Below are 55720 nucleotides of genomic sequence, written 5' to 3'. Positions count from 1 at the left end.
GCTCACCGTTTCGATGGTCAGGCCGAGATAATCTGCGATGTCCTGCCGGCTCATCGGCAGCGGGACGACGTCCGACACGCCCCTCAGCGAAATCAAGCGATCCCGCCACCCTACAAGGAAGGTGGCGACCTTCTCCTCCGCGGATCGACGGCCCAGCAGAACCATATGGTCTCGGGCTTGATTCAGCTCCTGTACCGCAAGTTCGTTCATGCGCCGCAGCAAATTGGGCTTATCTTCGGCAAATCGCACGAACGGCGTCTTGGCGAATTGACAGACGGTCACCGGGCCAATGGCGTCCGCCGAGAAGCCATGACGCGCTTCGGTCGTCATCCCGACAAAGTCGCCGGGAAGGGCAAATCCCACGATCTGCCTCCGCCCGTCCGGCAGAAGCTTGTAGACCCGCATGACCCCGTCAAGGACGTTGTAGAAATAGCTGGTGGCATCCTCCTGCGTAAACACGGTTTCGCAGCTCGAAAAGTGAACCCGTCGGCTCAGATCTTCGAATTCATGCATCTCGATCTTGTCGAGCGATGCGCAAAGGCTGAATTGCCGGACGGCACAGTCGGCACAGGCTTGCCCATGCGGGTCAACTGCAACCAGGGGCATCTTCATACATCGCTCCGAACGGCCAGCACCAAGGAAGACGGCATTTTAGCCAATCGTCCGATTGGCGGTTGACGCAGATCAAATCGGCCCGCGCTCGGCTCAATATCTTGAAATCAATGCCCTCTCGCCAACGGATTGCGAATGCTGCGCCTTGCCTCTTGCCAGATGCTCGTGACACTCGCCTTGGTATCACCCGCTCTGGCCGCATCAACGGCGGAGCAACGCGGACGGGCCTACGCGCAGGCGCACTGCGCGAGATGTCACGCGATCGGCAGAACGGGCGACGGCCGCTTCAAGCCTGCCCCGCCCTTCCGGACCCTACATCAGCGCTATCCGATCGAATCGCTTGGCGAAGCCTTGGCGGAGGGGATCGTCACCGGTCACCCCGCGATGCCCGAGTTCGAGCTCGATCCAGAGCAAATTCACGACCTGCTCTCTTATCTGAAAACCTTCGAATAGCCCGCACCGGAGCTCGGTCTAAAGCGCCTGCGCCGTCCAGGCGATGACGTCCTTCGCCAGACGGCCGAAAGCATCATCAAAGGCCGAAACGGCTGTCGCCGGATCGAGCACACCGATTTTCTGGCTTTCGTCGAACAGCCGGGCGGCGATCACCTTTCCATTCTTGTCGACGAGCCGAGCGGAAAGACCGATTTGGGCGACCGGCCCCGTTTCCGTCGAGATTCGAAATTGGCGGACATCGATCAGGAGCTGAAAATCCGGTTGCCCAACATCCGTCGTCCGGAGCGGCGCGTGCGCAATATCGTAGTTCTCAAAGCTGTCGATCAGGCGCGCCTGCAACAGTTTTGGAATGCTGTCGGCCCAGAGAAACTCGGCAAAGCCGGGATAGTCCTTAACCGGCGCGAACAGCATGCGCTGGGTCTGCAGCATCGCAACAGCCGTTGGCTCGGGGATGGCCAGCTGCCCCTTCCAGATCTTGGTCCCATGCCCCAGATCGGTCGGTGCCCGCAGATCGAAGGTGACCTTCTGAACTGGGGTGCCGCCTCCGGTCAACTTCTCAAGGCCGGCAACAATGCCATCGAGCTTGCCGGTGTTTCGCGCCAAGCCTTCCGAAAAGGTCTTAAGATTTGCGATCGTATCCTTCAACGGTTCGGCATTTTCGGCAAGCACGGCATCCACCCGCCGCAGCGCGTCCCGCGCGGCCTGGGTCATGCTCTGACCCGCCCCTGGCTCGGCTAGCAGGGTTGGGACCGGACCGGACGACCCGGCAAGCGAGCCTCCCTCCAACGCAATCACGGGAACCCCGGTCAAACCCTGAAATTCGAGACCGACCTTGGTATCCGCATGCACCGGAGTAGCAGAAGCTACCGAAATCGTAGCGTTGACGCGCCGTGGATTCTCCGGGGCGAGGCCCAGTCCGGTGACCTCACCGACGCGGATACCATTGAAGAGAACGGCCGCACCAACAAGCAATCCCGGGACAGACCCCTCGAACTGCACGCGATAGCTCGTCCGCGGCCCCAGCCCGCCGGTGTTGTTGAGCCAATAGACGAAGCCGAAGATCGCAACGATCGCTGCCAGGACAAAGGCGCCGATCAAAGCGAACGGAGCACGCGTTTCCATCTCTCAACTCACTTTCGGTTGCAGCATCTGGGAGCGTTTGCCGTGGAAATAGGCCCTAACCCAAGGATGCTCTGATTGGAGCAGCTCACGCATTGGTCCGATCGCAACGATCTTGCCGTCGGCGAGCGCTGCGACGCGATCACACACCACATTCAGGCTCGCGAGATCATGGGTGACCATGAACACGGTCAGTCCGAGGGTTTGCTGCAGCGTCTTGATCAACGCATCGAAGTCACCCGCGGAGATCGGATCGAGCCCCGACGTTGGCTCATCCAGAAACACGATCGCTGGATCAAGCGCGAGGGCGCGCGCCAATGCGACGCGCTTGGTCATGCCTCCCGAGAGCTCGGAGGGAAACTTGTCGCCATCCTCCGGCGTCAAGCCCACCATTTCGAGCTTCGCAGTGGCGATCTCGTCCATCAGCGACTGCGACATTTGAAGACTTTCCCGGAGCGGGAACTGGATGTTCTGCCTGACGGTGAGCGATGAAAACAATGCGCCCTGCTGGAAGAGAATGCCCCAACGTCCCGCGATCCTCTCCCTGTCCTGGATGGCCCTGTCGCCGACGGGAACGCCCATCACCTCGATGGTCCCGCTCCGACGCGGGATGAGGCCGATGACCGTGCGCATCAGGACCGATTTACCTCCACCCGACGCACCGACCAAGCCAAGGATTTCACCTTTGCGGACATCGAGTGAAAGATGCTCCAGGACGATCTGCCGCCCGAAGCCGACCACGAGGTCACTGACGTGAATGGCCGATGTCGCTTCGCTCTGCGCCATGGCTACATTCCAATCGATGCAAAAAAGACGGCAAACAGGCCATCCAGCACAATCACCAAGAAGATCGACTTTACGACCGAAGTCGTTGTCTGCAGTCCGAGCGATTCGGCGCTACCCTTGACGCGAAGCCCCTCACTGCACGCCACGATGCCGATCACGAGCGCCATGAAGGGCGCCTTGAACATGCCGACCTCGAAATGCGTGACGGAGATCGCCTCATGCAAACGCGCGATGAAGATCGCCGGCGCCATGCCGCCGTAGAACTGGGCAACCAGGCCGCCGCCGTAGAGTGCCGCCATGGAGCCAATGAAGGCTAGGATCGGAAGCGTTAGGACCAAGGCAACCACGCGCGGCAGGATCAGGACCTCGACAGGATCAAGGCCCATGGTCATCAGCGCATCGATCTCTTCCCGCATCTTCATCGAGCCGAGTTCGGCCGTGTAGGCGCTCCCGGAGCGTCCCGCGACCATGATTGCCACGATCAGGACCCCGAGTTCGCGCAGGACCAGGATCCCGACCATATCGACAACGTAGGATTCGGCACCGAACCGACGAAAATGGAAGATGCCCTGTTGCGCGATGATCGCGCCGATCAGAAAGGTGATCAGCACAATAATTGGGATCGCCTGCCAGCCGATCCGGTACATCTGATATGCAAGGGATGTCAGCCGCAGCGAGCGGGGCCGTCGAATGACACTCGCGATGGCCAGAAAAAGCGAGGCCAGCATCTCCAGAAAGACAATAAATTCGCCAAACGCACCGATTGTAGATCGGCCCAGGTCATCGAGCTTGGCGACGATAGGAGACGGCTTTGGAAGGCTCGCCGCGGCTCGCCGGTTGACCCGCCGCACCTGCTCGATCAAGCCAATATAATGGCCGGCCACCCCGACCATCTCGATGTGATGGCCAGCTGAACCGAGCCGACGCGAGAGCTTCTCCAAGAGCCAAGCGCCAAGCGTGTCGAGTTCGCTCACGCCTTTGAGATCCATCTTGACCGCCTCGGAGCCACCGATATCCGTCTCGACGGAGTCGGTCAGGCGTTCAAGGACGGTCACATTTGCAGCGGTCCACGCACCGCCCGGGCGGAGCTCGACCAAATCTCCCGCCACTTCGGCCGTCAATACCGGTTGGGTACCCAAAACAGTTCTTCCGCTCTTGGATCAGGCCTCGTCAAACCTCGCCCTTCCTAAGGCAGCTTCTGACCTGCAAGTTGACCTAACTCAAACCAGGTCGGCCATGGCGCCGTTGAGCCAGATCAACCTGTCCACTGCGACATATTCTAGGATTTGTTTGAAAACATGGCTGGCAATCGATGTTTGACACGCGTGGGATCAGAGACGAGCTGCAGGCTCTTAAAAATGACCTCGCCGACGCTCTGTCGAAGAGAGGTGAATCGATTCTCGACATGTCGGAGAATGAGGTCAGGTCAGCTGCCGCTCAGATGAGCTCTGCATTGAAGGAGCTGAGCGACACGTTGGAGAGAGAGGAGGCCCAGCTTGAAAAGCTCGTGGGCGAGCATCCGATCGCCGCCCTGGCCTCGGCTCTCGCACTCGGCGTGACCATCGGCTGGCTACTCAGGAGGCATTAGGTGAACACGGAAAACGTCGTCAATCATCTGCGCATACTCTGGCGGACCGACAAGGTGATCGCCGACATCAGGCTTCGCCACCTGCTTGCAAGCCTCGGGATGCGGGCACTTGCGGCTTTGATCGCCGTGTTCGGGCTCATGATGTTTGAGTTGGCTGCGTATTTCTGGCTGGTCCAGATTTGGTCAGCCATAACGGCGGCTGTTATCCTGGGGGCCGTTGACGTCGCCATCGCGGCGATCCTGTTCGCCCTGGCTTCTCGCTCGCCTTCCGGACGCGAGCTTGAGCTCGCCAACGATATCCATGGCGCCTCGATTGAGGCGTTACAGCTGGAAGCGCGTGCATTTCAGTCGCAGGTCACCGGTGTCATGAGTCATCCGTTGGATGCTGCCCTTCCGCACCTGATGGTACCGTTAATCAGCATCATCGTGAAAAGTCTGAGGCGACATACGTCAGATAGCAGCACTAGCCACACCTAACGCTGCCGCTGTTCCGTTGTTTACCGAGACCACGTTACAGCCTCAGCTTCACATTGCAGAGATCGTGCTCCATGGGATCTGTTTTCACCTCGAACCCAAGCTGTCGACACATGTCGAGCATCACGATGTTTTCCTGCAGTACGTCGCCCGAGATGACCTTGAGGCCCTCCGATCTCGCATATTCGATGATGAGCTGCATCAAGGCCCAGCCGAGCCCTTTTCCCTTCAGGTCAGATCGGAGTAAGATCGCGTATTCCCCGTTTTCATAGATCGAGTCGGAGTGGATGCGCACGACGCCGACCAGATCCTGACTGGCCTCATCAAAAGCGACAAAAGCCATCGCACGCGCATAGTCGAGCTGCGTCAATCGGGCGATGAATTCGTGCGTGAACTCCTTGATCGGCGCGAAGAAGCGCAACCGCAAATCGTCTGCGGTCACATGCTTCAGAAATTCGTGAATCAACGGCTCGTCCTCGGGACGGATCGGACGAGCAACGATCCGCCAGCCGTCCTTGATCTGAAGATGGCGTTCCCATTGTGTTGGATAGGCCCGAACGGCAAAATTGGATGGACCTGAACCCTTGAATTTCGGTGCCGCCTTTCCGATCGCCACGCGTGCATCGACTGCCAACACGCCGCTCTCGTCGGCCAGCAACGGATTTATGTCGAGCTCACGGATCTCGGGAAGGTCCGCCGCCATCTGCGCCAGCTTCACCAGAACCATCGCGACTGCGTCCGGCTTGACCGCTGGGACGTCCCGATAAGCGCGCAGCAACCTGGAAACGCGGGTGCGCTCAACCAGATCACGCGCCAAATGCAGATCGAGCGGCGGCAGGGCCAGGGCCTTGTCGTTGATGATTTCGACCGCGGTTCCACCGCGGCCGAACACGATGACCGTGCCGAAGGTCGGATCATCGGCAATTCCCATGATCAGCTCGCGCGCCTTGGCGCGCACCACCATCGCCTGCACGATCACGCCGGAGATCCGCGCATCCGGACGAAGCTTTTGGGCCCGGCTCATGATGTCATGCGCAGCCGCGCGGACGGCCTGTGGCGAGGTCAGATTGAGAACGACGCCACCGACGTCGGACTTGTGGACAATGTCACGTGACAAAATCTTCAAGACCACCGTCGCGCCCTGGTCAAACAACTGGGTCGCACAAGAGACCGCCTGATCGACGTCGGATGCAGCGAACGTTTGTACCATCGAAATGTCGTAGGCTTCGAGCAGCCGTTTGATCTCGACCGGATCGAGCCATGTCCGTCCATCGGCCAGCGCCGCCAAGACGATGCCGCGGGCGGTCTCGATATCGGGCGTAAAGGAGACCGGCATCTCCGGCGGGACTGCCGCGAGCGCCTCCTTTACCTCACGATGGCGAACCAGATGCATGAAGCCACGGACGGCATCGTCCTCCGTCGGGTAGTTGGGAATTGACGCGCTGCTCAGCGTTTCAATGATGGTTTGATCCGCGCCGATCCAGGCAGCGAGAACCGGCTTCGCCCAACGTCGATGCTGCTTGCGATACGTGCTCACCAGTTCAGAAACCGCCATTGCGATGCCGTTCGCGGACGCGAGCGCGGTCTGAACGTTCATCACCAGAACGGCATCATTGCTCGGGTCAGAGAGCAAGACCTCAAGCGCCGCAGTGTAGCGGGCGGCATCGGCATCGCCGACAACGTCGACAGGGTTCGATCCAGACCAGGTCGGCGGCAGGACCGCGTCAAGCTTCTCGCGACTGTCCTGCGCCAGACTCGCGGCTATTCCACCGAGCTCGACGAGGCGATCGACAGCAAGAACACCGATCCCGCCACCATTGGTTAGAATGGCGAGGCGCTTTCCCGTCGGCGATTCCACCCGCCCGAGCGTCTCTGCACAATCGAACAATTCGCGAAGATCGGAAACGCGCAGCACGCCGGCCCGACGGAACGCCGCCTCGTAGACGGCATCTGCGCCCGCAAGCGCGCCGGTATGGGTCGCGGCCGCCATGGCCCCTTGCACGGCCCGCCCCGATTTGACGACCACGACCGGCTTGATCCTCGCAGCCGCACGGGCGGCCGACATGAACTTCCGGGCGTCCTTGATGGCCTCGATATAAAGCAGGATAGCGCGGGTCTTGCCGTCCAATGCGAAATAATCCAGGAGATCCCCAACGTCGACGTCGAGTTGATCGCCGATCGAGACGATGCCGGAAAACCCGACATCGCGCTGGGCCGCCCAATCCACCATGCCTGCCGCAATCGCGCCTGACTGGGAGATTAACGCCAAGCTTCCTGCGCAGGGCATATGTGCCGCGAAACTGGCATTCAGACGGCCCTCGGGCATCATGATGCCCATGCAATTCGGTCCGATCAGACGCATGCCGTACTTCTGAGCCGCGCGTTCAGCCTGCTCGGCCAAAGACCCCCGTCCGTGCCCCAGCCCCGATGTGACGATCAACGCGCCAGCGGCGCCCAGACCGCCCGCCTGGTCAATCAACTCGGGAACGCTTCCCCGGGGCGCCGTGACCACGATGAGTTCGGGCACGAACGCCAATTGATTGAGGCTGCGGACGGCGCTGACACCAGAAATTTCGCTGTAGCGCGAATTGACCAGTCCAAAGTCGCCTGTGAATCCGGACTTCCTGACGTTTTCCAGGATAGCTCGCCCGACAGAATTCTGACGCAGACTTCCGCCCACCAAGGCAATGGACCGCGGCGACAGCAGGTTCTTCAGGCGGTAAGTCGACATCAGCGAAGCGTCCGATGGTTGTCCAAGCAGAACATGTGTTGCATTTGAAACAACTCTCAACAAGGACCGTTCACGTGTGGCGCGACATCCCAAGGCGCCATGGTATTCCGGCCTGTGAAAGATGCATGATATCGCTCCAGCCGCTCGCTGCCGAGGCAGATATGCTATCTTCCGCGAGGTTCCACTTGGTGCCTTGACGGAAGTCAAGTGTATGCAGCTGCGGTCACTTTAATGAGCACTTGACCGGCCTGGAGCTCATCGATGCATGCGATGGTTTTGCGAACAGCGGGAGCCCCTCTCGAGCTTGAGGATCGAGCAGATCCGGCGCCTGGACCAGGTGAGATCCGCGTCAAGATTCGCGCGTGCGGCGTGTGTCGGACCGACTTGCATGTGCTAGATGGCGAGTTGCCGGGCATCAGATATCCTATCATACCAGGACATGAGATCGTCGGACGGGTCGATCAGATCGGGCCAGACGTAACCTCCCATCGGATCGGCGAGCGCGTTGGCGTTCCCTGGCTGGGATATACGTGTGGCGTTTGCCGTTTCTGCAGCAACGGTATGGAAAATCTTTGCGATTATCCGCTGTTCACCGGCTATACCCGTGATGGGGGCTTTGCCACTCACACGATTGCAGACGCGCGCTATGCGTTTCCGCTTGGTGAGGGCGACGACGATGTCGCAATCGCTCCACTTCTGTGCGCCGGGTTGATCGGCTGGCGGTCGCTCGTCATGACGGGCCAGGCGGAACGGCTAGGCATCTATGGCTTTGGCGCTGCTGGCCACATCGTGGCCCAGGTTGCGCGCTGGCAAGGGCGTCAGGTCTATGCATTCACCCGCCGCGGTGATGAAGCCGCTCAAAATCTCGCCCGGGAACTTGGTGCGATATGGTCAGGCGCATCGGATGACCTGCCCGAAATGCCGCTGGACGCCGCAATTATATATGCACCCGTCGGGGAGTTGATCCCGCTCGCGCTGCGCGCGGTCCGCAAGGGCGGTCGGGTGGTTTGTGCAGGCATCCACATGAGCGACCTCCCAAGCTTCCCTTACAGGCTCCTGTGGGAGGAACGCCAGCTCGTCTCCGTGGCCAACCTGACGCGCCAGGACGGCTTGGATTTCCTGAGGATCGCGCCGCAGGCAGGGATTCACACCCATACGACCCCTTACCCGCTGGCGCAGGCGAATGAGGTTCTTGCCAGGCTGAGGCAAAGCGAAATCCTCGGCGCAGCCGTTCTTGTCCCCAATGAATAGCACGACACCATCGTCATCTCCGGAGACGTCGACGCAAGATGCTGTGTTCGCCTTTCTCAGCGATCCAGCACATCATCGCCAGGTCCGGCGGATCGACACCCACGCTGCTTCAGTGTTCCTGGAAGGCAATCGCGCCCTCAAGATCAAGCGCGCTGTTCGGTTTCCGTTTCTTGACTATTCCACGCTGGAGAAGCGCAAGGCTGCATGTGAGGATGAGCTGCGCATCAACAAGCCGTTTGCACCGGAGATTTACCATCGCGTTGTGGCCGTTGTGCGGATGGACGACGGTACACTCTCAATAGATGGACCGGGAACGCCGCTGGAATATGCGGTGGACATGACCCGCTTCGACGAAAGCCGCACATTTGATCACCTCGCAGCGCGTGGCGAAGTCACCGCCGTGCTCGCCGAACGCATGGCGGATACGATCGCAAGCTCGCATGAGGTCGCCGAACCTCGGCCCAGCGCCCCCTGGATCGGCTCGATCGAGAGGATTATCCAGGCCTTTATCGCCGCCTTTAAGGCCGGCCCTTGGTTCGCCTCGGATGAGATCGAGCAACTCGCGGAGGCTTCGCAATCGACATTTGCGCGCGTGAAGTCCCCCTTGGAGGGGCGTGGCAGACAAGCTTATGTCCGGCGCTGCCATGGCGACCTTCACCTCGCCAACATTGTTCTGATTGGGCAGCGTCCCGTCTTGTTCGATGCGATCGAATTCGACGAACGGATGGCGTCGATCGATGTTCTCTATGATCTCGCGTTCCCCTTAATGGACCTGCTGTATTACGACCAGCAGACTGCGGCCAATCACCTGCTCAATCGTTATCTCGCAATTACGCCAGTCGACAATCTCGATGGCCTTGCTGCTCTTCCTCTATTCATGTCGATGCGGTCGGCCATCCGCGCGCAGGTTCTGCTTGCGCGACTTGATCGGGCTGGTTCCGACCAGACCGGCGTCGTCCAGGCCGCAACGCGCTATTTCCAACTGGCGCGCCGCTTGATCCAACCGGCGGCCTCGCTTCTGGTTGCCGTTGGAGGACTTTCCGGAACGGGAAAATCAGTCTTGGCTCGTGCCATTGCGCCCTCGATCCGGCCTTCGCCGGGCGCGATCGTGTTGCGCAGTGATGTGCTTCGCAAGCAGCTGTTCGGCGTCCGCGAGACGGATCGCCTGCCGCCAGACGCATACAATGCTGACGCTGGTCGAAAAGTTTATGAGCTCCTCCTTGAGCACGCGGGCCGCGTCTTATCGGGCGGTTATTCTGTCGTGGTCGACGCCGTGTTCGCACGTGAGGACGAGCGAACAGCCGTTACCCATCTGGCTCGGAAAATGAAAATTCCATTTGCCGGCTTCTTTCTGACGGCGGACTTGGCGATCCGCCAGGCTCGCGTCGGCACCCGCAAGGCGGACGCGTCCGATGCAACGCCCGAGATTGCGGGATTGCAGGAAGGATATGATATTGGCCCAATAGACTGGGCAGTCATCGACGCGTCTGGAAGTACCGAGGCAACGCTCGCGCAGTGCCAACCTCAGCTTCCGCGGTAGGCCACGCAGCGCCGCTCCGCAGAAGCCGCGGCGCTCTCGCGAGCTCACTACAGATGCACGTAGTCTCCCGGTGCATCCGGCAACTGGTTGGAAGTCCCCGGCACCCCCATTGAGGGCGGCTCGCATGGCTCTCCAGATCGGCTATTGAGCCAGCCAACCCACTCGGGCCACCACGATCCTTCGATCCGGGCCGCGGTCTTTTGCCACTCGTCGGGGCCAAGGTAAGGTGCGTCTGCGAGCTTTGTTTTCACCTGATAGAAATGGCCGGGTTCGCTCGGTGGCGCGACGACGCCGGCGTTATGTCCACCGCTCGCCAACACAAAGGTGACGTCCGCATCCACCTCATAGTGAATCTTATAGGTTGACCTCCATGGCGCCACATGATCGCGGATCGTCCCCACTACGAACATGGGGGTATGAATATCGGACAGTGAGATCGACCGGCCATCGACCATATAGCGGCCTTCAGCGAGATCATTGTGCAGAAAGAGCTTGCGCAGATATTCGGAGTGCATCCGCGCGGGCAGCCGGGTCGCGTCCGCATTCCAGGCCATCAGATCGCTCGGGTGCGCGCGCTCACCCATCAGATAATCCCGCGAGACCCTGGACCAGATCAGATCATTGGACCGTAACAGCTGGAAGGCGCCAGCCATCTGCGTAGTGTCGAGATATCCTCGCTCCCACATCATGTCTTCGAGGAATGCGACCTGGCTCTCATTGATGAACAGCGTGAGCTCACCCGCTTCGGTGAAGTCGGTTTGCGCGGCCAGCAGTGTGATCGATTTGAGGCGACGATCCCCATCGCGCGCCATTGCAGCGCTGGTGATCGACAACAAGGTCCCCCCTAGACAGTAGCCCAGCGCATGGACATGTCGTCGGGGCATGATGAGCCCGATCATGTCGAGCGCCGCTTTAACCCCCAGCGTCCGATAGTCGTCGAACGCAACATCCCGGTCGCCGGCGCTCGGATTTCGCCAGGAGATCATGAAAACCGTAAATCCCTGGGCGGTGAGATATCTCACCATCGAATTATGGGCCGATAGGTCGAGAATGTAGTACTTCATGATCCAGGCAGGCACGATCAAGATAGGTTCGGGCCGAACCTTTTCGGTCGTCGGGCTGTATTGAATCAGTTCGATCAGCTCGTTCCGATAGATGATCTTGCCGGGCGACGCAGCCACCGTTTTGCCAACGATGAACTCCGCGTTTCCCGTGCCCGGCTTGCTCGAGGCCAGCAGCTGCAGTAAATCGCTGCACCAGTGCTGACAGCCGAACACGAAATTCTCACCGCCGCTCTGGAACGTCTTCTGCAGGACTTCGGGATTAGTGCCCGCAAAGTTCGACGGCGCAAACATGTCGAGCGTCTGTCGAACAGAGAATTCGACAATCGCTTCATTCGCAGGTGCAACACCGCGGACATCGGTGGTCGCATTGTGCCACCACTGCTCGCCAAGCAAAAATGCTTGAGCCAAAAAGTTGAACGGCTCGATTTCCCACTCGGGCTTGACGAACCTATGGTCAGTGGGCTGCGGCTTGATCAAGTCCCACGGTTTGCGCTCAGGCGCCGCAGAATGCAGCGCCCGCTGAGCAAGTTGCGTGCTGAAGCGCATCGCATCGCGAAAGATCTCGATCTGCCGTTGCGGCGCGGTCGCAAGGTGGGAGGCCCAATCGAAATAGGCCATCGACAGCGCGATCGGGGAAAGGCCGCCCGTCAAACGCGCGAGGGTTGCAGTGAAGGCCTTATCCAGCTCGTGATCTTCATGCCCCAGCTCCTGCGAACGACCGACCTTCGGCTGAGCCTCCGTCAGCAACGGCCGCTCTGCAGCCTCACGCGGGGCAAGGGCGTGTGGCACGGCGGGCGCGTCGGCTTTGGACAAGGCAACTATCGGCTTCACGAGCATCTTTCCTTCGGGGGTTGCTTCAAATGACGCATGCCGTGGACGGATCAACTCTGTCCTGCTCGTCCGGTCAGCTTGAGGCTCGCATCAATCATCCGCTGACCGTGTTTGAACAGCCGCTCGCAATCGCGCCTCAAGAATTCGATCTGATGTTGACCGCACTCTTGCAACATTGTCTGCCCGCCATGCACAGAGTGCACACCGGCGACCTTTGAAACAAACTCCATGAACAAATGAGTCTCGGTACGAGCCCGATCCAGGAGTTCATTGCCCATGAAAACAGCCTCTTCCAGTGCGATTCGTTGAGCACCGCACACCAAGTCCAGCATTTGTTTGTTGGAACTTGCGATGCGTTTTGAAATGTCAACAGTCAGCGGGTCATCCCCAACGGCACGGGCCTTGGAAAGTTCAGGCATCACAGACCTCCACCTCCCTGATCAGGATCCGATCCATATGGTATCGGCCACGAGAAACATTGAGCTGCATCAAGCTCATTTGCGGCGGCGATTGACCTGCATCAAATGGCCTCGCGGCCGGAACGCTAGCTTTTGCGAGACTTTTAACGCCGGAGTTTGCCATGCGCGCCCATCAGATCATGACCCGTCCCGTCATCACCGTCACCCCTGAGACCCCGATCGTCGAAGCTGCAAACATCATGCTGACGCGGCATGTCAGTGGCTTGCCTGTGGTCGACAGCGCGGGCAAGCTCGTCGGCGTCGTATCCGAGGGCGACTTCATCCGCCGGAGCGAAATCGGTACGGAGCGCAAGCGTGGCCGCTGGCTTCGATTTATTCTCGGCCCGGGCAAATCCGCTGCGGACTTCGTCCAGGAGCATGGCCGCAAGGTATCGGAGGTCATGACCAAGGCGCCGTTGACGATCACCGAAGATACCGCTTTGGCGGAAATCGTCGACATCATGGAAAGGAATCACGTCAAGCGGCTGCCGGTGACCCGGGGAGATCAGGTGGTCGGTATCGTCTCCCGCGCCAATCTGCTTCAGGCGGTGGCCTCATTGGCTCGCCAGGTGCCGGACCCGACCGCTGATGACGATCACATCCGCAACCGCATCATTGATGTCCTGGAGAAGAACGACTGGTGTCCCTTTGGCCTCAGCGTGATCGTCAAGGACGGCATCGTCCACCTGAGCGGCGTCATCACCGAGGAGCGGTCACGGCAGGCAGCTGTGGTGGCCGCCGAAAACGTCGACGGCGTACAAAAGGTTCACGACCATCTCTGTTGGGTTGATACCATGTCCGGCATGTACCTGAATTCGCCGGAAGATGAAGACATGGCGAAAGCCAGCTAGACCGGCCGATGCAGGGCGCCCCCGCGCAGGGGCGCCTGTTCATTGCCAACGGGCTACCGGCGGAGGCTGAACTCAGTCGATCAACTTGCCGTTCGGCCCAAAGAACGGATGGGGTCCGTCGAAATCTCCGATTGGAACCTGATGGGTCACGATGGCTCCGAAGCCGTCCCCCGGAAGCCAAGTATGGAGATGAAACGCTGGTGGCTCGATCTTGAATGACGGCGCGCGCAGTTCCGCCACGTCGAGATCGACCGCATGGTTCGGTGCCGGACAAATCGTGCAGGGAACGCCAGCGAACATCGCCAGCGTCGCCCGATGGACGTGACCGCATCCAATCAATTGCAGGCGCGGGTGACGTCTGACGATCAGCGCCAGATCGGATGCATTGCGCAGGTTCTGCCGATCCATATGCCAGATGCCGGTCGCAAACGGCGGATGGTGGAGAAAAACCAGAGCAGGACGCTCGGTCGACGTGGAAAGTGTAGCTTCCAGCCAATCGCAGGTGGAACCGTCTAGTTCGCCTTGTGGATGACCGGGTACGCTCGAATCGAGCAGAATGATCTCCAAGCCTTCCACGACCACTCGCTGGTTCAATGGACCGGCAGAATTTGCATAGGAACGATCCGGAAATGCTGCGCGCATGAGCTCGCGCGAATCGTGGTTGCCCGGAATGGCAACGAACGGGATCTTCAACCGAGACAGCAATCGGGCGAGATGCTCGTACTCCTGCTCGGTCGGGGTATCCACGAGGTCCCCTGAAATGACCACGAGATCAAGCGTCGGTTCGAAGTGATTGAGCGCCTCGATGCAGCGCTCGAGAGCTGCTGCCGTATCGACACGCCGATAGGCCAGCCGGCCCGGAGCCTTGATATGAAGATCGGAGATTTGAGCAATCAGGATCGGGCGTCTTGACATCTGATCACCGCCGGTCCGGGGGCAGAAAGCGTATCGCCTCAGGCGCAATGGCAAGCCCGATCCGCTCTCCGACCGCAACCTCAATCGTGTTGGCCGTATCGACCACGAGAGGCTTGTCCGACACGTCACGGACGACGATCCGCTGCCGATCTCCTGAGAAGCGCACGCTCTCGACCACACCGTTTAAGGCTGCGCCGTCGGAGCGTACAATTCGAATCGTTTCCGGACGCACCATCGCAACGGCGGTCGTCAGATCTTCGGAACCGTTGACCGGTTGCCGGCCGCCTGCCAGCATCAACCGCCCATCTTCAATCGGAGCTTCGATGATGTTTGCTGCTCCGATGAACTCGGCAACGAACCGATCGGCCGGCTTGAAATAGATGTCGCGAGGCGAACCGACCTGGGCAATGGCGCCCTTGCGCATGACCACCACCTTGTCGCCGAGCTCCATGGCCTCAGCTTGATCATGCGTGACATAGATCGCAGTGATGCCAAGCGTCCGCAACAGCCGATTGAGCTCGCTCCGCAGCCGTTCGCGCAACGCGGCATCGAGCGCAGTCAGGGGCTCGTCAAGCAGCAGAACGCTGGGCCGGATCGCGACCGCACGCGCCAAGGCGACGCGCTGACGCTGACCACCCGACAACTGATCGATGCGACGGTCTTCGAGACCCGAGATATTGGTCAGCTGCACCAGCTCGGCAACGCGGGCGGCACGTTCAGGTTTCGCGACACCACGGATCTTCAAGCCGTAGGCGATATTCTCGGCCACCGTCATGTTTGGAAAGAGCGCATAGGATTGAAACACCATGCCGACATTCCGCCGCTCGATCGGCGAGCTCGTCAGATCTTTGCCATCGAACAGCACCCGGCCGCCGGAATCGGGGGTCTCCAATCCGGCGATAATGCGCAACAAGGTCGTCTTGCCGCATCCCGAAGGCCCCAGCAGCACGAGCGTTTCGCCGCTCGCAACGTCGAGCGTGGTCGGCTCGAGCGCGCGCGTGCCATCGGCATAAGTCTTCGCGCAGCCTTCAACCCGCAGCGACACGCCGTGTTCAAGGCCTGTTTTCACCGCACGCCTCCTCTTCCGCCGAACCACTGCATGGCGACCAGGAGCGGAATGATCATGATGAAGAAAATCAGCGTGTAGGCTGAAGCCACTTCGAGCCGCATGGAAGCGTAGCTGTCGGCGAGGCCGATCGGCAAAGTTTTGGTCAAAGGCGTATGGAGCATCCAGGTCAGATTGAATTCGCCAAGAGACAGCGTCACCACCATGAGGCTGCCGGCCAAAATGCCCGGCGATGCATTAGGGACGATGACGTCGCGGAAGCGGCGCCACGGCGATGCGCCGAGCGAAGCCGCGCCCTCGTCGAGCGTCTTGACGTCAACATTTGCAAACACCGCCATCACCGACCGCACCATGAACGGCATTGTAAAGATGACGTGCCCGACGAGAATGAACAACCAGGAACGCCGAAAATCGCCGAAGCCGCCATAGGTCAGCAGCAACCCGAGCGCGAGCGCCAGACCGGGAATCGCCACCGGAAGCGTGATGATTTCTTCGACGCCACGCGAAAGCCGACCGCCGCGAATGTACAGGGCATAGGCCGCGGGAACGCCAGCAAGCAGCGTCACTGCCAGCGTTCCGAAAGCGATAACGAACGATAGCAGGATGGTACTCGCGTAGAGCTCCCAGACCTGGACGACCCATTGCAGCGTCAATCCCGATTGAATGCCTCGAAAATAGTTCACGGTGATACCGGCGGTCATCGAGAGACCTGCCGGTACGACGAGGAACGCCGCAACCAACATGGTAAAGAGCAACTGAGCGGCAAAGATCATTCGATCCCGCATGGCATCATCCCGCGGCGGCCACGGCATTGCCGCTGAACGAGCGGGCCAGCGCCAGGATCATCCAGGTAATCACGCCAAGCCCGATTGACAGCGCAGCGGAAGTGGCGAGATTTCCAGCTAAGGTAAACTCGGTATAGATCAGCATCGGTAGAACGTCGATGTTGGTCGCGAGTGTGAACGCCGTGCCAAACGCGCCCATAGCGGTCGCAAAGGCTATCGCGCCAGCGGCGACGAAAGCCGGCATCAACGCCGGCAGCACGACATCACGCTGCACGGCCCAAGGCCCCGCCCCCAGCGAACGGGCCGCCTCCTCAAGGCCGGGATCGAGCTTCTGCGCAGCCGCCATGATGGTCAGAATGACCCGCGGAATCGAAAAATAAAGATAACCCAAGAATAAGCCATGGATCGAATAGGCGAAAACGAGCTTGTCGCCGCTGAGGCGACTTGTCACCTCCCCTATCAGGCCTTGGCGCCCCGCGAGCAGAATGATCATAAAGCCAACCACAACACCGGGAAACGCGAGGGGAAAGGTTAGGATCGCGATCAGCAAGGAGCGCCCGGGAAATCGGTGCCGCTGCAGAAACATTCCGGTGATGGTCGCGACGACCAAAGTCGTCACCGTCGTCGCGGCAGCGAGCACGACGGTGTTGATGAGCGTCATCCGATAGCGGGGCTCGACCACGATGGACAGGTATTCCGAAAACCCTTTCGGGCCTTCGGATCCGGTGATGAGAAGTTTCGCCATAGGCAGCAGAAAGAAAGCTGCCGTCGAAATGCTCAACGGCAGCAGGCAGAGCCAGACAAAAGATCGATGCGACATGAGAGGATAGTGCCCCAACTCAGCTCAAGCAGGGGCCGCAGATTACGCTATCTGACCTCGGCAAGATAGCGATCGACGAAGCCCTTTTGCACGTTTTCCATCTCGCCCCAATCGACACTCTTGGCCCGCGCATAATCGCTGTCCGGCAAGAACTTGCTCTTCACAGCATCAGGCAAATCGATCGGCCGCGCCGGGCGCAGATAGGCATTGGTCCAGATCGCCTGCCCCTTGTCAGACAAGAGATAGTCCAGCACCTTCTTCGCTTTTTCCTTATCGGGTGCATTCTTCACGAGACCAACCACGTAAGGAAATACGACCGACCCTTCGCAAGGAATCACGAACTCGAAATTCCCCTTCTCCGAATACTTGGCGCGATAGGCGTTGAAATCGTAGTCGAACAGGATCGGCATCTCGCCGGAGACCACGCGGGCATAGGAGGTCTGCTTGGGCACGATCGGATCGTTCTTGCGCAGCTCCTTAAAATAGCTGATCGCCGGGTCAAAGTTGGTGGCCGACCCGCCAAGCGCGAGATTGACCGCGACGGCGCCGACATATCCAACGGCAGCGGAGCTCGGATCGAGATAACCGACCATTCCCTTGTAGTCTGGCTTGAGCAGATCCTTCCAGCACGCCGGCACCGGCTTGCCGCCAAGCGCATCCTTATTCACGAATAGGCCGAGCGTGCCGGAGTGGATGGTCGTCCAGTAGCCGTCCGGATCCTTCAGGCCTGCCGGGACCTGGTCCCAATGCGCCGGCCTATACGGCTCGAGTGCATCCTGCGCCTTCGCTTTCATGCCGAACGTGACGCCGAAATAGCCGATATCACCGACCGGATTGCTCTTCTCTGCAAGGATCTGAGCCAGCGCCTGGCCTGAGTTCTTGTTGTCGTGCGGAATATCATAGCCGAGATCGGCCTTGATTGCTTTGAGCATGGAAGCCCAATCCGCCCATTCCGGAGGGCAGTTGTAACAGATGACGTCTGCGGCTTCGGCCGACTGCCATGGAGCCATGACGACAAGCGCAAACAGTATCACAACGAATCGGATGGCATTCATGACAAGGACTCCGTGGCTCCGGCATCTCAGCCCGTGGTGCTTCGGATTTGACGTTCGCATCCCGGCGTTTCGGTCAGCAGAATACCAAACGTCAAATCCGCTCCGCTCGCGTTGGGTTTCCCCTAAAGGCCGCATATGAAGGATTTGCGACACAACCGATGACCATATGGCGCACGTTGCGGCTACCGCAGGGTGCGCGACTCATGACTTATGACGAACGAAACCTGCGACCTCGGCGGCCATAGCTATCAGATTTCATCCTTAGAGTTGCGCTCGTCCGCGGTCTGGAATTGGCCGAAACCACCGCGCAGGAAAACGAGCGGCTCGATCGTGTTGTAAGAATAGGCTTCCACCGCGCCGAGAAAGATCACATGGTCGCCGCCATAGTACCGACCGACGGATCGGCACTGAAAATTCGCCACGCTCTCTCTTAGGACAGGTGCCCGTCCGAGTCCGGGGTCCCATTCGACTCCGGCGAATTTGTCTTCTGAAGATTTCGCGAACTTGTTCGCCAGCGCCTGTTGGGATGATCCCAGAACGTTGACCGCAAAATGAGTCGCGCTCTGAAACACGTTCAAGCTGGAGGAATAAAGAAGCAGGCTCCAGAGCACCAATGGAGGGTTAAGCGACACCGAGGCAAACGAGTTGCATGTCAGTCCATATGGCCGGCCGTTCGAATCGGCGGCGGTGATGATCGTTACACCCGTCGCATAGGTCCCGAGCGCGTTGCGAAAATCCCGCGGGTCAATCGGCGAACTGTCGCTGGCGAGTTCTTTAGCCGGGTCCGGAGTCGCCGGAGGCTTCGACGTATCATTCATCCTGATGCCTCAGAGCGTCAGGTTGTCGGAGGGCAGACCAAGCACCACCCGACCGTAGCTGGTACCTGCCGCGTCGAAATTAAACGCAATGTGCGAGCTAATTGCGTGCGCATCGCGAAATTGCCGTTGCAAGACTCCGCTCGTAAACAAGCCTCGTGCACCGCTTGCCGCAAACAGCAGAGAAACAGCCTCCGTGCACAGATTGACGGAGTAGGCTCCGTCACGCCGATAGCGTGTCTTCGTCGTCATATCCGGAACGATGCCACGCTGCGCATCCTCCATGGCCTGCACGCAGCACGATCGCATGATCATACGGGCCGTATCGATCTTGACCGACGCTTCGGCGATCTTGAGCTGCGTGCTTTGCAGATCGCTGAGCTTTGCCCGGTTGTAGGTCGAGGCGCGGTGCTGAGCTCCGTCGATATAATCCTCGAGGCACGCTTGCGCGTTACCCAGAGCAACCCCGGAGAGAGCGAAAGGAAATAGAGAGAAGACCGGCAATGCATAAAGCGGATTGGGATTGACGCGACTGCCCGGTGTCATTCCCCCTGTCAAGTCGTTCACACCCACGGTCATCTCGTCAGCGACAAAGGCATCACGCACCTCGACGTCGTTGGAGCCGGTCCCTCGCAGACCGGCAGCATTCCAGGTGTCGAGAATGTTGTAGTCTCTCCGTGGCAACAGGAAAATCCGGTACTCGACGCCATCGGCTTCATCGTCGGAAGCAACCACGCTGGCCAACATGTTCCACTGACATGAGGCGACGCCGGACGACAACGGCCAACTGCCGCGCAATTCGTAGCCACCGCGCACTTTTCGAGCTCGGCCCGCAGGGAAGATAAAGGAAGATGCAATCAAAGTCTCGGCGTTATCTCCCCAAATCCGGTCCTGCGCCCGAGGGTCGAACATCGCCAACATCCAGTGATGGCTCGCCAGGTTGGCGACATTCCAAGCAACCGACGCATCGGCGCGCGCGAGCAGCTCGGCGCAATCGACCAGCGCGACGTAGTCGAACTCAAGCCCGCCTACGCGTTTCGGCTGCAAAATCCGAAATAAGCCGACATCCTGCAGATCCTGCTCAGTCTCTGGGGGAACGCGGCGCAGTTCTTCGGTTTGCTCCGCGCGTTCACGAAGCAGCGGCAACAGCGCCTTCGCCTGCGCTTCGATCGGTTCAAACGCCCCCGGTCGTGGGGCGGGCAGATGCGAACCCGGCTGCTGGCTGGTCGTCATCCCAGGCATCCTCCGCGGAGCGTCCGTTATTTCGTTTCAGGCGAGGCCGTTGCGATGCCTCATTGTGATACGTTGCCATCCGGTTGGCAATCGGAACAGCGGCAGTCAATTGCGTGACGCTTCTTGCTGGCGCCTCAACCGGCCCCGCTATGCTTTCCCAGTTTGCCCGAAGGCTCCTAATTCTCGCAGAGCTGCAACTTGGCATTGATGATATCCCAAGGTTGTTTGCAGCACCTCGGTCGTATGCTGACCCAGGGTGGGCGCCGCGATCGGCTCAACAGATGGGGTCATGCCCATGCTGATCGGCGTTTCGATATTCGGAACCCACCCCGCTGTCGGGTGCGGAATCCGGCACACCCGACCGCGGCTAAGGACCTCCGGCGCGTCAAATGCCTCCGCGACGGTACGGAGATATCCCGCGGGAATGTGAGCGTCCTTCAGCTTCGTTATCCACCTTTCAAGAGGATCGGTCGCGAAAATCTCCGCCATGATGGCGCGCAGACTCTCCTTGTTCTGCGAGCGCGACTTGCGGGTGGCAAATCGCGGATCCGATACAAGATCGGGCCGGCCGAGCACATCGCTGACAAGCCGGCGATAGAGCCGATCGTTGGCACAAGCAATATAGAGCGGACCATCGGCGGCTTTATACACGCCAACGGTTGGCGACCCGTTTGGCGAGTTGCCGAAGCGCCCCGGATTGCTGCCGCTCAGCAGATAGGCCATGCCGTAGAAACTCGTCATGTTCGTCGCAACGTCGAACAAAGCCACCTCCACGTGCTGACCTCGCCCGAGCCGTTCGCGGGCAAGCAGCGCCATCAGAATGGCATTGCAGGCAGACATGCCGGTGGCGAGATCGATCACAGGCGGCCCCGTCCGCACCGGCGGCCCATCGGCAAATCCATTGAGCGACATAAAGCCGCTCTCGGCCTGGGTAATCGGATCGAAGCCTGGTCGCGATGCGAATGGTCCTGAGCGGCCATAAGCCGAAATCGAGCAATAGATGAGACGTGGATTGCCTGCGGACACGGTGGCGTAGTCCAGTCCGAACTTGTCCATAACCCCGGTCGAGAAGTTTTCGACGACCACGTCCGCTCTGGCGATCAAGTCACGTGCAACCTCCCGCGCCTCAGCCACCGCGAGATCCAGCACAATTCCACGCTTGTTGCGATTGAGGCTGAGGAACGCTGCGCTCTCTCCCGCGATTTCCGCGTGCTCATAGGCTCGCGTGTCGTCGCCTCCATCCGGATGCTCCACCTTGATGACATCGGCGCCAAAATCGGCCAAGGTCTGCGTACAGGCGGGTCCCGCCACGACCCGCGTAAAATCGATCACCAGCAGCCCGTCCAGCACATTCGGCATGGCCGCTCGGCGGGGCGGTCGTTCCGGCAACGGCACTTTCGCCATCTTCGCGGCTCCTTCCCACAAACGTGTTATCGATCCTCTGCGAGATCTTTCGTCCGCGGTTGCGAAACTCTGTCCAGCAACCAACGCTGCAGACGCATCCAGTGGTTAGCCTACCCTGAGACATAAAAAAAGCCCGGCGGCCTGCAGCCGCCGGGCTTTCAACTCTGCCGCACCGCCGTACATTGCGATGCAGCGTTCCTATTGGTCCGAACAAATCGCTGGCTCGATCAGCTTGCGCCAATAAAGCGTATTTGCCCATCCCCACGGCGAAGGTGGTTGAAACAGGCGGTAGCCGCCGCGGATGAAGTTATTCGCCGAGAAAATGTTGTCCGTCGTATCGGACACGACGCATGACCACCCGTTCCGCCGCGCACGCCACTCGGCGGCTCGCATCAACCGCGATTGGAGACCGCGCCCGTGATGTTCCCGGATCACGCCCACTCGGCAAAGATAGCCGGTGTGCGCTCCAATCGTTGAAGGAATCAGACCGGCAAAAGCCAAAGGGGCGCTATGCTCACATGCAATCCACCAATGTCCGGCATCGAAGTCCGGGAGAGGCGCCCTGTCGAGAAAGGTTTGGCGATGAAGGTCCACGAGAGTGTCAGCGATGTCGTCATCACAACTATCCACTTCCCGGATCTGGTACATCGGAACTCCCTGCATCTTGCCACGCATTGCATCTTCACTTCCCGAGCATCACCTTGATGCCGAGCCACACCGCACCGACCAACCCCGTCGCAATGACGGTGATGACCGCCTTGAACGTGTAGCTCTGCGCCTGCTCGACGCTCTTGCGCCATCGCCGGAGGTGTTGGAAATCGGCTCGAAGCTCCTTGCGGTCCTCCTCCTCGATTCCGAACGAGGTCAAAATCGTCACGATCGCCCGCAGGACGACCGCGTCGATCTCTTCGCGCTGTAGCCTGTGCTGCTCGGCCAACGTCTCGGCCACGATCGCCTTGATGTCTTCCTGGACGACGCTCATCGCTTGATGATCCTCGCAACGTTCTCGAAGCCGCGCTTGGCGAAATAGAACGAGATGACGAGGTTCGCAGTCATCGACGCGAAGCCCGCGAGAGGATCTGTGGTCCCAAGTCCGAGGACCTTGTCCCACACCAGGAGCTTTGCGAAATAGACCGCGACGCAGTAACCGATCAGCTTGTCCGGCTCGTACCAATGACCGAGTTCGGCCGCGCGATATTGCAGGACGGCGCTGGTCTCGGAGACTTGCGCCGCGATCTCGGAGGCCGCAAGATCAGCTGCGATCTTGGCATCGGTGTTGCCCGCCTTGAGCTTCGCTTGATAGGCGTCGATAAGGCCCTTGATGACCGGGCCGCCGAAAAAGCTTAAGATCGTCATCCACATGTCAGCCGCCCTTTCTCAGCGATCGCGCTCGCGCCATGATGGTGATGATCGAGATCACGAGGAGAATGCGGCCGGTCGCCCTCGCATCGCCGATTGCGGAACTGATTTCGTCCTTGAGCATGGGGTCACCGAGCGTGTCGCCGATGGTGTCGATCAAGGACATCAGGGTGCCGATCAGGGCGAGTACGTAACCCCATGCGATGGTCAGCGAATGCAGGCAGGCTGCTTTGACTCGAGACCACATGGATCAAGCCTTCCGGATAAGCGAGGCAATGGCATTCGCCGCGTTGGAAAGCTTGGTCACCAATGTGCCGGCTCCGACTACGATGGCCTGCAGTCGGGTCTTGCAGGTCCACACCAGTGCGCCGCCGGCAGCGACACCAAGAGAAAATGCACAGCCAAATTCAATCATGTCGTTTTCCTTCCGAAGACGGATTTGATAAGGGCAATAAAAAAGGCTCCGATGGAGCCTTCTGCCGGGTTCGTGATGGATGGTTGGAGCGGTCTGGGCGGCGGGTCCGCAACGGAGCCGGGCCGAGCAGGTGCAGGTGCAGGTGCAGGTGCAGACGACGAAAAGGCGATACTCCGATCAAGCGCCATCATGGCCATCAACAGGCCCGCACAACCTAGCTGCCGGTCCACCACGGCCGGATCGTAAACGCCGTCGCGAACGTATTTCCCGGATTGATATTGATTCGTGCCTGCCCACACGTACGGGGACGGCACGCCCCGGCGGGCATAGCCGAGGCCGTTATACTGCTCGAGCAGGGTCAGAGCGCCACCGGCCGACCAGTCCTTCCAATGCGCCGCGTGCGGGGCGCAGTTGACCAGGGCGTCCACCGCGGCGTCTTCCCAGGACTGAAAAGGCCCCCGGCCGGCCGGAACATGGACCGAGACCTTGTTCCAGGTATCGCCCTGAGCGAGAGAACAGGCCCAATTCTGCGAGCACTCCCGCTCGTGGATAACCGCGACGATGAACCAAGGGACGCCAGTGGCATGCTCGATAGCCTCATAACGGGTTTTCGCAGAAACCAGGCGTAGTGCTTCGGAATGGCTATCTCTTGTAGCCGTAGCGGATGCCCATCGGTCCGCGTTAGCAGCTGCGAGCTGTTTGAGATCTCTCATTCCCTCCCCCGCGAAGACTTTTATTCGTAAAGACCCCGCTCAATGCGGCTCTAGCGTGCGCGAGTTGTTCCAGTCGGAATGACGGTCATGGAAACATTTTAGTGAGGGTTGCAGCCGTTACGACTTGACGGCAAGCTTGATAAGCCGACTGAGGTCAGCTATCCGCACTCTCTCCATGATCCAAGCTTCCTGCGTAAGATCTGGCAAATGTCTTTAGGGGCTTGCTCGTGAAGAGATTGTGTGGGAGGTTTTTTGGTTAGAAATGTGTAGTAAGGGCAGGGATGAATAATCGTGAAGCTTCTCGATTTGTGGTGCGCATATTGCGCTCCCGATATCGAGACCACAGAACAGAGCTCGCCGAGCTGCGCCGCCATATTCGGCGCGGCGATGTTGTGTGCGACATTGGTGCAAACAAAGGGAGTTTTCTGTATTGGCTTGCACGATGGTCGAGGCCAGGCCGGGTCATAGCATTTGAACCACAACCTGATTTGGCCGAAACACTGTCACGACTTTGCGGCATCTTTTCCCTTAAGAATGTAGTGGTGGAACGGTCCGCAGCATATTCATCGTCGGGCCTCCAAGACTTCTTTATCCCTGATGGGCACCAACCTGCAGCATCCCTTCTCAAGCCGATCGAGCATTCCAAGGCGATCAAGATTCAAACCGTCTCCTTAGACGATTACTTGTCGGAAAACGAAAACGTCTCTGCAATAAAGATTGATGTTGAAGGCGCTGAATTGAACGTCTTACTCGGTGCGACGCGCACCCTCCGCCGATGCATGCCTCTTATTGTTGTTGAGTGCGACCGGCACCTTGTCTCGATCGATCGGATGAAAGATACCTTCTCGTTTCTACTTGACCTCGGATACTCCGGGAGTTTCGTTTGCGGAAAAAAGGTACTCCCCCTGTCACACTTCGATCCCGACGTCCATCAAAAAGCGGAAGGCGAATGGTTCTGGAAGAAGAAAGGATATTGTAACAACTTTATTTTCAGAGCAGCTTAGATGATGCGCATGATCCGAGCGCACAAGATCGTTGGCTGCACAACGTTGTGCGCAGTTCCTCCGCCCGCACTGTAGGTGGTATCGAGTCCATTCGAGCTGTTGACACGGACACCTGTGCCGGCGCCTTGAACACTAAAAGCTGTGCTCGTACTAATCTGCAGGGCAGAGCTTCCTGTAATACCGATCGCACTTGCACCCTGATAGGCGATATTTAATCCGCTATGGCTCGTGCTATGCAAATGCCCTGGGTCGTAGATCGATGCACTGTGATAGTGGGTCGGCATTTCGCTGGCTGTGAGCATGTGTGTATCCTCACCTCCCGCTCCGCCTAGTGTATGCCTGACAGCAGCCAGGCCGCCGCTCGCAAGACGATTAGCGCTTGTCCCGCCCATATTATCAACACACGCGATGACACGCCCACGCAAATCAGGCAAGTTGAAAGTTGTTGTTCCGTCGCCTGGGCCATAATTGGTCCCAATCAATGCAAAGAGCGCAGCATACGTCGTTCGATTAATCGCTTGCCCGTAGGGGAAGGCAAACGAACTGTTCGGTGCCGTTCCAGCCCAATATTCGATGCTTGCTCCAATGGGAATGTTATAGAGGTTCCCATAAAAGCCGTGAAGGTAGAACGCTCCATCAGAGTTGTTGTAGACGACGATGTACGGAGTCCCCTGGATCAATGTTCCGGCCAACAGCTCGGTGTTGGGCCCACTCCGCAGCGGCTTGGCGCCGAGCGAATCGACGTTCAAGGTCACTGTCGCACCGTTGGTCACGTGAGGAGTGAACGCGATGATCTGACCGTTGAGATGCGCGAGCGTGTCGAACTGCTGATAGCTCGCAAGAGCATAGGCTGTGCTCGAGCCCGTGGTCACGATCGCGCCAGCGATGTCGTCGCGATATTTTGCCATCGCCGCCATCATTGCCCGGGCAGAATCGTTGATACTGGACGGAGCCTGCCCTTCAGACCAATTGATCGTTGGATCGGCGGTGGCATCCGCGGAAGCCGTCTGCGACCATCTGTAGAGTGTCATGTGTTTCCTCAAACAAAAGCGGCGATCCCACCTGAGATCGCCACCGGCTGTATCGCCTTCATCGATTTTGCGTCAGGGCACTTTCAGCGCAGATGCAAGCAAGAACCGCTCGCCTCTAGTCTGCCCAAGTATCCTCTCTTCATTGCTCCCCGCTGAGCTCGAGATATTGCGCACACGCGCAGGATGGCGCGCGCGCCGTGAGCAGGTTGCGGATCACGCCCTTCGGCACGCCGGGGCTATCACGCGCGACCGTCTCGACGCGCGCGTCGATAACGGTCGCGATTTCGGCGCGAATGGCCTTGATCCGCTCCTCAAGCGAGGGACTGTTGCGAGTTGACTTCATGGGATCCGCTGCTTTCTTCCTCTGTGCATTTGCATTGCATCGCTGCCAATTCCCTTCTGGCTGCGGCTGCCTCGTTCTGCGCACGCCGTAAAGCTCGCTCGCGCGCCGCCTCATGGCTCGCGACGAAAGCCTGAACGTCATATGGCAACGTCTTGAAGCGCTCCTTGCGAGCGGCCGGCCAGGAGCGCGGCGGCACGATCCCGCTCACCGCATTGACTGCAAACGTAACCGGCTCGCTCAACGTCGGATCAGCGAGCCCCTTGGAGGTGTGCAGCCTGGAGATGTCCTGCAGCGCTCCCCAAAGCTGGGCCATGCCAAGCCCTGCGCGGTCCCGCACGAAGCGGGCGACGGCGGCGGGCGTGGCCGGACAAAACATCGCCCCCTCGCGTGCGCACCAGCGAGCGAACAAAGGCGCACTTTGCTGACGCGCCCGCGCCAGCGCCTCCAGCACGGGATTGATCATCGGCCAGCATTGCGAAGCGCCACGTGGGCACTCCCCATCTGACGCCGAAGCTCGAGCATTCGCGCGTGGCGCCGCAAATCGCCAGGATTTGTCTCGACACCCTCGCGCAGTTCCGCATCTAAGCTCTCGAGTGCCGCCACGCGTTTCTGCAGACCGTAAAGCGCGAAATTGTCCGCGATCCGCTGAAGGGACATCGGCTGTCCATAGAGGTTTCCTGTGATCGAGTCTGAGCGCTCGATGAAGTTGCGGCGTTCGTCAGGCATTAAAAATCTCCGAAAGCTAGTGAAATCAACGAGGAGAGAAGAAGATCGGCGGCGGTGTTTTGAACTCTGGTCGGAGCTCTGTTGGCAGGAAATCCGGCTTCTGAAGTTGAGCGGACGGTTCTTTGCTCATCCCTGCAACGGCATAGGACCGTTCCGGCAAGCTCGTTGGCCTCCGCTAAAAAACTGGTCTAAGAGACCGAACGCGCCGAATTGCTGGCAGCCACCGAGGAATTATTATTTAGACCGAATCTCGCCCGCCGCATGAAGGCCACGATCTACCAATTCAGCGCCCCGCATATTTGGCTCGGCGCACCGCCCGCAGAAATCGTGATGCAGCGGACTGCGGCGTATCAGATCTGCAATATGCGATCGCGCGACCCCGACGCGCAATTACGCGCCGCCCGCGGTGCACACGAGCAAAGCCGGGAATGTCCGCAATATCTGCGCTCGAGCGCATCGCCTGACCATGAGTCCGTCAGGTTCGGTTCATCTCGCCGGAGCACACCGACACACGAACCTTCTCGCGAGCCTGACCGCATGGCGAAAGGTCAAAACCAGAAGCAAGGGGACAACGTTTGTGCTCGCCAAACACGCAGTGAACCAGACGTTGTCAGCTATCGTGCGGCTCACGTGGCTGGATTGGCCCGTGAGCGTGAAAGAGGTAGCTCCGCACGCAACGAAAAGGATGTTTGCGATTGCGATTGTGAGAGCAGCCTTCAGGACAGCTCGAGGCCGCCAATTCACAAACTCCAGCGAGAGCACTGCGGTTTCCACCAAGAACAGACAGATCAAATTGAGCATCGAGAATCCCACTCCAACGCTTACGAAGGGGATGATCGGCGCAAGGTATAATGAGACAAGCAGCACGACAAAGATGACCAAAGCCACCTTAATCAGCATATCTGTGATGGCAAACGCCAGCCATTCGCTCACGCTGAAATTCATGAGTTCACCGGCGAAACAAGCCCCAACTTAGGACTGATGATGACTATCGATCCCACAGAACAAAAAGAGAACAATGTCAACGGCCGAACGCTGCTGCCTATGACTTAAGCTTCTCTCTCCGCGCACATCACGACTGATTCGCTCTGCGCGCCTGATAAAGCGCGACGGCGTCCTTGAGATCTCCCGACGACGACAGGCGCGCATTCAGCGTCCGAATGTCGGCCCGCCCACGCTCTGTCGATGCGCCTGCAACACCAGGGCGCAGGACTGGGGGTATCGGCCGTGCCGCCGCCGTATCCTTGGCCTTCATGATCAGCCGATACTTGGCCGCGTCGTACATCATCCGCTGGAACGTGGCAGTGCGCATCAACGGTTCGGTGTGAAACAGCCGGTTGAGCTCGGCGGGCTCGATGCCGCTCTCTTTAGCGGCTGCCATGATCTCCGTGGCCACGGCCTTTTGCACCGCTTTCGGCTCGTCCTTCAGCATGGCTTCCAGCAGCGCGTCTTCTCCCTGAGCAAACCTCTCGAAATTCTTCCGCTCGAGCTCGGCCCGTTGCTGCTGCTCGTGGGCATGTTGTGCGCGCAACTGGTCGGATGCGGTGACGGCAGCCTGAACGCGCGCGAACCTGGCCGGGTCTTCGCGGGACATCTTCTCAAGCGCCGCCGGCATATGGTCAGGCGCCATGCCGGAGAATTCGGGAAACTGACCAAGAAAGCTCGCCTGGGCCAGCTGTAGCGCGGACGCAAGGCCCTCCCGATAGCTCTGCCGTGCGTTATCGGCTTCGGCCATCTTCTCCTCGATCGCCTGCAGCACGAGCGGATGCTGCAGGGCCTTTTCGAGTTCGGGTGCAAGCTCGGCGGACGAGTTGCCATCAAGCGACGGCCCGTCATGCGAGCCACCTTCATCGGCTCGCTCTGCCGCCGCCGCTCCATCGACATCCCGGCGGTCCGGATGCTTGAAGCCGTAGAAGTCCGCGGCCGCTGCATCGTTGGCTTGAACGCCGTGACGCAGCGTATCGATACGCCGCGCAGTATCTTCCGCCTGCTGTGCTTCGGTCGCGCGCCTGTCCGCCGCCCTGCCCCGCGCATGGTCGCGCGCCGCGCGCTCCAATGTCACCGCTTCATTCGCGGCCGCGGGCTTGCCATGCGCATCGACATATTCCCTCACTGTGACCGGACTGTCGCGTTCACCAAGCCGATCTGCGGCGTTCCGGAGCGAGGCGACGTCGCCGCCAATGCTCTCCCGGTCCGGCTTCTCTTCGGGGTCCCGCATCGGCGTATATCCTGCGCTTGCGAGCTCGAAGGCCGCGCCGGTCAATGCGGGGTCAATGTCATGGGTCATGGGCATCTCTAGCGAAATTATTTCGGCTGATGTTCGGTGGTGGAGCTGGTCGACCAGGATCGAACCTGCGATCGCCCCGTCTCTTCCGTCTATGGCTATCGTGAATTCAATTTGTCGATCGGAGCGTCATACCCCTGGGGAAACCAGATACCTCGTTCCAGATGGTTTCCCAGATTGGGCCGGACATGCTTGTGCTCGAGCTGGGAGATGCTGACGTCGTCAATTACATTGATGAGCGGCGGCAGATCATCGGCTCCGAACACCCTCTCGTGAAGAAGCGAAATAGCATCATTTCGGCTGTAAGCGGTCACGCCGCAACCAAGATTGAGCGGCGTTGGCACCGGCAGCCGCTCGAACTGAAACCAAAACCGCCGAAGATTGCTCATGAGACCTTCCTTCTACTTCGGTTCAAAGCGAATGAACGGACCGATTTCGGGATTCCCGACCCCAGGAACGATGCCGTGCTCGGGGTCCAGTCCGGGCAACTCGCGCTCCAACCCCTTATAGTAAGGCAGACTTGTGTGGGGCACCAAATAGTCGATGTCGCTCGTCGGCTTCCGCTGGCCGCGAGCCGCGGAGCCGATCACTTCGAGCGGGCGTCCGGCCTTGTTGACCACTGATTGGATCTGCCGAATCTCGCCTGAGGTCAGGTCTCCTAGGTTCTCGGACCGTGCACCGCGCGCCGCAGTGATCGCGCCTACGATACCTCTTATGGTTGCAGGTAACTCACTAGCCGCGGGGCCGGCCGCACCGAGCGTGGGACCGATTGCGTGCAAGAATCCCATCGGATCATTGACTGCATCATGCGCGTAACCGGCAATGTCCCGACCGGCTTGACGGATGGACTGCTGATAAAAATCGTCCAATGCCGTCCTGAGACCGTTTTTGACTCCACTCGCGGCCAAGTCGTTCGAGGCCAATTGACCCTGAGCATCCCGGGGGTCAGCTTTGGGCGTGACAGCGGCTTCCTGCGAAGGCAGCGGGAGGGTTGGAGCGTCTGGCCACCGTTGGCGAAGCGGGGCCGGAGCGGGTACCGGTCCCGGTGAAGTTGGAAAGATGAAGTTCGACGGCAGCAAACCTTGCTGGCGCTGCACCGAAAGCAGGCGGCCCAAGAGGCCTCCACTTGCATCGAACTGGTCGGGATCGTCATAGCCATCAAGAAGTCCCATTCAGAAACTCCGTCGACTATTTGCCCCTGAGCAGGCTGCCGATCCCGCCTGCAAGCGTAGCGAATTGATCGATGCCGGACTTCTCCTGTACCGTTGTGCCCGTGCTGTTGCTCTGCTGACCCAGCCCCGCGATCGGCGTTCCGATTTGAGCGAGCAGTTGCAGCGTCTGCAGTGGAATGCCGCGGCGCTGCGCTTCCTCGGCGAGCGTGGCGTTGGCGCCGTAATTCTGGGCGTCGAGGGCGGACTGCGCTGCCGTCACGCCCTGTCCCTGATTGGCAAGATATTGCTGCTGCATGCCGGCCAGCGTATTGGCGGTGGTATTGCCTGCATTGTACAGCGAATTGGCAGCCGCGAGCTGATTAGTGACATCCTGATTGTATTGCGCGGCTATCACCGGCGCTTCCGCTGCCGCGACGCCGCGACCGTAGGCCATCTGATTGGCGCCGCTGAAGTCGCGACCCGCCGCGGCAAACTGGCCATTGACGGAGTTGCCGACGTCGGTCTGAATTTGCGCGAGCTGCGCGGCCAGCGCCGGGTTGTTGCCGATCATGCTGCCATTGGCGTAAGGCGTCAGGGAACCCTGCAGCGACGATAGGTTCGCCTGCACATTTGGCGCCTGTGCCGTGGCACCGCCGCCATTGAGTAGCGACTGCGCGTAAGAGCCGATCTGCCCGGCATACGGATTGCCCTGGGCCGCATTGCTCTTCAGCGTATCGAGCGCACTGCTCTCTGAACTGGTTAAGCCAGTGTTGTTCAGGCCGTTATTGAGTTGCGACAGGATGCCCTGAAGCAGCGGCTGCGCCGGCTGCCACGGCGCTGTCTGCGACTGCTGAGTGGTCGTACTGGTTGATTGCCCGCCCATTGGCAAAGCTCCTTACAAGGGTTCTACGGAACTGCGCACGGCCGTGAAGCGCGGAAATTCAGCTAAATGGAAAGAAGATCGGTGGCTGAACCTGCAACAATTGCATCGGCTCGCCGCTGGCTATTCCGCGTAGGCCTATCGCCTGGTCTGAATCGGGAATACCAAGCTGACCGGGAAGTGAGCCGCTTACAGTCTGACCGGCACGTAGTTCAGGTCGGTGCGAGATTGGCGTGTGCGCGTCCCCCTGCTCCTTCCGAATCTGCTGGAGCAAATAGGCGAGCAGCCACTCATCGAGCTGGCCACCAGGACCCGGATCGCGCTTCGGCGCAGGAATTGGAGGGAAAGCCGGACCGTTGTTTCCGGGGCCGGGCTTTGGAAAGTAAGGTGGCAGTGGATATTGCGGCATGTCGGGCGAAAAGGGCATCCCGGGATGACCCGGTGAGAACGGCGACCCAGGCACCGGTGGCGGAACCGCGGGCCGCCGGCTGCGGCCAGACGGCTCGTTCTCTTTGGTAAGCGGGCGAAAATTCGGTTCAACCCAAGACGGAAGATCCTTTAGAGCAGGGACAACACCAACCGTCGCAAGGTTTGGGACATCGGTATTTCTCATCGTCGGATTTCCAACCATCAGCTCATCTCCAAGAAAAAAATTAGCGCGCACAATCGGCGCGCCACGACAATCAAGACATACAATCAAGACACAGTGTGCCAGTCTTACGGACCGCTCGATCTTCCGCATTCCGCGCTTTAGGGATCGTAGATGATCCAGCCCGCCAGGCGAAGCCGCTCGACCAGGGCGTCGACATCCTCCTGGCTTTCCGGATAGGCTTCGTAGATAATTTTTGTCTTCACGGAACTGGGCTGGTAGCGGGGATGCCACATCCACATCACGAAACCGATCTTGAACGCTCTTTCCAAATCGATCTTACGTAGCAATTTCCTGACTTTTGTGCTCTCGGGAGGCATGTCGAACGTGGAACTGGCCCGTCGCGTCCTTAGGAATTTCCTTCTGAGCCGATCGATCGGGGCGAAGTCTTGACTGAACATCTCTTCGCTCTTGCCGCAGGCCCCGCCCTCGAGGCGAAACGGCCCCTCATCACGTGCAGGAGCAAACCCCACGCATTCACCTTTGTCGGCGAACGGACGCCAAGCTACCAACGCATCTCTCAAAATCACCGTCTTGGAAGACGCAATAACCAAGTAGTCGGCGCAGCTGAACAAGCAATAGCCATAGATTACCACCGTCGCATTGATATCCCGCAAATGATCAGCGACCTTCATCATGAGCGCATGGTCACCGCCCATGCTGTGAGCGACGAACAGGCCTCCTGATTTCAGTCTCTTGACGAGAGCCAAGCTCTGATCGGCGGGGAGAGAGCCGTCAAAACAAAGAATCCGTTGATCCAACGACAGCGCCAGCGGCCGCGCGACATCGCTGCGGCAGTATTCAGCCGCGGCCCGATAAGGGCCGAAGTCAAACGTCTCAGCGTCATCGGCGCGAGCCGCCCGTGTAGAGACAGCCGCAACGAGAGCGATCAGACCAACTCCGAACAATGAAGGCAGATACCGACGAGCTGCATTACGAGCCGAATGCGACTGCCCCGCAGAGTCGTGGCAGCAGTGGGTGCGTAATCGTTTTCGACGATCTTCCGAATTGGCCATCGTCCATCTCTTCATGCACTGACAGCGATCCTGCCAGCGATATAGATAAAACAGATCAGGTCAGAGCTATGGATCGTAGGTGACGGGGTTAAAAAAGGGCGCAAGTGCCTCGCTAACGAGTCGACCTCGCGCTGGTTTTTAGATAGGCGTCATAGACGATATTGGTCTTAATCGAACTGGCATAGCATCGCGGACTCCAGGTCCACATCACGAGCTCAGTAGCCTTGAGCCGCGAAAACAGGACACAACTGCTCCCGTCGGTTGATCGAACGTAGACGCCGGCATGACATCCCTGTCGCTCCTATTACCGAGCGTGTGCACTTGCTAGAACATACCATGAACATTTGTCAAGTGAGATGCAATCTGCCGACCGGTGCTCAATCGTTTTATCCGGGCGGATAGGCGGGATGTGACCTGAGATACTAACAGCCAGCGTACCCGTGCGCCGGCGTTCGCGCCGGGGATTTCCCCATGCGCCAATGGGAATTCAGGCGTCATGGATAGACGCGTCGCGACCGAAGATAACGATCTGGACTGGGAGGCTGGGAAGGAAGGGCCTCCTGAGACGCGACGTTCAGAGGATACACCGGAGGCAAGGGTTGAGAAAACATCTCGACAGGCATTTTTGCTTGCCGTGTCGATCTCCCGACCCGCTTCTCCGCCCAATTTCGAAGGCCGTCTGCCGTCATTCCCACCAAGAAGGGATTTGCTTTGATCGCATCCGGCCTTAACAGCGTCTCGACCGGCGTTGCGGGATCTGCCTTTAGGACGGCACGCGCGCCTCCAGGCCCGGCAAAGTGCGCCAGGTACAGATTTCCTGGAGTGACAGGAAGCCCAGCACGCGTGAGCATAGTCGCATTTTCACGCGCATAGGCTTCCGTCATCTCTCGCGAGAGCTCGGGATTCGCCCGCAGCGCAAGCAACTCCTGAGGCGTGCCATTGATCTCGGGGTGATACCGGCGCAGCATAGCAAGCCATGTGCCATCTATGAATTGGCCAAGGCCGCTCGCCGATGAGTTTGGATTCTTTGCGTTTGCGTTGCCACTACTTTCGGCGCCCACGATCTGACTAGCCAATCCCGACAAGGCGAAATGATTCGGAGCAGGCTTCGTCAGCGTGCTTTGCTGTTCCTGTTGCCCCTGCAGCCTGCCGATCAAATCCTGCTGCGGGCTGAAGGGCGTTTCGGGACTGAAGTTCGGGGGAACGCTCGGATTGGCACCAGCATCCGGCACGACCGAGTTCGGCTGCAACATCCTTTGAAAGCCGCCGAGCAGCCCGCCCGCACCTTGGGGCCCATAGGTCTGCGGATCGAATTCTTAGTCTCTCCAGCCCACTATTCTATCTCCTTGTCCATGATGACATGTCGTTGCCGATAGCCTTGCAGCACACGCAGCCAGCCCTTGCGTCCGAAAATGCGCATGCGCTTGCAGCCTTCGGCCTTGGCATACGCCTCGATGCCCGCAATCAGCGGCAGCCACCGCCCCATGCCCCTGCCTTCGCAGGCGGTGATCACGCAGACCTTGCCAGCATCTGTCAGCTGGAGGCTTGTTATTGCGACTGCGTCGATCGCAACCGCGTTGCTGTCCCCGCCAAGCGCAAGCCAGAGCAACGAACGCCCACACAAAACGTCGCTCTCGATATCAGCAAAGGCGGATAGCCCAGTACGCAAGATCGCACGCTGCAAGCGAGACGCGGCCCAAGGCCAAAAATGATCAACATGATCGGGGCTAACGCAAGCAAGTTTGTTGGGCGCTCCATTACCGATCGAAATTGCGCCAAATCTCCTCATCGCCATCTCCCCACTCGGGAGGTTCGCCGGGTTTCGGCATGCCTCGATTTTGAGTACACTGAATCTCCCTCGTTCTCGCGCGCGTTATGCAAGCGTCTAGCCAGTCGCGATGAGTGGCATCTGGAACACGCCGATAACATCTGTTGATTTCTCGGCGCGCCCTTTCTTCACAGTAACTCTCCTCGTCTTCCTCCTTTTTCCTGCCTCCTCCACCACCACCGCCGGCTCCTCGCCTAATAAACGTGTAAAATTCGAACGCCTTCTTCAGAGCCTTCCATAGTTCTGCGACATCTTGGTCCCGCGGATGCGGCCAGACCGCGCCCCATGGCGCTCCAAGGCCGCGGCCGGGGCTAGGAACAGAAAATCCGCCGGCAGGTATGATATCGGCCGCCTCAGACGTTTCCAGTCCGGTTGGCCGCTTCGCGTCACTTCCGTTCTGCTGAGGTCGTGGGGCGTTGAAGGCCGTCTGGCTCGGATAAGCGAACGGTTCAGTGGGCAAAATGTCTGCAGCTGTACGGGGAATGCCGAGAGGTCTACTGATCAATTGGCGGAAATACGGATCGCGCGATGGATCACCGGCTTCTTCGCCCAGCGCGTTGCTAGGACTTTCCGTACTTTGCGGATCGAGCGGCCAATTGAAGAGCTGCTGCGTGAGGCCATCGGTCGGCTGTTGAAACGAAGTTGTTTCGTCGAGCACTCCGCCGTTGCGGTTCCCGTTTTGAAGCATCACTTGCTGCAGGAGTCCTGATAAGTCTCCAGCAGCTTGATCGCCTGAGCTCGGTACAGGAGAAGTATAAAGCGCACGAGAATATACGTTCGGCATCGATAAAACTCTTTCTATGAATAACAATTGCAGGAATGCAAATAGTCTTCCGCGCGGCGGCCGATCCGCCCACGAGCTAAACCGAGGATGTGGTGAAATGCTTTTGGCCGAGGCAACACGAGATGCCGCGCTGCCAGCTAGCATGGCTCCGCTAGTTGATCGCCAATCTCAGATTATTGAATGGCATCGTCAGCATTATCGCTCGAAACTTCGTTCAAAAAAAATGAATAGCCTCACCCGAGCAGCGCATACAGAAACGTCCGCCCTGCGGTCGCGCTGTTGGCGTGGCTGATCGTGAACGTGCCATTCGCCACCGCACTCACGTAGATCGTGCCGTTGCCGAGCTCGGTCGCCGCGGCCGCTGTCGTCGGCGTCAGGATCGGCGTCGAGCCTGCGGCGCAGTTTTTGTCGTTGACGACGGTGCTCGATGCGCCGGTTGCGAGCGTGATGCTTCCGACTGCGTTCGAGCGTCCGGCGGCGAGCTGCTGCAGGGCCAGCACGATCTTCTTCAGGTCGGTCTCGGTGATCCCCGGAACAAAGGCCGTCATAGCGTGCCACTTGTGGTCAGATCAGGGATAACGCCGGCGCAGAAGCTCCAGGACACCGCCGCCGGGATTCGCACCTTGAACCGCGAATAGCGCGTATCGCGCCTGACGTCGCAGCGCCCGGTCCTGGCGTTCACCAGCACTTCGGCGCCGGCGGATGCGGCTACCGAGGGCGTGTCGCGGAACGAGACTGATCCGTACAGCGTGGTGGCGTCCGTGACTGGACGGAAGCCGCGGATCGTGATCCGGTTCTCGTCCGTCCCCTGCTCTGCGCTTTCGATCGTCGCCTCGAGGTTCGCCCCGCGAAAGAAGCCCAGCACATGAACCGGCGAAAACTGTGCGATCTCCGGCTGCACAGCGGTCGCGTAGGCATCGAGGCTCAGGGTCATGGCGTCGATCGAGGGAGAAATGCTGTCGAGATTTTCCAGGGTCAGGCCGGTCTGCGACATGCCCAGCAGATATTCGCCGCTCGCCTGCACCGGGAAAAACCGGTCGAGTAGAAAATCGTAGCCGAGAAGCTTGTCGTATGTGCCGATCGCGCCGGAAACGGATTTGTAGGCCCAATACACCCGCGTCGAGCGCGGGTCGGCTGCGCCGATGAAGAGCTGCAGATTGCCCTTATCGATATCACCCAGGAACGTGCGGTCGACCTTCTCGCGCCCGATCTGCTCCGGTACGCCGCCAGGCTCGATCTTGTGGAAGCCTTGCCCGGCATAGAAGAAGATGCGTTCGCCGGCGCGAATGATCGAATATGGCGCGTAAAGGCCCTTGTCCTGGGTGATGCGATCGATCTGGAAGATGATCGGCGAGCCCGGCACGTAGGACATGCGCCGGATCGCCTGGTCCTGGAAGATGATCCCAGCCTCGCCGCCAGCGACGCCGCGAACGATGCCGCCATCAGGGAAATCCTGATGATCGGAGCCTGCGGTCAATCCATCCCACGAGGTCGCGGAGTTGAAATTGTTCAGGCCCGACCATTGGATGCGGTATGGCGTCGATAGCAGCCCAGATAGCACCAGGAAGCGGCCGACGACGCTGATGTAGGCCGCCTGTGGCGGCGAGCCCAACGCATTGTCGAACGCCGTCGATGCAGTTAGATCGAACACCTGCAGCAGCGCGTTCGCCTGCGTGGCAAAGACCAGATTGCCTGTCTGAGCGAACTGCCACTGCGCCGAGGACGACAATTGCGCATAGGCAGCGGCGCCCTTGGAGACGTCTGTCCAGGTGAAGTCAGTGTTGTTGAGCTTGTAGAGCCTGTCTGCCGTACCCGCGAAGGTCACGACGGTCCCGTCCGATTTCAACGCATAGAATGCGCCGCGGCAGGCGGCCGGCAAGGCTGCAGTGTAGGCCGTGAATGATGGGAACGGTCCATAGCCGTCGCCGCGCGGGATCACGTTCTGGACGTTCCGCGTGGCCTGCCCCTCATAATCGCTGACGTCAGGGCGATATTCGCCGAAAGCAAGAAGCGGCATTGTTTTCTCGTATTGCTGAGGGCTGGATGGGCGACGCGTCGAGGGGCCTGGCGGCCACGACGCCCTAAAATGGCAAGGGCCCGCGATGTTCAGGACTTGTGCTAGCTCTTGGTCCAGCTGCCGGCGGGGTCCGGCATTTTGCTCCAGGTCCCATTGCTGTCGGCGTTCGCTGACCAGCCCTCGACAGGCACTGCGGCCGATGTCCAACCGCTTTCGGGAATGACACCTCCGGCCCACACTGCTCCTTCGGAGGGCAGCGGAAACCAAGCCTCATGGCCACGCTCAAACGCGACCTGTTGGCCTGTCACGGTCCAATTTCCCGAACTCGCGTTGATCGACACAGCCGACGTCGACACCAACGGTGAAAGGACATAACTGGCGGACCCGACGGCATACCCAACCGCAAAGGCGGCTGTCTTGTAATCAGCTGTATAGCCGCCTGTGATAGCCAATAGCGGAATCGCAAAAGCGGCCGGGACTCCCGACACATTGGAGGGACGACCAGACGACAGAAACCCAATGGCAAATCCGACAGCATTCCCGCTGAGTCTGGACGAGCTCGCAGTTGCGGATTGCGCGATTCTCATGCTGCTCGCGACCGCGCCGATGGCGTAGCTTCCCGGCAGCGCCGATAATACGGCCGCCCGTGATGCAGGAAGCTGGCCGACAGCGAGGCGGCCAACTGCGTCCAAGCCGAGGAGCGACATCAATAGTACTCGTCGATAATGATGATACCGGCGCCACCGGCGCCGCCGCCGAAGTTCACGCCGCTGTTTGCAGACGCTGAGCCGCCGGAGCCGACTGCATAGCTGTAGCTCGCCGCCGGGGACACGATGAGCTTCTCGCAATAGCCACCGGCCCCGCCGCCACCGCCAGGTACGCCGCTGCTGCCTGTGATACCTCCGCCACCGCCACCAGCACCGGAGTTGGCAGCTGCAGCGCCACCATTGGCGTTGTATTGCCCAATGCCGGCGCCACCGAAGGGTCCAGAGCCTCCGTTTCCTCCAGCCAGGTTATTAGTCCCGGTAAATACACCAGAGCCGCCCTGACCACCGCCTCCCTGGATATTGATGTCCCCGCCGGACGCTCCACCGCCGATGCCGCCTTGTTGCGGCACGCCGTTGCCACCGCTTGCGGTCATGGACACTCCTGTCCCGCTGAAGGTCGAACTCGCACCGCTTCCACCGGCGCCGGAGACGCCGTTGCCCCCGCCGGCGCCACCACCGATCATTCGGACATTGATGGTCCTGCAGCCTGTCGGCGTCGCGTAGGTCCCGGATCCGCTGGTGAGCACGGTCCGAGTGCGCAGCGTTCGCGCGATGTCCTGAGAGACAGCAATGATCGCGACCAGCGCCGGAGGAACGGAAAAATTGACCTTGGAGGTCATCCCGGCCGAGGTGTAGAGCACGGTGGTCCGCGCAAACGTGCCCGTCGACGAGGCATAGGTGCCGGCTGCGATCTCCCATTGCGTGAGATCGGCGCTCTGCGCGCGAAACACGTAGGTTTGTCCGTTGATTGCGCCGGCCTGGCTTGGGCTTTGGTAGCCACCGACGGTCGAGCCATAAGTCCAGTCGGTCGTGCCTCCCGCGGTCGGCACGAACCCGCAATTGTCGATGAATGCTGCCATGTTACGTAATCGTCAGGATGCCGTTAACCAGATCGGTATTCACCGTGAACGTGTTGCCGTTGGTCAACGTGATTGGCGTTCCGTAGTCCCACCAGCCGATCAGCGGCTGCGATGCTGAGGTCGCATTGTACAACACGGCATATTCGAACGGGCCGATCGAGCCGCCAGCAGCGGTCCAGGATGGCTGGGTGCCGGCGGTGAACTTGAACACGCCGGAGGTTTGCGCACCCGTGATCGTACCGATGGAAGCGCCGCCTGCGGCATAGCCATTGGCAGCCGCCAGGTCGGCCGGCGTATTATAGACGGTATTGGTCACGACCGGAGCCGTGCTGGTCAAATAGACCTTGAACACATGCGGCGTGCCTGTCTTCATATTGTGCAGACCGTTGGCGACGTCCTGCACGAAGCAATTGAACTTGTTGAATGCTGCCATGGTGTATTCCCGTTAGAAAACCTGGCCAGAAATGTGCACCGCCATTGGACCGGCATTGAAGGTTGACGTCAGCCCGAGATTGTTCATCTCGGAGAGCGCATTGGTGAAACCGAGCCCCCAGGTCTGAATGCGCGCATCTTCCTTGATGTAAGGCGCGGACTCCAGCAGAGCCCCGTAAAGATAGAGATCCGGCGCCATGGCCAAGAGCCAGTTGGTATTGTTTGCTGCAAGCGGTGGAATTGCCTGCCGGTACACCATCTCGACGGTGTAGGCGGCATCGGGCGTCGGCGCGAGTTCGAGCTCGTTGCCGAATATGGTAAAATAGCGCGGCTGTGCGGCGGTGTCAGAAGTCCCAAACCGATACTCATCCATCTGAATGCCGGACTTGAATGCGAGGCACGGCTTGCCGGCCACGCTCGCCAATCTGATGCGGCGCATCGACTGGAAATCCGACGGAAGCGCGATGAACTCTGGCTCGCCTGATGCCAGATCGACGACGGCAATCGAGCGCCGTTCCATTTGGCGTACGAACAGCTGGCGGTTGAACTTGGCTTCGGCGAGCTGAACAAAGCTCGGAACACGCGCGATCAGCGTGGCATCCTGATCGCGCGCAAGATATTCGGTCACCGCCGATTGCAGTGATCCATAGTCGGAGATGAGGGTCACGGGCAATCCGCCTTCCAGCCTGCCTGCAATGCCGGCCTGTCTGTGCGCAGATAGGCCCAGTCTGGATCGTTGAGCTTCTTCTGCACGATCTGGTCGAACTCAGGCGTGAACAGGCGCAAGGCCGTGTTGCCCCGCGCATGCTCTTCGTTCAACCATCTGACGTAGATGACGTTCGGAATGCGCGCGACATGCCGTCCCCAATCCCCGTGCTGCTCGTCGCGGCGCGCTTCCTTGTTCCATTCCAGGATCGGGGCGATATCCTGCAGATGCTCGATCGCAAGGCCCTTGCCGTCGCTATCGAGATGAGGGCGAATGAGGACCCCGCTCATCACGACAGCTCCGTCACCCACAGCGTGCCCGCAGTAGCGGTCACAAGTCCGTTGGTTGCCGCCTTGATCGCGGCGATGTTCTGGCCGGGACTCACGGTGACGAATTCGACCGTATTGGCAGGAAGAAAGGCGTCGGCTGCGGTCGCGGTCTGCGCGCCGTCACCGATCCGGTAGCAGCAAGCCGCATTGGCGCTGAGGCGCACTTGATAGGTCGCCGAACCGAATTTGTTGGTCGCACCGACACTGCCGTCGAATGCAATGACCTGCGTCGTACCGATACGTGAAGATGGCTGCTTCGGAAAAAATGACATCTCAGGCTCCTTTGACCGAGAGCGAGAAGTGCATCGGCACCGAAGCGCCCGACGCGCCGGATGGCGTCAGTGCGACCACATCGTCCTCGTTGAGATAGGTCGGCGATGCGGGCACAACGGAAAACAGCTGTCCCGCCGCCGAGCCGGATTGCGGGACGGCGAAGCTCGCGACATTGACCGAGTTGACTGAGACAGTGACTGTTCCGTCGGCGGTGGTGATTACCCCACCAAGAATGCCGGCCACCTTGAGCAGACGGCAGCGAAACGGTGCGCGAACATAGGCCGCGACAGGGGATGAGCCGCAGGACGGCGTATAGGCCGTCAGATCGGCCGTGTTCAAGGTTCGATTGCCAGGAAGCGGCATGGGTATGATCTCTCCAAAAGAACGGGCGGCCATATCGGCCGCCCTGGACAGGGATTTGCGATCGCCGAAATCAAGAGGTGGTGTTGTCGAACACGCCACCGCTCGCCTTTTCGTTGCGAGCAACCAGCGCGTATTCGGCCAGGATCTGGCGCCGATCGGAGTCGCCGGTTTTGGCCAGCGGGATCGAGATCATGTTGCGGCCGTTAAGATAGGCGACCGACCACTTGTCCATCTCGAGCACGAGCACGTCGCGGGGACGCTGAAAACGGGAGGCGACAACCTTGAGCTTGCCGAAGTCGGACTCATACGCATCGACCGAGGCGACGATCTTTTTCGATTTGGCCTCCTCGATCGCAGTGGAACGGCCCGTGAAGGTCGAGAACACCTGCTTATTGAACGCCCCGGTCAGGACCGTGCCGGGTTTGCCGCCATTGGTCCAAATCGAGGAGAGGACAGTCTTCAGCCGCGCTTCGGTGAAGGCGATCTGGGTGCCGTCGGTCCGGGTGGATGTCCCGTCCGCAGCCGTCGGATCGGCCGCGCCCCCGGCGGAGCCCTTCGAGGTGTTGGAGAAGATCCAGGACAACACCGATGCCGTCTTTCGCGGCGTCGTCGTGTTGCCGACGACCTTGGACTGGTTGGTCCCGCACAGGATCATCTCGAGGTCGCGCTTGAGCTCGAGGCCCTTCAGCATTTCCTGATACGCGAGTTCGTTGTCCCGGCCGGCATGATCGACCGCCTGCTGCGTGCCGGAGACGCGCGCGACCTTATAGGAGATCTGGCACTGATTGCCGAGACGAACGGTCGGCGTCGTCGCGTTGGTGTTGGGATCGTCACCTTCGAGCTGGGCATTGGTGTTATCGGGCGCCGCCAGCGCCTGGGTCTGCCATTCGTGGTTGATCGCGGTCGCCTTCTCCTTGTCGACGCCGCTCATAAAGGGCGTATCGACCGGATCGATGCGATAGATCATATCGCTGAGATCTTCGCGGTTGCCGACGGCCTGATAGGTCACAAAGGTTGAAGCCGGTGTAGTCATGGATGTTCCTTAAAATAGGTGATGGACGCCAAAAGATCCGCGTCGCGCAACGTCAAAGCGCGGCCGCGGCCTGGCGTGAGGCTGTCCCGTTACCGGGAACACTGAATGTTGCTCGTTAAGTCTCGGCGGTCCGATGGCGCGGAGCGTATCCGGTTCGGCCGTGGCGAGACGCCTTCGCCGGGGCGCCCGTCTCGTGATCGGGGTCGGCGTTGATCGTGAGGTTTATAAGCGCTGGTTGCCACCGAGAGCGGCTTACAGCAAGCCAGCATAAAGCTAGCAGTACTTCACGAAAAAGCCCGCACTCGGTTTTCGACGCGGGCTTCTGAATTCTTTCGATGTTGGAAGTATGCAGGTGATTTGCCCGACGTGTCAACGCCTGTTGTTGAACTCATCGAATCGGTCGCCGATCAGCATCACCGAAACGCACCGCGGTCTCGAATTCCGGTCTTTGCGATTCGACTGGCCTCACGGCCATACAAGCCGACCAATAAGCCGCCGTTCCGGTACATTCTCTTGAGATGGCGTAGGCAGGACGGGATCTGAAGGATCAGTCCACGATACGGAATCTAGAAGACCAAGCAGTCCACCCGGCGGCACTTGGCGCCCCAATCGGAACGCGCCGCGCACCAAGTCGTTGGCTGGTGGACCACCTCTGACTGGAACGCTCGTGTCCAGAACATTTGGCGCATAGTTGCTTGGAATATACGCGGAGACAGGAACAGACGGAAATGCCCCATAGTCAGCAAAGCCAATAGTTGCGTTGGCCTGATTTGTGCGCGCCAATTTTCCGTCGGTTGCGGCTGGAGCGTTTAAGTACGAACGCCGTTCTGGAGTGGACGCGACGCTCGGAAAATTACCAATAAAATTGCCGTCTGGCGAATAGACTGCATCAGGCTCGAACGCCGGAGCTGAAGATGGGGCTGGCCGCAACGACGGAGCATTCGGATCGGGATAACCATACTCAAAGACGTTATATCGACTTGGAACGCCTGCGGTCCGCGCCGAATCTCGCACGATCGGTTCTTGCCAGGGCACTACCCTTTCCGATGGAGCGGCAAATTGGGGAGGGTCGGCGTCCCGACTAAGGCCGGCCAGCCCAGTGTCGATTTCCAGGGCACCATTGCCATCTGGCGGTGAAAGCGGGACATGGTACTTTCCGTCTCCACTCGCGGCGATATCCGCCAATTGGCGATCCAGGATAGACGGCAAACGGGACAAGTATGATAGGTCAGATCCAGGCATCGCTGCCTGAACGAGATGAAGCACGTAGTCGGTACAAATCCGGTCGGTGAAAAAATTGTAATTTGGGTAACGGCTTTGATAGTCAAGCGAGGCAGCCGCGAGCCTATCACGAATTCCTTCAACCATCCCTTGCGGCACTTCTATCGTATAGGAATTTACCTTGTAGTGGTTGGAATCAACGAATTCAAACTCACGGCGCGGGTTCCCCGAGTACCCAACTGGAGACGTCCCTTTTGGCAACGGCGGCGTGACATCGTATTGGCCATGCCATATCGGCGATTGCATCGCAGGGCCGAAGCCGTAGTAGGTCGTTGATCCCCCCTCATTCAATTGCAGCGCGGCGTGCGTGGGAAAGCCCCTCGTGCCGACGACGATCGTAATCGTTGCCATCAAGATCCCTTTCGGCTTCGCGCAATTGCGGCGCGAGCAAAATAAGCAAATGAACTGAATAAGCGCACTGTCGACCACAGAACCAGGAAACAGAGCGAAGCATATCCAAAAAAGAAATTTATCCAGAGAGCCCAATCCCCCATCTGGGGATACCCAGTTTTGCTCAAATAAAGCGGGCCATAATAGAGCCGCCCGAGGAAGATGGGTACGATCATGAAAGCAAGAAGGCGCATCAACACATGAGACCGTCTCGCCAGAAGCAACAGGATGATAGGCCCCAACAAAGCTAGGAAATTAACCGCCTCGATCCACCCGAACACAGCGAGACCTCCGCTTCCCAATTGCAGCGCGATTGAAGCCGATGTGAAAAGTTGCATTGACATCAGCACCCGAAATAGAGGACGAGCGCGGTCGCGAGGCTCCTCAATCACCACATCGATCGGCGCCCCAGTCTCGCCGCCAGCTTCAACAATGCTCGGACTTTCATCTGGCAATCGCCAGCGCGGTTCAAACATGTTCTGGTTCCTATTCCACCGGTGGCACCGAGTGCTCCACACTCAAGAACATGCTCGCCTTGAACGCTTCGCAATCTGACTGCCAGCCATCTCGGTACGGATCGACTACGTACAACCCATTTTCGATCGAGGAATCTTGAAGGCGCATAACCGATGATATTGCCTGCCTACCTTTTGTATTCAGCAGCTGAGTAAAATTTTCGATCTGACACTTCGAACTCCAAGATTGTGGGCTCAAAGTCTATCAAGAGATGCAATTGGCAACTTACAAGAATTTCCGTTGCGAGCACGGAAGTCTTGTTACCAAACTCAGCCCTTCCCGTCGAAAAAACTAGCGACGACGGCATAGTAGTTGCCGAACAGGTGATAGGCCGTCCGATCGCGCTCCACGGTAGCCTCCGCTGTCGCGGCGGACATCACCTTTTTCCACTCTGATGTCCGCCTGGAAGCAGGCAGGATGAATTCGCCACTTGTGTCGTATACCACGTAGTCGAAATAATCGCCACGATCGAAGCCTTCGCAGAAGCCGGCAGTCTGTGTGACGCCGCTCTCGATGAATTCAGAGAGCCGGCACTGCGACATATAGTCAGAAACCAGCTGCGTCCGCGCGTAGAAGCCAAGCGTCCTGAGCCATTCACGCGTCTCGGGAACGCCCGCGAAGGGGAGGACAAGCAGCAACCATGTCAGCGCGAAAGCCGTGCTCCACTTTCTGTATCTGCAGAAGAGCGCCTCGATCGACAAGCAAGCGAGTGGAACCACGAATAGAAGACTAGCGAAGAACAGCCACGTGAGGGCGGCCGGCGCAAAAAAGTAACAGAACATCCCGCCATAGACGTCAAGAAGGGGTATGGCGATCGAAATAAGCCGGAATAAGGTCATATTGCCTTCCCCTGCAGCGCGCGAGAACCTCTCCAGAGACAACGCGCTACGCGAAGCTTCGGGCGCGGGCTGTAGGCTTTCGAATTGGTGTGATGGTCGCAGTATGCAGATGATTTGCCCGACGCGGCAATGCTTGTTGTCGATTCATCAGCCATTTTTCAACTCTCAATATTGAGCAAGTCGACTGATAAGTCGTCGCACGGGGATAGAGTCCTCGGGCAGTTCCCGCCCGAACGGATTGGGTGCATCCTGTTCCGTGACCCGCGCAAGCAGACCAGGTAGACCTCCGCTTCCAGCCCAGATATCATCGCTGCCGGCGTCCGTCATCGTATCGGTAAACATCCCCGGCCTGGACGGGCGCGGCAATCCTTCCGAACCAACAGACATATTGCCTAACGGAGCGTACGTCCCCTGCAAAGCCGTCGAGATATCAGAGGGCGAAGGGCTTCCCGACGCAAACAATCTGAAATATTGAGTCAGCGTCGAATTCAGGTGCTGCTCTGGCAGCATCTTTTCAGAGCGTGGTATCAACCGGAGCGGTAGTTGCGGGGGCAATGACACCGGCGGCACCACCGGCATCGGTCCGTTTGGACCGCCGATCGATGTCGGACCAGCAGCACCGGGAATCGGCACGCTAGGCGAGAACTGCGATGGAGGCGGATTGTTCGTTGGCGGAGAATTCGCATTGGGTCTATCCGTCGGACGCGTCAGCGGTGCCGACTGCCGCGGCGTGATGAGAAGTCTTGATCGCGTTGGGGGAACGAGCGGCGGAAGCGGCTCGTCATTCTCGTACGGAAACACCGGATGATTGATATCGAACGTATCCGGATCCGCCCTGTGTTTAACCTCGCTGGAATATAGTCCGAGCCCGCCTTTCTCATTGAGCCGGACCTTGCCGGAGATGATCTCGCGGTGCAAATGAGGGCCAGTGGAAATGCCGCCCATCTTGTTTACATATCCTGTTTCCCCGATCACGGCGCCTGGTATGGGCTGCCCGGCCGCGATCTCACCCCCTGGATCTGGAAGCGGGCCGGGACCAAGGTGACCATAAAGTTCGTAGAACGGCGTCCCATCTGGGGCGATCGATTTAACGATGACGGACATGCCGTAGCCATTAATGGGACCGCTCCGGAACACTTTGCCGCCGTGCTCGGCATAGACCGGCGTTCCAGCGCGGGCCGGACTGTCGGTTCCCCCGTGATAGCCTCCTTTCGTTCCCGGACGCGCATCAAGCCATCCCTCACCGGACGATTTGTAACCTGGGTACTCATATCGCGGCATCGTCGTCTCCGATCACTGGCAACGCTGAGACTGGACCGCAAGCAGATGCGTGTTGTCCGGCCCCTGCTGGCCTAGCCAAAACCCTTGAATCAAAACGAAACATCCATCCTTGCTGAAAGAGATATCGTCGTTGATCAACCTGATCTCTGGATACGGAAGCGAGTACGTCTGAACGCCGCTCGCATCGAGACTCGCCAGCCCAATGGTTGCGTTCCACCGCTTGTGATCAAGCAGCGGAAATCCGCACGTCCCGTAGCCACCGCTGATCAAAACGGGCGTATTGTGCTTCCGAAAGAGCTTACGGATCCCAGTCTGTCCCAGCCAGTCCTGCGAACCCGGCACATCGGCAATCACCATGTAGCGGGACGATTCGCTACCGACCAACGACACCACATCGTGCCCGCCACATCTGATGATCTCGCTGGCATCAAAACCGGTAGGCCGCTTGAATTTCGCCACCCGCTCTGCCCAACCACCATCGGCAGCAGCATATTTTTGCATGCCTTCCTGCAGGTCCACATACAGATAGTCATTCATGAAAAAGACATTGCTAGTTCCGTTTGGGAAGATCGTGATGTCGCGCAGAAGGTTGGCCCCGCTGATCAGGCTCGGCGTCTCGGCCAGGGTGATGCTTTTTCCGTCGGGGCTCAGGAACGAATAGCGGCCTACGTTCGAAAAGGCCCAAAAGCGAGAGAACCGGTAAAGCGCAGTTTCAGCGCCTCGCATCAGAAAAAGCGTCGAATTCTGCGCGTCGAGCGCAGCAATCGTCTGGCCATCCTGCGAGCAGGACAATGATCTCTCGTTGGGACTTCCGGGAAATTCCCCAAGGATACGCTCCTCGCCATTCAATTCACGTTTCACGATTGAAGTCGTTTTCCGTGCGAGATCGTACCTCGTGTAAATGATCGCCGGCACCTTGTCGTAACAGAGGCGAGGAATACCCGGCAAAGGTGCGCTCCAAACGATCTTCAGCTCAATCGGCGCCTCTGCCGCCCTAGAGATGTTCGATGCTAGTCCAGTTACGAAAATGCTGGCCAGGCATACCAGCATACAGTCGAGCAGTTTGCGTATCGTGCTCCTCGATGCTCGGCGTCGTGCCAGCAAAGAAACGATATCTCCTGATCGCATACGAGTTCACCCCTCCCGCTTGAACACGAAATAGACCCTTCCCTCGCGGGCGCGACTTGAGTTCGCGCTCTTCGGGTACAGAATCAGCTGTTTAGGGATCATAGATCACTCTTCCAAGGTGCAGCCGCGCGGCTATCGCGTCGACTTCCTCCTGGCTCTTTGGATAAGCTTCATAAAAAATATTCGTCCTGAATGCCCCGCGATATCTGGGACTCAGGGTCCACGTGACGTTCGGATAAACGCCGGTTTCGCGAAACAATTGAACAACCGACCTTCTGATATCGAAGCCAATTGGCGGCCGTTCAAGTTTCGGATCAGCTACTCGCTCTGAATAGAAGCGGTCCACTGCTGATACTGCCGCGTCGTACTTGTGCAGCTCCGCTGAGGTCGCGCCGGGACAGGGAACACTCTCGACTCTTTTGGGACCATCCTCGCGCGGCGCCTTCAACGACGTACAACCGGCCAGACCCGCTAGCGGATCGCGCCACGCCACCAGAGCGTCTGCGAGGACATATGAGTGGTCTGACGCCACGAAGAGAAAATCTGCGCAGGCGGCCATGCAGTAGTCGTAAACGACAACGGTAGCGTGGCGGTCGCGAAGCAGGTTCGACAAGGTGATGGCGGTCTCAGCATGCCCGCCTAAGCTTCTGACAACAAAGAGACCATGGTCTTTCAGGCCGCGCACCGACGACAGATCCATGCCATCATCGATCCACCCGTCGAAACATACGAGCATTTGGACCGCACTCAGCGCCATGGGACGCGGGAGGGGTCCCCGGCAATAATCCACGGCGAGATGGTAGATCTCTTTGTCGGAAACTCGCTCTTGCGCGCGGCTCTCGTCCGAAACGAAAAGAACCAACGCCGTGACGGCGAATAGCCAGCACGTTGAAGAGGCCAATGCGCCGAGGCTACCAAGCATCCTCCGCCGCCTGACAATAGATATGCTCGCCGGCTTCTCGCCTGGACAAGAATAGACCGCTCCCGACATCAATAGCCCTCAACATCGAGATCAACTCCAAATCGCGGATACCGGCAACAGCACCGGCAGCGCTTCAACACGGACCGGGTGGGGTATGGATCTGATAGAATGAGCAGGACGTTGCTGACGAAAGCAAACAATCCGGGCCAGCGGTGCGCGGACCAAAACAAATAAGCGAAGAATAGTGATACGTAGTATTGCAGCACGGACGCCAGCACCAGTGAATAGAACGCCCAAGCTACGACGATCGATCTGCGCTGCTGTGAGAACTCTAGCGCCTCCCCGGGCTCAGACATGCACGACGAACTCCTGGTAACTTCCATCTCGAGCAAATGGCCAACGTCGGCGGCAAGCAAAATGCGCCTATCCCGCCAATGCCCACTATAGAACAAACAGCGAACACGTCAACACATCTTCGGATTGCATCTACCAAGGCCCCTTACCGATGTCACCGAATCCCGAACCGCTTCTTGCGCTCCGTTAGGTCGGCAAGCTCCTTCAGCTGGGCCTGCGCCAGCTTGCCGTCGGGGACCAGTGCAGAAAGATGGTCGCGCACTTTCCCGACGACGTTGATGGCTAGGAAGAGTTTTTCGCGGCCCGCTACATCATCAATGACGGTCCGCCGCCAGGCGAATGCCGTAGCGTATCGGCCGCACGCACAGGTCTGCTCAGTATCGCAACCGCGTGCTCAGATATCGAACCGGCTTGATCTGTTGCGGTGGCCATATTGGCGGCGCGGCCTCGTCTGGATTGATGCCGGTTAGGACGTCGCTGAACGGTGAGATGCCGCCGCCAGCTCCGATTTGAGCAGATGCGCCCCCCGACTGCGTTCCATAGCCGTAGTCATTGAAAGGAGCGGGCAGCCTCATTGAAGCAAGACCAGCGGCATAGCCATCGGCTAAATTTGCGTGATTTTGCTTCGAGAGCCAATAAGGTCCGCCGGTGTCGATGGCGTCAGATCCTTTACCCCGAAGTCGGTTCAAGAGCTGAAGCGCAGCATTGGCCCCATTTGCAACACCACCGCCGAGCTCTGCCCAATCCATCGGCAAGCCGGCGGCTGCGGTCACAAATCCAAGGTGGTTGGATGCACTTCCGACAAAGGCTGGGACAACGATCCCTTAGGAATGCCCCATTGCGGATGCCGCTGAAGATCCTGAGATCCACCAGGCAGGAAAGCGGCGGTCATTTGGGCCAACGCGTCATGCAAGCCTGCTCCGCCCATTTCATCTTCAGGATACACACGGTTGATCGACTGAGCCACTCTGCTAGCAAATGCCTTGGCTTGATCCTCATCATAATTTGCAGGGACAATCAGATAGTTGTTTGGATTGGCTCGACGTCCATCGGTCTTGTAAGAGCCTTGAGCATCGGAATACAGATACGCATTTTGCGAGCCGCCTGGCGTCGGATCAACCACATAAGCGCCGTTACGGATCAAGAACTTGGCTGGAACGTACCCGGTGAAAGTTTTCTCCTTCTCCGAACCGACATAAAAGTTTGCGTCAGCCATCTTCACTTTCCTGGTTTACGACCACATTGTTCAAAAATCATCATTGCTGCCATCATAGTCGTGCGGAAACAGCGCGATCTCATAAAAGTCTCCAAAGAGACGGCGGGCACGCCCCTCACCTTCGAGGTGAACGGCAGTAGGCGAGAAGTGCCCCATAGCTGCTCTCCATTCGGGTGTCCGCTGCGCAGGAGGAGCTACGATCAGTCCAGTCGTGTCATAGAAGATCTCCAAGACCTCTTCGCCACCCGTGCCAAGATTTTCACATCGCCCAAGCTTTTGTTTCGCATTGCCTGCGACGAAATCGATCAATTTGCATTGCGACAAATAGCTCGCAATGGGCGACACGTGGGCGCGAAAGGCTTCAACTCGCATCCACGAAGCCGTGATTGGCGCGTAGAGCGGAAAAAGAACGACGCACCAGATCACCGCAAAGATCGCCGAATCTTGCCAACGGCGCCCGATTGCTGCACGAATGAGCAGGGCAAATAAGATCGCGATACCTATCAAATAGATCCAGCCGAGCCATTCTGACAGGTGCGGCAAAGCGAATTGCATCGTCACGGATCCGATCCAGCCGATAAGCGCGACAGCCGCAACAATGTAGCTTAGTCTTGGTCGTTTCGACCTCAAGGTATCTTTGCTTAGCCCGGGCAGAGCAGGTTCTACGGTCATTGTTACCTTCGGCCATCAAGTCAGGACATCTCGTCTGTTCGCGAACGATCGCGACGACGTAAGCGAGCAGACTTCCAAGAGCGCGTCCTCCAACGATCCGTATCGATTGTTGAATAGTCGCGGAGCGTCTTTCGATCTGAGGCCTCTCCCAAGACAGCCACTCTCAACGAGTAAAGGCATCCGCCAGCCCTAGAGAACAAAAAACACGTCAATACACCTTCGGATTGCACCTGCCAACGCCCCTCGCACCGATGTCACAGAATCCCGAACCGCTTCTTGCGCTCCGCTATTTCGGCAAGCTCCTTAAGCTCGGCCTGCGCCAGCTTGCCGTTGGCGACCACTGCAGAAAGATGGTCGCGCACTTTCCCCACGACGTTGATGGCGAGGAAGAGTTTTTCGCGGCCCGCTACATCATCAATGACGGTCTGCCGCCAGGCGGAGGTGTAGCTCGCCTCAAGCGCTGAAAAAGCTTCCGACAGCAGCTCGTCGTCCAGCAACGCTTGCGCGCGGACGGCCTTCGCTGCAGTCTGCTGCAGCCTCCATTCATCAGCCATTGGACTGCTCCGTCGTGTTGCGCGACTGGCGGTTGGCGTAGCTGCCCGCTTTGGCGGCTGCGTCAAGCGCAGACTCCGCGAGCGCCATCTCGTGTTCGGCCTGGGCGTGTTCGCGGCTTTGCGCCTCCGCAATGGTCTTCAAATGGGCGTCGAGCAGCGCAATCTTGGCGTCCAGACCGGCCTTGATCTTGGCGAGCTCGATCTCGGCCTGCATCTTGATCTGCTGGTGGATCATGTCGTTATGCGCCTGCTGCTGTGCGAGTTGCGCCTTCTGAGCTGAGATCGCCTGCTCGGTCTGCAGCCTCGCCTGTGCCGCCAGGAGCTTTGGGTCGGGCGGCGGCTGTGGTGGTGCCGGTGGCGGATTCAAGAGCTGGCCGGTTTGCGGATTGACCGCAGTGGGATCGTTGAAGAAGCGATTGGGATTCTTGTGCCCCATGATGCGGGTCAACTCGGCTGCAGTGTTATAGAGCTCGCGATCGCTGACCAGGTTGACTTTGCCGGCAATAGCCAGCTCCTTCTGCACGTTCGCGATCGCCATGGTCTGGGCGAATTGCTGGGCCTTTCCACCTGAACCCAGGCCGACATTGATGGTCATGTCATCGCGCGTCTTCCAGCCGCGCGGATCGACGCTGATCCAGGCGTTGCGCAGCCGCACGGTCTGCCGCTGCTGGCCATGCTTGCGGATCGTGGCATGCAGCAGCGCAAAGATGTCGCGAACCCCCTCCGCCATGATCCGCGCGATCAGCTTGATCCGCATTTGCGAGGCCGAGAACACCTGCGCCACGGCGGTTGCCGACTGGTTCTGCAGCGCGTTCGCGTCGATGCCTTGGGCTTGCTTCGACAGGCCCGTGCGCGTCTCAAGCTCGGCATCGATATATTGCAGCATCGGGTAGATCGATGTGGTGATATCGGGTACCACCTGCCAGTTCAGCCCGCCCGCGGTCTTGGTGCGCACCACGCCGCCGGGCCGTGACACCAGGAGATCGTCGAGCGTGTTCGGCCCCGCATTGGCCTCCGCCACCTCGACGCGAGGATTGTTGTGCAAATAGAGGTTGTCGAGCGCACCGCGCTTGAGCGCGGTTTTCTCCCGCTGCAGCGGCATCACGAGATCGGCGATCGAGCGGCCGAAGAAGCGATGCGTCATCGGCACCGGCGTGGTCGCCGCGAACGGAATGGCGTCAAACGGGGTGATGCACTCCTTGCCGTCCTTGCGCAGGATCTCGCCCTGGTCGCCGCCGGTGATCACCTGATACAGGCACGGCCTGCCCTCACCCTCGTAGTCCATCCGGACGTAATGTTCGGTGATGCGCACGAGACGCGCCGCCGCGTTCGCGGCGCTCGACGACGAACGAAGATGCTCTTCGACCGTATCGCGAGCGAGCGTCTCGATCTCGGTCGTTCCGGTGTATTCGCCGAGTGATCTGATCTGCCCGGCGTCGAAGCCCTCTGCGATCAGCTGCGCCTCGGTCTTGGTCACGACCTCGTGGAAGCAATAGTTGCAGTCGCGGATCGAGCGCGCACCGCGCTCGATCCCAAACTCCTCCGGCGGCACGCCCATCACCCGCGCCTGGGCGAATTTGCGGGTGGTGACGATGGTGACGTCGTGGGTGATCGGAGCCGGCGCCGGCTGAAGCGGCGCCGACGGCAATGAAATAGGCATAGTCACTACCTTCGAAACGAGAAAGGGAAAACGTAGCGCTGCGCTCGCGGGCCCGTCAGCGATTCTGGCGATCGATCGCATTTCCGCGCAGGTAGTCCTGAATCAGACCGAGCAGCCCAGCCGCAGCCGGCCGATCTGGATTCTCCGGATCGATATGGCCGGCGTCGATCAACATCCCCAAAATACCGCCAGGCGCAGCTTGAGCTGGCACCGCGACTGGGTCAGGCGTCGGAGCCAGTGCGCGGCCGCTCCCGTCTGGCGCAACCAGTGCCTCAAGCGCATGTGGCACGGATGAAAAGAATGGCTTGCCTCCGACAATCCCAGGCAAGGCGCCGGCCTGCCATCGAGGCTGGTCTTGATCATTCGGGACTGTGTCGAGAGTGGAAGAGCTCAATCTGCCAGGCGCCGTCGCGCCGTTCAAAGGCGACGAAACGAGACCCTTCCACCCATCACCGACACCACGGCGATCACCGATCCTGGCGAACCCATCTCCACGCATGGCAGATGGTCTCATGGACTCAGACGTGCTTGATACACCCGCGGCCGGTGCCAGGAAGCTCGGCGCGTTGGCTCGAACCTCGGCAATCGTTCCGTCAGCAGCGGGTCCCACACCACCTGCGAAGACGCCAGACCCCAACGGCACCGTGAACGGAACGGGATTTTGCGGCGCCTCTGGCGCGAAGTGCAGGGGCGACAGGATCGGGTCCGCCTCCAAGGTCCGGCCACGAGGCGCGTTCGCACCAGAACGGAGAGGCGGCGCCGAGGGTGCCCGGCCGGCAGTGCCGTCGATCGAATTTCCCCCTCTTGCATCGGGAGCTGTCATGCTCGGAAGCTTTGCCGCCGCTGCGGGAGATCGGTTGCGTGACGGCGATGTCGTCCCAAGTCCCGGCGGAGCTGGCGGTGGCCTCAACGACCGTTTTGCCCCGCTCAACTGCCTCCGTTGATTCTGCTGTCCAATCTGTTCGGGGTTTTGCGAAGGCGCGGTCGAATCCTGAGCGCCGTCTGGGTGCGGGACTTCAAGTTGGTACTGACGTTGAATTTCCTGAACCGCTTCGGGGTCGAGCAACATGCTCCCCGCGCCAGGCATAATGGGTGCGCCGTCCGCTAAGGGCGGTTCAACCAAGCCCGTCGCGCCGATCAAGGTACTCAATACTGAATTGCTATTCCGTCCCAACCCCATGAAAGGGTAGTGAAGCTCCAGATCATTGATTTTATCGCCAGCAGTCTTGGCAGCATTCCACAAATTCATGACTGCGGCCTGATCGCCGGAGACCATCTCTGCTTGACGCAATTCAGGCTTATAGAAGCGTCTGCCGGGATGAACCTTCAATGTATCGGACGGCATATTTCCGATCGGCTTCACGTTTCCATTCACATCCGTTGCGAGGCCATTCAGCTCGTCAACGACGCGGCCATTTGGATCGACCAGAACGAGAAAGTTGTGGCCAGCTACGCCGCCCAGGAGCGGAAGTTGAGCCTTCAGAATTCTGTATTGACCTTCCGCCATGCTTCACCCGCTCATTCCTCGGAGATCACATGCTCATGCACGTAAACGACAAATTCTCTTGGCCTCAGATAGGAGAGCCGAACCTCGATGCTCTTGATGAATCTCTTTCCGTAAGCGCGCGTTTGTGACGGAATATTTTCGTAACGATACCAAAACTCGCCGGAGTACGAACATTGCGTGCTTGGTGCCGGCGCGCATTGCAGCCCAAGCGATTCAGCGTCCTGGCGTGAGATCACCTTCTTAGGAATCGAGCTTGCGAGGAACTTGGTAATGTCGGCCGTGATCTGGTCTTCGTCACGCCCGCTCATCTCCCGGCGGACGTAGTCGGCGATCCGCCCTGTGCCTAATCCTTCCATATGTTCGATCAGCCGCGGATAGGGCCAGGACAGGAACGAACATCCGGAGAGTACGCCCGAAATAGCAAGCAGGCCCGCGATGCGAAGCCCCGAGCGGTTCAGCATTTGTGGTAATCCTCAACAGCTTGAACAGGAGAGCGCTCGCCATGCGCGAGACGTGGGGCAAGATATGCTTTCAACCTCTGATACTATTAGAACAAAAAGGGAACAATGTCAATATGCGCCCCGAG

At 59.2% G+C, this 55720-nt stretch carries 62 protein-coding genes (1 of these 62 cut by a window edge); 7 read left to right on the top strand and 55 right to left on the bottom strand.

From position 1 onward, the window contains the following. Positions 1-612: the 5' portion of a helix-turn-helix domain-containing protein gene (locus tag BRAS3843_RS00470; RefSeq protein ID WP_008966704.1), read on the bottom strand. 102 nt of this gene lie to the left of the window's left edge; only the first 612 of its 714 coding nucleotides appear in the window; its start codon is at positions 610-612; the stop codon falls past the left edge of the window. Between the two features lie 135 nt (positions 613-747). Between BRAS3843_RS00470 and BRAS3843_RS00465 the strand changes: the two genes are divergently transcribed. After that, on the top strand, positions 748-1065 hold the full coding sequence (locus tag BRAS3843_RS00465; protein ID WP_008966703.1) for a cytochrome c: 318 nt from the start codon (positions 748-750) through the stop codon (positions 1063-1065). 18 nt (positions 1066-1083) lie between these two features. On the opposite strand, the gene BRAS3843_RS00460 is transcribed toward BRAS3843_RS00465, so the two are convergent. The 3 genes from BRAS3843_RS00460 to BRAS3843_RS00450 are packed head-to-tail and all read right to left on the bottom strand — an operon-like array spanning position 1084 to position 4109. Then, positions 1084-2187: an MlaD family protein gene (locus BRAS3843_RS00460; protein ID WP_008966702.1), complete on the bottom strand. Its 1104-nt coding sequence runs from the start codon at positions 2185-2187 to the stop codon at positions 1084-1086. Between the two features lie 3 nt (positions 2188-2190). After that, a complete protein-coding gene (locus BRAS3843_RS00455; RefSeq protein ID WP_008966701.1) occupies positions 2191-2970 on the bottom strand; it encodes an ATP-binding cassette domain-containing protein in 780 nt (259 codons plus the stop codon). A gap of 2 nt (positions 2971-2972) precedes the next feature. Then, positions 2973-4109, bottom strand: coding sequence for an ABC transporter permease (locus tag BRAS3843_RS00450; RefSeq protein ID WP_008966700.1), 1137 nt, complete (start codon positions 4107-4109; stop codon positions 2973-2975). Between the two features lie 173 nt (positions 4110-4282). Between BRAS3843_RS00450 and BRAS3843_RS00445 the strand changes: the two genes are divergently transcribed. After that, positions 4283-4558 (top strand): hypothetical protein, encoded by a 276-nt coding sequence (locus tag BRAS3843_RS00445; protein ID WP_008966699.1) that lies wholly within the window; start codon positions 4283-4285, stop codon positions 4556-4558. Further along, positions 4559-5035: a phage holin family protein gene (locus BRAS3843_RS00440; protein ID WP_008966698.1), complete on the top strand. Its 477-nt coding sequence runs from the start codon at positions 4559-4561 to the stop codon at positions 5033-5035. A 34-nt stretch (positions 5036-5069) separates the two neighbouring features. Here BRAS3843_RS00440 and BRAS3843_RS00435 read toward each other — a convergent pair whose 3' ends face one another. Beyond that, positions 5070-7763 (bottom strand): bifunctional acetate--CoA ligase family protein/GNAT family N-acetyltransferase, encoded by a 2694-nt coding sequence (locus BRAS3843_RS00435; protein WP_008966697.1) that lies wholly within the window; start codon positions 7761-7763, stop codon positions 5070-5072. Between the two features lie 261 nt (positions 7764-8024). Between BRAS3843_RS00435 and BRAS3843_RS00430 the strand changes: the two genes are divergently transcribed. Beyond that, the gene (locus tag BRAS3843_RS00430; RefSeq protein WP_035980439.1) at positions 8025-9014 is read left to right on the top strand and encodes a zinc-dependent alcohol dehydrogenase family protein; all 990 of its coding nucleotides are present in this window, start codon (positions 8025-8027) and stop codon (positions 9012-9014) included. After that, positions 9007-10554 (top strand): bifunctional aminoglycoside phosphotransferase/ATP-binding protein, encoded by a 1548-nt coding sequence (locus tag BRAS3843_RS00425; protein WP_035980438.1) that lies wholly within the window; start codon positions 9007-9009, stop codon positions 10552-10554. The genes BRAS3843_RS00430 and BRAS3843_RS00425 overlap by 8 nt, the downstream gene beginning before the upstream one ends. A 47-nt stretch (positions 10555-10601) precedes the next feature. On the opposite strand, the gene BRAS3843_RS00420 is transcribed toward BRAS3843_RS00425, so the two are convergent. Together BRAS3843_RS00420 and BRAS3843_RS00415 are read right to left on the bottom strand one after the other, a co-directional pair. Beyond that, positions 10602-12455, bottom strand: a complete 1854-nt coding sequence (locus BRAS3843_RS00420) for an alpha/beta fold hydrolase (protein WP_008966694.1) — start codon at positions 12453-12455, stop codon at positions 10602-10604. A gap of 44 nt (positions 12456-12499) precedes the next feature. Further along, positions 12500-12868: a phasin family protein gene (locus BRAS3843_RS00415; RefSeq protein WP_035980436.1), complete on the bottom strand. Its 369-nt coding sequence runs from the start codon at positions 12866-12868 to the stop codon at positions 12500-12502. A gap of 161 nt (positions 12869-13029) precedes the next feature. Between BRAS3843_RS00415 and BRAS3843_RS00410 the strand changes: the two genes are divergently transcribed. Beyond that, a complete protein-coding gene (locus BRAS3843_RS00410) occupies positions 13030-13758 on the top strand; it encodes a CBS domain-containing protein (RefSeq protein WP_008966691.1) in 729 nt (242 codons plus the stop codon). Positions 13759-13830: 72 nt separating this feature from the next. On the opposite strand, the gene BRAS3843_RS00405 is transcribed toward BRAS3843_RS00410, so the two are convergent. The 14 genes from BRAS3843_RS00405 to BRAS3843_RS00345 all read right to left on the bottom strand — a co-directional run bounded on the left by BRAS3843_RS00405 (position 13831) and on the right by BRAS3843_RS00345 (position 24338). Then, the gene (locus BRAS3843_RS00405; protein WP_008966690.1) at positions 13831-14673 is read right to left on the bottom strand and encodes a phosphodiesterase; all 843 of its coding nucleotides are present in this window, start codon (positions 14671-14673) and stop codon (positions 13831-13833) included. Positions 14674-14677: 4 nt separating this feature from the next. Further along, positions 14678-15742: an ABC transporter ATP-binding protein gene (locus BRAS3843_RS00400; protein WP_008966689.1), complete on the bottom strand. Its 1065-nt coding sequence runs from the start codon at positions 15740-15742 to the stop codon at positions 14678-14680. Continuing rightward, positions 15739-16524, bottom strand: a complete 786-nt coding sequence (locus BRAS3843_RS00395; protein ID WP_008966688.1) for an ABC transporter permease subunit — start codon at positions 16522-16524, stop codon at positions 15739-15741. The genes BRAS3843_RS00400 and BRAS3843_RS00395 overlap by 4 nt, the downstream gene beginning before the upstream one ends. Positions 16525-16528: 4 nt before the next feature. Beyond that, a complete protein-coding gene (locus BRAS3843_RS00390; RefSeq protein ID WP_008966687.1) occupies positions 16529-17344 on the bottom strand; it encodes an ABC transporter permease in 816 nt (271 codons plus the stop codon). Positions 17345-17391: 47 nt separating this feature from the next. Beyond that, positions 17392-18399: an ABC transporter substrate-binding protein gene (locus BRAS3843_RS00385; RefSeq protein WP_008966686.1), complete on the bottom strand. Its 1008-nt coding sequence runs from the start codon at positions 18397-18399 to the stop codon at positions 17392-17394. Between the two features lie 248 nt (positions 18400-18647). Next, positions 18648-19217 carry a flavin reductase family protein gene (locus BRAS3843_RS00380; protein ID WP_008966684.1) on the bottom strand — a complete coding sequence of 190 codons (570 nt, stop codon included), beginning with the start codon at positions 19215-19217 and terminating at the stop codon, positions 18648-18650. Between the two features lie 9 nt (positions 19218-19226). Beyond that, a complete protein-coding gene (locus BRAS3843_RS00375) occupies positions 19227-20447 on the bottom strand; it encodes an acyl-CoA dehydrogenase family protein (RefSeq protein WP_008966683.1) in 1221 nt (406 codons plus the stop codon). A 147-nt stretch (positions 20448-20594) separates the two neighbouring features. After that, a complete protein-coding gene (locus BRAS3843_RS00370) occupies positions 20595-21851 on the bottom strand; it encodes a CoA transferase (RefSeq protein WP_008966681.1) in 1257 nt (418 codons plus the stop codon). Positions 21852-22049: 198 nt separating this feature from the next. Beyond that, positions 22050-22499: a GNAT family N-acetyltransferase gene (locus BRAS3843_RS00365; RefSeq protein WP_035980445.1), complete on the bottom strand. Its 450-nt coding sequence runs from the start codon at positions 22497-22499 to the stop codon at positions 22050-22052. A 34-nt stretch (positions 22500-22533) separates the two neighbouring features. Further along, entirely contained in the window at positions 22534-22833 is a 300-nt protein-coding gene (locus tag BRAS3843_RS00360; RefSeq protein ID WP_008966679.1) for a hypothetical protein, read from the bottom strand. After that, positions 22830-23213 carry a hypothetical protein gene (locus BRAS3843_RS00355; protein WP_008966678.1) on the bottom strand — a complete coding sequence of 128 codons (384 nt, stop codon included), beginning with the start codon at positions 23211-23213 and terminating at the stop codon, positions 22830-22832. The genes BRAS3843_RS00360 and BRAS3843_RS00355 overlap by 4 nt, the downstream gene beginning before the upstream one ends. Position 23214: 1 nt before the next feature. Next, positions 23215-23457, bottom strand: coding sequence for a hypothetical protein (locus BRAS3843_RS00350; protein WP_008966677.1), 243 nt, complete (start codon positions 23455-23457; stop codon positions 23215-23217). 3 nt (positions 23458-23460) lie between these two features. Continuing rightward, complete coding sequence (locus BRAS3843_RS41205) at positions 23461-23625, bottom strand: hypothetical protein (RefSeq protein ID WP_175361059.1); 165 nt, start codon at positions 23623-23625, stop codon at positions 23461-23463. Continuing rightward, positions 23622-24338, bottom strand: a complete 717-nt coding sequence (locus tag BRAS3843_RS00345; RefSeq protein ID WP_035980433.1) for a hypothetical protein — start codon at positions 24336-24338, stop codon at positions 23622-23624. Before BRAS3843_RS00345 ends, BRAS3843_RS41205 begins: the two co-directional genes overlap by 4 nt. Before the next feature lie 281 nt (positions 24339-24619). Here BRAS3843_RS00345 and BRAS3843_RS00340 point away from each other — a divergent pair, with 281 nt between their 5' ends. Continuing rightward, the gene (locus BRAS3843_RS00340) at positions 24620-25342 is read left to right on the top strand and encodes an FkbM family methyltransferase (RefSeq protein ID WP_008966674.1); all 723 of its coding nucleotides are present in this window, start codon (positions 24620-24622) and stop codon (positions 25340-25342) included. On the opposite strand, the gene BRAS3843_RS00335 is transcribed toward BRAS3843_RS00340, so the two are convergent. The 34 genes from BRAS3843_RS00335 to BRAS3843_RS00175 all read right to left on the bottom strand — a co-directional run bounded on the left by BRAS3843_RS00335 (position 25339) and on the right by BRAS3843_RS00175 (position 55595). Next, complete coding sequence (locus BRAS3843_RS00335) at positions 25339-26373, bottom strand: tail fiber protein (protein WP_008966673.1); 1035 nt, start codon at positions 26371-26373, stop codon at positions 25339-25341. The two genes, BRAS3843_RS00340 and BRAS3843_RS00335, sit on opposite strands and share 4 nt — an antisense overlap. 139 nt (positions 26374-26512) lie before the next feature. Then, positions 26513-26716 (bottom strand): hypothetical protein, encoded by a 204-nt coding sequence (locus BRAS3843_RS00330; protein WP_008966672.1) that lies wholly within the window; start codon positions 26714-26716, stop codon positions 26513-26515. Beyond that, a complete protein-coding gene (locus BRAS3843_RS00325; protein WP_244425079.1) occupies positions 26685-27167 on the bottom strand; it encodes a hypothetical protein in 483 nt (160 codons plus the stop codon). Before BRAS3843_RS00325 ends, BRAS3843_RS00330 begins: the two co-directional genes overlap by 32 nt. Positions 27168-27175: 8 nt before the next feature. Then, positions 27176-27442, bottom strand: coding sequence for a hypothetical protein (locus BRAS3843_RS00320; protein WP_008966670.1), 267 nt, complete (start codon positions 27440-27442; stop codon positions 27176-27178). Between the two features lie 1072 nt (positions 27443-28514). Further along, positions 28515-29504, bottom strand: a complete 990-nt coding sequence (locus tag BRAS3843_RS00310) for a hypothetical protein (protein ID WP_244425080.1) — start codon at positions 29502-29504, stop codon at positions 28515-28517. A gap of 320 nt (positions 29505-29824) precedes the next feature. Next, positions 29825-30115: a hypothetical protein gene (locus BRAS3843_RS00305; RefSeq protein ID WP_035980432.1), complete on the bottom strand. Its 291-nt coding sequence runs from the start codon at positions 30113-30115 to the stop codon at positions 29825-29827. Between the two features lie 12 nt (positions 30116-30127). Further along, positions 30128-30898, bottom strand: coding sequence for a hypothetical protein (locus BRAS3843_RS00300; protein WP_008966667.1), 771 nt, complete (start codon positions 30896-30898; stop codon positions 30128-30130). A gap of 16 nt (positions 30899-30914) precedes the next feature. Then, on the bottom strand, positions 30915-31760 hold the full coding sequence (locus BRAS3843_RS00295; protein WP_008966666.1) for a hypothetical protein: 846 nt from the start codon (positions 31758-31760) through the stop codon (positions 30915-30917). Between the two features lie 747 nt (positions 31761-32507). Further along, a complete protein-coding gene (locus BRAS3843_RS00290; RefSeq protein ID WP_063710285.1) occupies positions 32508-33422 on the bottom strand; it encodes a hypothetical protein in 915 nt (304 codons plus the stop codon). A 494-nt stretch (positions 33423-33916) separates the two neighbouring features. Beyond that, entirely contained in the window at positions 33917-34675 is a 759-nt protein-coding gene (locus BRAS3843_RS40405) for a lytic transglycosylase domain-containing protein (protein ID WP_008966663.1), read from the bottom strand. Between the two features lie 80 nt (positions 34676-34755). Next, positions 34756-35211, bottom strand: coding sequence for a hypothetical protein (locus BRAS3843_RS00280; protein WP_244425078.1), 456 nt, complete (start codon positions 35209-35211; stop codon positions 34756-34758). Then, a complete protein-coding gene (locus BRAS3843_RS40400; RefSeq protein ID WP_139024679.1) occupies positions 35180-36034 on the bottom strand; it encodes a hypothetical protein in 855 nt (284 codons plus the stop codon). Before BRAS3843_RS40400 ends, BRAS3843_RS00280 begins: the two co-directional genes overlap by 32 nt. A gap of 233 nt (positions 36035-36267) precedes the next feature. Further along, on the bottom strand, positions 36268-36582 hold the full coding sequence (locus BRAS3843_RS00270) for a hypothetical protein (RefSeq protein WP_008966660.1): 315 nt from the start codon (positions 36580-36582) through the stop codon (positions 36268-36270). After that, entirely contained in the window at positions 36579-38051 is a 1473-nt protein-coding gene (locus BRAS3843_RS00265; protein ID WP_008966659.1) for a hypothetical protein, read from the bottom strand. The genes BRAS3843_RS00270 and BRAS3843_RS00265 overlap by 4 nt, the downstream gene beginning before the upstream one ends. A gap of 101 nt (positions 38052-38152) precedes the next feature. Then, positions 38153-38758: a hypothetical protein gene (locus tag BRAS3843_RS41200; protein ID WP_008966658.1), complete on the bottom strand. Its 606-nt coding sequence runs from the start codon at positions 38756-38758 to the stop codon at positions 38153-38155. Then, a complete protein-coding gene (locus BRAS3843_RS41195; RefSeq protein ID WP_008966657.1) occupies positions 38758-39678 on the bottom strand; it encodes a hypothetical protein in 921 nt (306 codons plus the stop codon). The genes BRAS3843_RS41200 and BRAS3843_RS41195 overlap by 1 nt, the downstream gene beginning before the upstream one ends. 1 nt (position 39679) lies before the next feature. Continuing rightward, a complete protein-coding gene (locus BRAS3843_RS00255; protein WP_008966656.1) occupies positions 39680-40111 on the bottom strand; it encodes a hypothetical protein in 432 nt (143 codons plus the stop codon). A gap of 12 nt (positions 40112-40123) precedes the next feature. Beyond that, complete coding sequence (locus BRAS3843_RS00250) at positions 40124-40777, bottom strand: hypothetical protein (protein ID WP_008966655.1); 654 nt, start codon at positions 40775-40777, stop codon at positions 40124-40126. Further along, entirely contained in the window at positions 40774-41106 is a 333-nt protein-coding gene (locus BRAS3843_RS00245; protein WP_008966654.1) for a hypothetical protein, read from the bottom strand. Before BRAS3843_RS00245 ends, BRAS3843_RS00250 begins: the two co-directional genes overlap by 4 nt. Then, the gene (locus BRAS3843_RS00240; protein ID WP_008966653.1) at positions 41106-41417 is read right to left on the bottom strand and encodes a hypothetical protein; all 312 of its coding nucleotides are present in this window, start codon (positions 41415-41417) and stop codon (positions 41106-41108) included. The genes BRAS3843_RS00245 and BRAS3843_RS00240 overlap by 1 nt, the downstream gene beginning before the upstream one ends. A 1-nt stretch (position 41418) precedes the next feature. Further along, positions 41419-41781 (bottom strand): hypothetical protein, encoded by a 363-nt coding sequence (locus BRAS3843_RS00235; protein WP_008966652.1) that lies wholly within the window; start codon positions 41779-41781, stop codon positions 41419-41421. A 70-nt stretch (positions 41782-41851) separates the two neighbouring features. Further along, positions 41852-42814, bottom strand: coding sequence for a DUF5309 domain-containing protein (locus BRAS3843_RS00230; protein ID WP_008966651.1), 963 nt, complete (start codon positions 42812-42814; stop codon positions 41852-41854). A 465-nt stretch (positions 42815-43279) separates the two neighbouring features. Further along, positions 43280-44446 (bottom strand): hypothetical protein, encoded by a 1167-nt coding sequence (locus tag BRAS3843_RS40390; protein ID WP_083841280.1) that lies wholly within the window; start codon positions 44444-44446, stop codon positions 43280-43282. Further along, positions 44446-44961, bottom strand: a complete 516-nt coding sequence (locus tag BRAS3843_RS00225; protein ID WP_139024678.1) for a hypothetical protein — start codon at positions 44959-44961, stop codon at positions 44446-44448. Before BRAS3843_RS00225 ends, BRAS3843_RS40390 begins: the two co-directional genes overlap by 1 nt. Before the next feature lie 309 nt (positions 44962-45270). Continuing rightward, positions 45271-45840: a hypothetical protein gene (locus BRAS3843_RS00220; protein ID WP_008966648.1), complete on the bottom strand. Its 570-nt coding sequence runs from the start codon at positions 45838-45840 to the stop codon at positions 45271-45273. 165 nt (positions 45841-46005) lie between these two features. Then, a complete protein-coding gene (locus tag BRAS3843_RS39225) occupies positions 46006-47121 on the bottom strand; it encodes a M23 family metallopeptidase (protein ID WP_008966647.1) in 1116 nt (371 codons plus the stop codon). 12 nt (positions 47122-47133) lie between these two features. Continuing rightward, positions 47134-47982, bottom strand: a complete 849-nt coding sequence (locus tag BRAS3843_RS00215) for a hypothetical protein (protein WP_139024677.1) — start codon at positions 47980-47982, stop codon at positions 47134-47136. Between the two features lie 358 nt (positions 47983-48340). Then, entirely contained in the window at positions 48341-49171 is an 831-nt protein-coding gene (locus BRAS3843_RS00210) for a hypothetical protein (protein ID WP_008966645.1), read from the bottom strand. 1123 nt (positions 49172-50294) lie between these two features. After that, entirely contained in the window at positions 50295-50741 is a 447-nt protein-coding gene (locus BRAS3843_RS00195) for a hypothetical protein (protein WP_008966641.1), read from the bottom strand. 30 nt (positions 50742-50771) lie between these two features. Further along, positions 50772-51302 (bottom strand): hypothetical protein, encoded by a 531-nt coding sequence (locus BRAS3843_RS00190; protein ID WP_139024676.1) that lies wholly within the window; start codon positions 51300-51302, stop codon positions 50772-50774. Between the two features lie 365 nt (positions 51303-51667). Beyond that, a complete protein-coding gene (locus tag BRAS3843_RS00185) occupies positions 51668-51967 on the bottom strand; it encodes a hypothetical protein (RefSeq protein ID WP_008966639.1) in 300 nt (99 codons plus the stop codon). Continuing rightward, positions 51960-53627, bottom strand: a complete 1668-nt coding sequence (locus BRAS3843_RS00180) for a hypothetical protein (RefSeq protein ID WP_008966638.1) — start codon at positions 53625-53627, stop codon at positions 51960-51962. Before BRAS3843_RS00180 ends, BRAS3843_RS00185 begins: the two co-directional genes overlap by 8 nt. A 55-nt stretch (positions 53628-53682) precedes the next feature. Further along, positions 53683-55134 carry a hypothetical protein gene (locus tag BRAS3843_RS40385; RefSeq protein WP_008966637.1) on the bottom strand — a complete coding sequence of 484 codons (1452 nt, stop codon included), beginning with the start codon at positions 55132-55134 and terminating at the stop codon, positions 53683-53685. An 11-nt stretch (positions 55135-55145) separates the two neighbouring features. Next, on the bottom strand, positions 55146-55595 hold the full coding sequence (locus tag BRAS3843_RS00175; RefSeq protein WP_008966636.1) for a hypothetical protein: 450 nt from the start codon (positions 55593-55595) through the stop codon (positions 55146-55148). Between the last annotated feature and the right edge of the window lie 125 nt (positions 55596-55720).

It is taken from the genome of Bradyrhizobium sp. STM 3843 (assembly GCF_000239815.1).
Taxonomy (GTDB): domain Bacteria; phylum Pseudomonadota; class Alphaproteobacteria; order Rhizobiales; family Xanthobacteraceae; genus Bradyrhizobium.
This window is presented reverse-complemented; position numbering and strand designations above follow the sequence as displayed.

Bases quoted from the DNA above. Each gene is read 5' to 3' on its own strand.
- BRAS3843_RS00465 (WP_008966703.1), top strand. From the start codon at position 748: ATGCTGCGCCTTGCCTCTTGCCAGATGCTCGTGACACTCGCCTTGGTA.
- BRAS3843_RS00460 (WP_008966702.1), bottom strand. From the start codon at position 2,187: ATGGAAACGCGTGCTCCGTTCGCTTTGATCGGCGCCTTTGTCCTGGCA.
- BRAS3843_RS00455 (WP_008966701.1), bottom strand. From the start codon at position 2,970: ATGGCGCAGAGCGAAGCGACATCGGCCATTCACGTCAGTGACCTCGTG.
- BRAS3843_RS00445 (WP_008966699.1), top strand. From the start codon at position 4,283: ATGTTTGACACGCGTGGGATCAGAGACGAGCTGCAGGCTCTTAAAAAT.
- BRAS3843_RS00435 (WP_008966697.1), bottom strand. From the start codon at position 7,763: ATGTCGACTTACCGCCTGAAGAACCTGCTGTCGCCGCGGTCCATTGCC.
- BRAS3843_RS00430 (WP_035980439.1), top strand. From the start codon at position 8,025: ATGCATGCGATGGTTTTGCGAACAGCGGGAGCCCCTCTCGAGCTTGAG.
- BRAS3843_RS00425 (WP_035980438.1), top strand. From the start codon at position 9,007: ATGAATAGCACGACACCATCGTCATCTCCGGAGACGTCGACGCAAGAT.
- BRAS3843_RS00420 (WP_008966694.1), bottom strand. From the start codon at position 12,455: ATGCTCGTGAAGCCGATAGTTGCCTTGTCCAAAGCCGACGCGCCCGCC.
- BRAS3843_RS00415 (WP_035980436.1), bottom strand. From the start codon at position 12,868: ATGCCTGAACTTTCCAAGGCCCGTGCCGTTGGGGATGACCCGCTGACT.
- BRAS3843_RS00410 (WP_008966691.1), top strand. From the start codon at position 13,030: ATGCGCGCCCATCAGATCATGACCCGTCCCGTCATCACCGTCACCCCT.
- BRAS3843_RS00405 (WP_008966690.1), bottom strand. From the start codon at position 14,673: ATGTCAAGACGCCCGATCCTGATTGCTCAAATCTCCGATCTTCATATC.
- BRAS3843_RS00395 (WP_008966688.1), bottom strand. From the start codon at position 16,524: ATGCGGGATCGAATGATCTTTGCCGCTCAGTTGCTCTTTACCATGTTG.
- BRAS3843_RS00390 (WP_008966687.1), bottom strand. From the start codon at position 17,344: ATGTCGCATCGATCTTTTGTCTGGCTCTGCCTGCTGCCGTTGAGCATT.
- BRAS3843_RS00385 (WP_008966686.1), bottom strand. From the start codon at position 18,399: ATGAATGCCATCCGATTCGTTGTGATACTGTTTGCGCTTGTCGTCATG.
- BRAS3843_RS00380 (WP_008966684.1), bottom strand. From the start codon at position 19,217: ATGAATGATACGTCGAAGCCTCCGGCGACTCCGGACCCGGCTAAAGAA.
- BRAS3843_RS00375 (WP_008966683.1), bottom strand. From the start codon at position 20,447: ATGACGACCAGCCAGCAGCCGGGTTCGCATCTGCCCGCCCCACGACCG.
- BRAS3843_RS00370 (WP_008966681.1), bottom strand. From the start codon at position 21,851: ATGGCGAAAGTGCCGTTGCCGGAACGACCGCCCCGCCGAGCGGCCATG.
- BRAS3843_RS00365 (WP_035980445.1), bottom strand. From the start codon at position 22,499: ATGTACCAGATCCGGGAAGTGGATAGTTGTGATGACGACATCGCTGAC.
- BRAS3843_RS00360 (WP_008966679.1), bottom strand. From the start codon at position 22,833: ATGAGCGTCGTCCAGGAAGACATCAAGGCGATCGTGGCCGAGACGTTG.
- BRAS3843_RS00355 (WP_008966678.1), bottom strand. From the start codon at position 23,213: ATGTGGATGACGATCTTAAGCTTTTTCGGCGGCCCGGTCATCAAGGGC.
- BRAS3843_RS00350 (WP_008966677.1), bottom strand. From the start codon at position 23,457: ATGTGGTCTCGAGTCAAAGCAGCCTGCCTGCATTCGCTGACCATCGCA.
- BRAS3843_RS41205 (WP_175361059.1), bottom strand. From the start codon at position 23,625: ATGATTGAATTTGGCTGTGCATTTTCTCTTGGTGTCGCTGCCGGCGGC.
- BRAS3843_RS00345 (WP_035980433.1), bottom strand. From the start codon at position 24,338: ATGAGAGATCTCAAACAGCTCGCAGCTGCTAACGCGGACCGATGGGCA.
- BRAS3843_RS00340 (WP_008966674.1), top strand. From the start codon at position 24,620: ATGAATAATCGTGAAGCTTCTCGATTTGTGGTGCGCATATTGCGCTCC.
- BRAS3843_RS00335 (WP_008966673.1), bottom strand. From the start codon at position 26,373: ATGACACTCTACAGATGGTCGCAGACGGCTTCCGCGGATGCCACCGCC.
- BRAS3843_RS00330 (WP_008966672.1), bottom strand. From the start codon at position 26,716: ATGAAGTCAACTCGCAACAGTCCCTCGCTTGAGGAGCGGATCAAGGCC.
- BRAS3843_RS00320 (WP_008966670.1), bottom strand. From the start codon at position 27,442: ATGCCTGACGAACGCCGCAACTTCATCGAGCGCTCAGACTCGATCACA.
- BRAS3843_RS00305 (WP_035980432.1), bottom strand. From the start codon at position 30,115: ATGAGCAATCTTCGGCGGTTTTGGTTTCAGTTCGAGCGGCTGCCGGTG.
- BRAS3843_RS00300 (WP_008966667.1), bottom strand. From the start codon at position 30,898: ATGGGACTTCTTGATGGCTATGACGATCCCGACCAGTTCGATGCAAGT.
- BRAS3843_RS00295 (WP_008966666.1), bottom strand. From the start codon at position 31,760: ATGGGCGGGCAATCAACCAGTACGACCACTCAGCAGTCGCAGACAGCG.
- BRAS3843_RS00290 (WP_063710285.1), bottom strand. From the start codon at position 33,422: ATGGCCAATTCGGAAGATCGTCGAAAACGATTACGCACCCACTGCTGC.
- BRAS3843_RS40405 (WP_008966663.1), bottom strand. From the start codon at position 34,675: ATGTTGCAGCCGAACTCGGTCGTGCCGGATGCTGGTGCCAATCCGAGC.
- BRAS3843_RS00280 (WP_244425078.1), bottom strand. From the start codon at position 35,211: ATGAGGAGATTTGGCGCAATTTCGATCGGTAATGGAGCGCCCAACAAA.
- BRAS3843_RS40400 (WP_139024679.1), bottom strand. From the start codon at position 36,034: ATGCCGAACGTATATTCTCGTGCGCTTTATACTTCTCCTGTACCGAGC.
- BRAS3843_RS00270 (WP_008966660.1), bottom strand. From the start codon at position 36,582: ATGACGGCCTTTGTTCCGGGGATCACCGAGACCGACCTGAAGAAGATC.
- BRAS3843_RS00265 (WP_008966659.1), bottom strand. From the start codon at position 38,051: ATGCCGCTTCTTGCTTTCGGCGAATATCGCCCTGACGTCAGCGATTAT.
- BRAS3843_RS41200 (WP_008966658.1), bottom strand. From the start codon at position 38,758: ATGTCGCTCCTCGGCTTGGACGCAGTTGGCCGCCTCGCTGTCGGCCAG.
- BRAS3843_RS41195 (WP_008966657.1), bottom strand. From the start codon at position 39,678: ATGGCAGCATTCATCGACAATTGCGGGTTCGTGCCGACCGCGGGAGGC.
- BRAS3843_RS00255 (WP_008966656.1), bottom strand. From the start codon at position 40,111: ATGGCAGCATTCAACAAGTTCAATTGCTTCGTGCAGGACGTCGCCAAC.
- BRAS3843_RS00245 (WP_008966654.1), bottom strand. From the start codon at position 41,106: ATGAGCGGGGTCCTCATTCGCCCTCATCTCGATAGCGACGGCAAGGGC.
- BRAS3843_RS00240 (WP_008966653.1), bottom strand. From the start codon at position 41,417: ATGTCATTTTTTCCGAAGCAGCCATCTTCACGTATCGGTACGACGCAG.
- BRAS3843_RS00235 (WP_008966652.1), bottom strand. From the start codon at position 41,781: ATGCCGCTTCCTGGCAATCGAACCTTGAACACGGCCGATCTGACGGCC.
- BRAS3843_RS00230 (WP_008966651.1), bottom strand. From the start codon at position 42,814: ATGACTACACCGGCTTCAACCTTTGTGACCTATCAGGCCGTCGGCAAC.
- BRAS3843_RS40390 (WP_083841280.1), bottom strand. From the start codon at position 44,446: ATGGCAACGATTACGATCGTCGTCGGCACGAGGGGCTTTCCCACGCAC.
- BRAS3843_RS00225 (WP_139024678.1), bottom strand. From the start codon at position 44,961: ATGTTTGAACCGCGCTGGCGATTGCCAGATGAAAGTCCGAGCATTGTT.
- BRAS3843_RS00220 (WP_008966648.1), bottom strand. From the start codon at position 45,840: ATGACCTTATTCCGGCTTATTTCGATCGCCATACCCCTTCTTGACGTC.
- BRAS3843_RS39225 (WP_008966647.1), bottom strand. From the start codon at position 47,121: ATGCCGCGATATGAGTACCCAGGTTACAAATCGTCCGGTGAGGGATGG.
- BRAS3843_RS00210 (WP_008966645.1), bottom strand. From the start codon at position 49,171: ATGCTTGGTAGCCTCGGCGCATTGGCCTCTTCAACGTGCTGGCTATTC.
- BRAS3843_RS00195 (WP_008966641.1), bottom strand. From the start codon at position 50,741: ATGGCTGACGCAAACTTTTATGTCGGTTCGGAGAAGGAGAAAACTTTC.
- BRAS3843_RS00185 (WP_008966639.1), bottom strand. From the start codon at position 51,967: ATGGCTGATGAATGGAGGCTGCAGCAGACTGCAGCGAAGGCCGTCCGC.
- BRAS3843_RS00180 (WP_008966638.1), bottom strand. From the start codon at position 53,627: ATGCCTATTTCATTGCCGTCGGCGCCGCTTCAGCCGGCGCCGGCTCCG.
- BRAS3843_RS40385 (WP_008966637.1), bottom strand. From the start codon at position 55,134: ATGGCGGAAGGTCAATACAGAATTCTGAAGGCTCAACTTCCGCTCCTG.
- BRAS3843_RS00175 (WP_008966636.1), bottom strand. From the start codon at position 55,595: ATGCTGAACCGCTCGGGGCTTCGCATCGCGGGCCTGCTTGCTATTTCG.